This window comes from Propioniciclava sp. LT294 (assembly GCF_059516005.1).
Genome location: NZ_JCAKNG010000004.1, coordinates 112,642 through 170,312 on the forward strand (window position 1 = coordinate 112,642; position 57,671 = coordinate 170,312).

47 protein-coding genes (2 of these 47 only partly in view) are annotated in these 57,671 nt (G+C 71.1%); 22 read left to right on the forward strand and 25 right to left on the reverse strand.

Translation table 11 applies throughout. The features are described from left to right. The 5 genes from AC5YDA_RS06975 to AC5YDA_RS06995 form a co-directional block, all read right to left on the reverse strand. Positions 1–519 carry the 5' portion of an RNA polymerase sigma factor gene (locus tag AC5YDA_RS06975; protein WP_496189851.1) on the reverse strand. 147 nt of this gene lie to the left of the window's left edge, so the window shows 519 of its 666 coding nt (coding positions 1–519); its start codon is at positions 517–519; the stop codon falls past the left edge of the window. A gap of 231 nt (positions 520–750) precedes the next feature. Continuing rightward, positions 751–1,170 carry a hypothetical protein gene (locus AC5YDA_RS06980; RefSeq protein ID WP_496189852.1) on the reverse strand — a complete coding sequence of 140 codons (420 nt, stop codon included), beginning with the start codon at positions 1,168–1,170 and terminating at the stop codon, positions 751–753. Positions 1,171–1,245: 75 nt separating this feature from the next. Continuing rightward, positions 1,246–1,896, reverse strand: coding sequence for a hypothetical protein (locus AC5YDA_RS06985; RefSeq protein WP_496189853.1), 651 nt, complete (start codon positions 1,894–1,896; stop codon positions 1,246–1,248). Between the two features lie 223 nt (positions 1,897–2,119). Continuing rightward, positions 2,120–2,722: a CE1759 family FMN reductase gene (locus tag AC5YDA_RS06990; protein ID WP_496189854.1), complete on the reverse strand. Its 603-nt coding sequence runs from the start codon at positions 2,720–2,722 to the stop codon at positions 2,120–2,122. Between the two features lie 11 nt (positions 2,723–2,733). Continuing rightward, positions 2,734–3,876, reverse strand: coding sequence for an LLM class flavin-dependent oxidoreductase (locus AC5YDA_RS06995; protein WP_496189855.1), 1,143 nt, complete (start codon positions 3,874–3,876; stop codon positions 2,734–2,736). A 155-nt stretch (positions 3,877–4,031) separates the two neighbouring features. On the opposite strand from AC5YDA_RS06995, the gene AC5YDA_RS07000 reads away from it, so the two are divergent. The 3 genes from AC5YDA_RS07000 to AC5YDA_RS07010 all read left to right on the forward strand — a co-directional run bounded on the left by AC5YDA_RS07000 (position 4,032) and on the right by AC5YDA_RS07010 (position 6,422). Further along, a complete protein-coding gene (locus AC5YDA_RS07000) occupies positions 4,032–4,718 on the forward strand; it encodes an alpha/beta fold hydrolase (RefSeq protein WP_496189856.1) in 687 nt (228 codons plus the stop codon). A gap of 149 nt (positions 4,719–4,867) precedes the next feature. Further along, on the forward strand, positions 4,868–5,620 hold the full coding sequence (locus AC5YDA_RS07005; protein ID WP_496189857.1) for an SIR2 family NAD-dependent protein deacylase: 753 nt from the start codon (positions 4,868–4,870) through the stop codon (positions 5,618–5,620). Then, complete coding sequence (locus AC5YDA_RS07010; RefSeq protein ID WP_496189858.1) at positions 5,613–6,422, forward strand: DNA-formamidopyrimidine glycosylase family protein; 810 nt, start codon at positions 5,613–5,615, stop codon at positions 6,420–6,422. The genes AC5YDA_RS07005 and AC5YDA_RS07010 overlap by 8 nt, the downstream gene beginning before the upstream one ends. A gap of 1 nt (position 6,423) precedes the next feature. Here the strand turns inward: AC5YDA_RS07010 and AC5YDA_RS07015 are convergent, their stop codons facing one another. Next, on the reverse strand, positions 6,424–6,990 hold the full coding sequence (locus AC5YDA_RS07015; protein ID WP_496189859.1) for a TetR/AcrR family transcriptional regulator: 567 nt from the start codon (positions 6,988–6,990) through the stop codon (positions 6,424–6,426). Positions 6,991–7,070: 80 nt separating this feature from the next. Here AC5YDA_RS07015 and AC5YDA_RS07020 point away from each other — a divergent pair, with 80 nt between their 5' ends. Next, on the forward strand, positions 7,071–11,393 hold the full coding sequence (locus AC5YDA_RS07020; protein ID WP_496192915.1) for an acyl-CoA dehydratase activase-related protein: 4,323 nt from the start codon (positions 7,071–7,073) through the stop codon (positions 11,391–11,393). Positions 11,394–11,427: 34 nt separating this feature from the next. Here the strand turns inward: AC5YDA_RS07020 and AC5YDA_RS07025 are convergent, their stop codons facing one another. The 4 genes from AC5YDA_RS07025 to AC5YDA_RS07040 are packed head-to-tail and all read right to left on the reverse strand — an operon-like array spanning position 11,428 to position 14,989. Beyond that, positions 11,428–12,318 (reverse strand): DUF4862 family protein, encoded by an 891-nt coding sequence (locus AC5YDA_RS07025; protein ID WP_496189861.1) that lies wholly within the window; start codon positions 12,316–12,318, stop codon positions 11,428–11,430. After that, positions 12,315–13,433 (reverse strand): N-acetylglucosamine-6-phosphate deacetylase, encoded by a 1,119-nt coding sequence (gene nagA / locus AC5YDA_RS07030; protein ID WP_496192916.1) that lies wholly within the window; start codon positions 13,431–13,433, stop codon positions 12,315–12,317. Before nagA ends, AC5YDA_RS07025 begins: the two co-directional genes overlap by 4 nt. Continuing rightward, entirely contained in the window at positions 13,433–14,227 is a 795-nt protein-coding gene (gene nagB, locus AC5YDA_RS07035; RefSeq protein ID WP_496189863.1) for a glucosamine-6-phosphate deaminase, read from the reverse strand. Before nagB ends, nagA begins: the two co-directional genes overlap by 1 nt. A 33-nt stretch (positions 14,228–14,260) precedes the next feature. Continuing rightward, positions 14,261–14,989 carry a FadR/GntR family transcriptional regulator gene (locus AC5YDA_RS07040; protein WP_496189864.1) on the reverse strand — a complete coding sequence of 243 codons (729 nt, stop codon included), beginning with the start codon at positions 14,987–14,989 and terminating at the stop codon, positions 14,261–14,263. Between the two features lie 54 nt (positions 14,990–15,043). On the opposite strand from AC5YDA_RS07040, the gene AC5YDA_RS07045 reads away from it, so the two are divergent. From AC5YDA_RS07045 to AC5YDA_RS07090, 10 genes are all read left to right on the forward strand, one after another. Continuing rightward, positions 15,044–16,669, forward strand: coding sequence for an ABC transporter substrate-binding protein (locus AC5YDA_RS07045; protein ID WP_496189865.1), 1,626 nt, complete (start codon positions 15,044–15,046; stop codon positions 16,667–16,669). Between the two features lie 151 nt (positions 16,670–16,820). Next, complete coding sequence (locus AC5YDA_RS07050) at positions 16,821–17,786, forward strand: ABC transporter permease (RefSeq protein WP_496189743.1); 966 nt, start codon at positions 16,821–16,823, stop codon at positions 17,784–17,786. Beyond that, a complete protein-coding gene (locus AC5YDA_RS07055) occupies positions 17,786–19,861 on the forward strand; it encodes a dipeptide/oligopeptide/nickel ABC transporter permease/ATP-binding protein (protein WP_496189742.1) in 2,076 nt (691 codons plus the stop codon). The genes AC5YDA_RS07050 and AC5YDA_RS07055 overlap by 1 nt, the downstream gene beginning before the upstream one ends. Further along, positions 19,858–20,772, forward strand: a complete 915-nt coding sequence (locus AC5YDA_RS07060; protein ID WP_496189741.1) for an ABC transporter ATP-binding protein — start codon at positions 19,858–19,860, stop codon at positions 20,770–20,772. The genes AC5YDA_RS07055 and AC5YDA_RS07060 overlap by 4 nt, the downstream gene beginning before the upstream one ends. A gap of 8 nt (positions 20,773–20,780) precedes the next feature. After that, entirely contained in the window at positions 20,781–21,698 is a 918-nt protein-coding gene (locus tag AC5YDA_RS07065) for a dihydrodipicolinate synthase family protein (RefSeq protein ID WP_496189740.1), read from the forward strand. Continuing rightward, positions 21,695–22,648 carry an ROK family protein gene (locus tag AC5YDA_RS07070; protein WP_496189739.1) on the forward strand — a complete coding sequence of 318 codons (954 nt, stop codon included), beginning with the start codon at positions 21,695–21,697 and terminating at the stop codon, positions 22,646–22,648. The genes AC5YDA_RS07065 and AC5YDA_RS07070 overlap by 4 nt, the downstream gene beginning before the upstream one ends. A gap of 1 nt (position 22,649) precedes the next feature. Further along, positions 22,650–23,342, forward strand: coding sequence for an N-acetylmannosamine-6-phosphate 2-epimerase (locus AC5YDA_RS07075; RefSeq protein WP_496189738.1), 693 nt, complete (start codon positions 22,650–22,652; stop codon positions 23,340–23,342). Between the two features lie 85 nt (positions 23,343–23,427). Further along, positions 23,428–24,516 carry a sialidase family protein gene (locus AC5YDA_RS07080; RefSeq protein ID WP_496189737.1) on the forward strand — a complete coding sequence of 363 codons (1,089 nt, stop codon included), beginning with the start codon at positions 23,428–23,430 and terminating at the stop codon, positions 24,514–24,516. A 72-nt stretch (positions 24,517–24,588) separates the two neighbouring features. Then, positions 24,589–25,479 carry a mechanosensitive ion channel family protein gene (locus AC5YDA_RS07085; RefSeq protein WP_496189736.1) on the forward strand — a complete coding sequence of 297 codons (891 nt, stop codon included), beginning with the start codon at positions 24,589–24,591 and terminating at the stop codon, positions 25,477–25,479. A gap of 56 nt (positions 25,480–25,535) precedes the next feature. Next, positions 25,536–26,777 (forward strand): Gfo/Idh/MocA family protein, encoded by a 1,242-nt coding sequence (locus tag AC5YDA_RS07090; RefSeq protein ID WP_496189735.1) that lies wholly within the window; start codon positions 25,536–25,538, stop codon positions 26,775–26,777. Here AC5YDA_RS07090 and AC5YDA_RS07095 read toward each other — a convergent pair. The 9 genes from AC5YDA_RS07095 to AC5YDA_RS07135 are packed head-to-tail and all read right to left on the reverse strand — an operon-like array spanning position 26,774 to position 37,332. Further along, positions 26,774–28,063, reverse strand: a complete 1,290-nt coding sequence (locus AC5YDA_RS07095; protein WP_496189734.1) for a glycoside hydrolase family 36 protein — start codon at positions 28,061–28,063, stop codon at positions 26,774–26,776. The genes AC5YDA_RS07090 and AC5YDA_RS07095 overlap by 4 nt on opposite strands. Beyond that, positions 28,063–29,100 (reverse strand): Gfo/Idh/MocA family protein, encoded by a 1,038-nt coding sequence (locus tag AC5YDA_RS07100; RefSeq protein ID WP_496189733.1) that lies wholly within the window; start codon positions 29,098–29,100, stop codon positions 28,063–28,065. Before AC5YDA_RS07100 ends, AC5YDA_RS07095 begins: the two co-directional genes overlap by 1 nt. After that, the gene (locus tag AC5YDA_RS07105) at positions 29,097–30,140 is read right to left on the reverse strand and encodes a zinc-dependent alcohol dehydrogenase (RefSeq protein ID WP_496189732.1); all 1,044 of its coding nucleotides are present in this window, start codon (positions 30,138–30,140) and stop codon (positions 29,097–29,099) included. Before AC5YDA_RS07105 ends, AC5YDA_RS07100 begins: the two co-directional genes overlap by 4 nt. After that, positions 30,140–31,822 carry a sugar phosphorylase gene (locus AC5YDA_RS07110; RefSeq protein WP_496189731.1) on the reverse strand — a complete coding sequence of 561 codons (1,683 nt, stop codon included), beginning with the start codon at positions 31,820–31,822 and terminating at the stop codon, positions 30,140–30,142. Before AC5YDA_RS07110 ends, AC5YDA_RS07105 begins: the two co-directional genes overlap by 1 nt. Next, complete coding sequence (ggh, locus tag AC5YDA_RS07115; RefSeq protein WP_496189730.1) at positions 31,819–33,147, reverse strand: glucosylglycerate hydrolase; 1,329 nt, start codon at positions 33,145–33,147, stop codon at positions 31,819–31,821. Before ggh ends, AC5YDA_RS07110 begins: the two co-directional genes overlap by 4 nt. Continuing rightward, on the reverse strand, positions 33,144–34,223 hold the full coding sequence (locus AC5YDA_RS07120; RefSeq protein ID WP_496189729.1) for an ABC transporter ATP-binding protein: 1,080 nt from the start codon (positions 34,221–34,223) through the stop codon (positions 33,144–33,146). Before AC5YDA_RS07120 ends, ggh begins: the two co-directional genes overlap by 4 nt. A gap of 33 nt (positions 34,224–34,256) precedes the next feature. Continuing rightward, positions 34,257–35,117 carry a carbohydrate ABC transporter permease gene (locus tag AC5YDA_RS07125; protein ID WP_496189728.1) on the reverse strand — a complete coding sequence of 287 codons (861 nt, stop codon included), beginning with the start codon at positions 35,115–35,117 and terminating at the stop codon, positions 34,257–34,259. Beyond that, positions 35,114–36,010 carry a carbohydrate ABC transporter permease gene (locus AC5YDA_RS07130; protein WP_496189727.1) on the reverse strand — a complete coding sequence of 299 codons (897 nt, stop codon included), beginning with the start codon at positions 36,008–36,010 and terminating at the stop codon, positions 35,114–35,116. Before AC5YDA_RS07130 ends, AC5YDA_RS07125 begins: the two co-directional genes overlap by 4 nt. A gap of 2 nt (positions 36,011–36,012) precedes the next feature. Beyond that, complete coding sequence (locus AC5YDA_RS07135; protein ID WP_496189726.1) at positions 36,013–37,332, reverse strand: ABC transporter substrate-binding protein; 1,320 nt, start codon at positions 37,330–37,332, stop codon at positions 36,013–36,015. Positions 37,333–37,469: 137 nt separating this feature from the next. Between AC5YDA_RS07135 and AC5YDA_RS07140 the strand changes: the two genes are divergently transcribed. Both AC5YDA_RS07140 and AC5YDA_RS07145 read left to right on the forward strand, forming a co-directional pair. Beyond that, entirely contained in the window at positions 37,470–38,654 is a 1,185-nt protein-coding gene (locus AC5YDA_RS07140) for an ROK family protein (RefSeq protein ID WP_496189725.1), read from the forward strand. A 73-nt stretch (positions 38,655–38,727) separates the two neighbouring features. Then, positions 38,728–40,860, forward strand: coding sequence for a S9 family peptidase (locus AC5YDA_RS07145; RefSeq protein ID WP_496189724.1), 2,133 nt, complete (start codon positions 38,728–38,730; stop codon positions 40,858–40,860). A 75-nt stretch (positions 40,861–40,935) separates the two neighbouring features. Here AC5YDA_RS07145 and AC5YDA_RS07150 read toward each other — a convergent pair whose 3' ends face one another. Beyond that, complete coding sequence (locus AC5YDA_RS07150) at positions 40,936–41,952, reverse strand: zinc-dependent alcohol dehydrogenase family protein (RefSeq protein ID WP_496189723.1); 1,017 nt, start codon at positions 41,950–41,952, stop codon at positions 40,936–40,938. 22 nt (positions 41,953–41,974) lie between these two features. On the opposite strand from AC5YDA_RS07150, the gene AC5YDA_RS07155 reads away from it, so the two are divergent. Continuing rightward, positions 41,975–42,805: a uracil-DNA glycosylase gene (locus AC5YDA_RS07155; RefSeq protein WP_496189722.1), complete on the forward strand. Its 831-nt coding sequence runs from the start codon at positions 41,975–41,977 to the stop codon at positions 42,803–42,805. 84 nt (positions 42,806–42,889) lie between these two features. After that, the gene (locus tag AC5YDA_RS07160) at positions 42,890–45,451 is read left to right on the forward strand and encodes a glycogen/starch/alpha-glucan phosphorylase (RefSeq protein ID WP_496189721.1); all 2,562 of its coding nucleotides are present in this window, start codon (positions 42,890–42,892) and stop codon (positions 45,449–45,451) included. Positions 45,452–45,471: 20 nt separating this feature from the next. Here AC5YDA_RS07160 and AC5YDA_RS07165 read toward each other — a convergent pair whose 3' ends face one another. Further along, the gene (locus tag AC5YDA_RS07165; protein WP_496189720.1) at positions 45,472–46,362 is read right to left on the reverse strand and encodes an EamA family transporter; all 891 of its coding nucleotides are present in this window, start codon (positions 46,360–46,362) and stop codon (positions 45,472–45,474) included. A gap of 121 nt (positions 46,363–46,483) precedes the next feature. Continuing rightward, complete coding sequence (locus AC5YDA_RS07170; RefSeq protein WP_496189719.1) at positions 46,484–47,947, reverse strand: CCA tRNA nucleotidyltransferase; 1,464 nt, start codon at positions 47,945–47,947, stop codon at positions 46,484–46,486. Between the two features lie 6 nt (positions 47,948–47,953). On the opposite strand from AC5YDA_RS07170, the gene AC5YDA_RS07175 reads away from it, so the two are divergent. The 3 genes from AC5YDA_RS07175 (at position 47,954) to trxB (ending at position 54,515) form a co-directional block, all read left to right on the forward strand. Then, positions 47,954–49,921: a DUF6049 family protein gene (locus tag AC5YDA_RS07175; RefSeq protein ID WP_496189718.1), complete on the forward strand. Its 1,968-nt coding sequence runs from the start codon at positions 47,954–47,956 to the stop codon at positions 49,919–49,921. After that, on the forward strand, positions 49,914–53,429 hold the full coding sequence (gene murJ, locus AC5YDA_RS07180) for a murein biosynthesis integral membrane protein MurJ (RefSeq protein ID WP_496189717.1): 3,516 nt from the start codon (positions 49,914–49,916) through the stop codon (positions 53,427–53,429). The genes AC5YDA_RS07175 and murJ overlap by 8 nt, the downstream gene beginning before the upstream one ends. A gap of 114 nt (positions 53,430–53,543) precedes the next feature. Further along, the gene (trxB, locus tag AC5YDA_RS07185; protein WP_496189716.1) at positions 53,544–54,515 is read left to right on the forward strand and encodes a thioredoxin-disulfide reductase; all 972 of its coding nucleotides are present in this window, start codon (positions 53,544–53,546) and stop codon (positions 54,513–54,515) included. Positions 54,516–54,545: 30 nt separating this feature from the next. On the opposite strand, the gene AC5YDA_RS07190 is transcribed toward trxB, so the two are convergent. Then, entirely contained in the window at positions 54,546–55,226 is a 681-nt protein-coding gene (locus tag AC5YDA_RS07190) for an MOSC domain-containing protein (RefSeq protein WP_496189715.1), read from the reverse strand. Positions 55,227–55,310: 84 nt separating this feature from the next. On the opposite strand from AC5YDA_RS07190, the gene AC5YDA_RS07195 reads away from it, so the two are divergent. Next, positions 55,311–56,090 (forward strand): HEAT repeat domain-containing protein, encoded by a 780-nt coding sequence (locus tag AC5YDA_RS07195; RefSeq protein WP_496189714.1) that lies wholly within the window; start codon positions 55,311–55,313, stop codon positions 56,088–56,090. Between the two features lie 115 nt (positions 56,091–56,205). On the opposite strand, the gene AC5YDA_RS07200 is transcribed toward AC5YDA_RS07195, so the two are convergent. Then, positions 56,206–57,195 (reverse strand): endonuclease domain-containing protein, encoded by a 990-nt coding sequence (locus AC5YDA_RS07200; RefSeq protein WP_496189713.1) that lies wholly within the window; start codon positions 57,193–57,195, stop codon positions 56,206–56,208. 217 nt (positions 57,196–57,412) lie between these two features. After that, a protein-coding gene (locus AC5YDA_RS07205; protein ID WP_496189712.1) for a HEAT repeat domain-containing protein crosses the window boundary here: on the reverse strand, positions 57,413–57,671 show its 3' end. The gene runs 827 nt beyond the window's last position; only the last 259 of its 1,086 coding nucleotides appear in the window; its start codon lies off the right edge, out of view; its stop codon occupies positions 57,413–57,415.

Here is a 57,671-nt window from a genome sequence, read left to right on the forward strand (position 1 = left end):
AAGGGTGCGCCGGGTGAGCGGGTCGATCACCCCCAGCCGTACGCCGGCGTCCAGCACCGCGAGGGCGTCGCCGAGCGGGTCGGGGAGCGGAGGCGGCAGCGCCCGCGCCGCGTGGGGGTGGGCGGCCTTGACGGACTTGAGCGTGTCGAGGGCCAGGTTGGCGGCGATGCGGCGCGGGCGCCGCGCGAGGGGGTAGGTCGCGATGCGGATCCACAGCACGGCGAGGTAGTCGTCGAAGTCGGCCACGGCGTCCCGCACCGCCATGAGGACCAGCTTCGGGAGCATGGCCTGGACGACCACGCGCCCGGCCCGGTGGTCGCCCCCGAGTTCGAGCGCCAGCAGCGCGCCGAGGACCTCATCGGCCCGGCAACGGACGTCGGCGAGCAGGTCGCCGAGGCTGCCGTGGCCCATCGCGTCGGGCAGGGTGGCGCCCCACTCGGGTGGCACCCGATGGTGCTGCACGTCGTGCCATTCGGCATTCAGGAGCGAGAGCGCTGGGGAGAGTCCGGGGCGGGTCATGGGCCCCACCCTCTCGGGGCGGTGTTGTCCGCATTGTTGTCCCGAGGGTTCCCTGTGTCGTCCGTCGTCACCATGAAGGTCTCGGGTTAACAACGAATGAACGGCAACACCATGGCAACCTTGCGTTGGTCGAACTTTTGTCCTTAACCTCAGAATTGCCCGGGGGGCTGCAGGTTGGGGTGCCGCAGTCCCTCGGCGCCGTGTCTGGGACAGGTCATCCAGCCGCCGCGATCACTGCCCGCTGAGGACGCGCTCCAGGAATTCCGCCAGGTCACCGCTCTCACCGTCGCGCCCACCGCGCCCGACCACCATCTCGGGCGGAGAGGCCTCCAGCCTGACTCCCGTGAACCGACTCAGCGCGCTGGACGGCACGACCAGGACGTACCACTCCCCGCCCTCCCCGATCGCGACCGATCGCTTCTTGTCGAGGTACCAGCCGACCTTGTCGGTGCGTACCACGCGGCCGTCCAACTGGGTCGCCTGCAGCCGCTCCGGAGCGATCCCACGCCCGCGCACCCGGAGGAGGAAGTCGTCGATGAGCTCCTGGGCCGCCCGAGCCTCGCCCCGGCGGGCGGACGCCGCCAGGTCGGCCATCCGGCGGGCCGCCTCACGCCGATCGGCGGGTCGGCCAGCAGGGTCGTCATCAGACATGAGCCCATGCTAGGCGGCCGGATTCACCACGTCATCGGCGGGGTCGGCGAGGTGCGGCGGCCCGGAGCGGCGTGCTCAGCGGTCGTCCCCGAGGTACCGCTCCAGGGCAGCGCCGAGGGGACCTCCTGTCACCAGGCCGTGCAGGCTGGCCAGGATCAGTTCGAGGGCGTCCACCTGTGGGGTTCTTGTCGTCGCCACGATGTCCGCGGCACCCAGGGGACCCAGGTCACGGCGGCATGCGACCATGGCCGTCACCCACAGCTCACCGTTGCGCGCCTCCAGCCCGGTCTCAGGCTCGTGGAGCGCGAAACGCAGGCACTGGCGGGCGTCCACCCCGTTCCGGGTGACATCGGCCAGGGCGATGCCGAGCCGGCTCCCGCTGCCGGCACCCAGCAGCTGGCCGAGCGCCTCGAGGCGATCACCCCGGGCCCGGGAGAAGCCGAGATCCACCGCGACCGGGGCGGTGTCCATCTCGGGCACGAGGATGACGCGCCAGGTCGACGTTTCCGGACGCCGTTCGACGGCCAGGGCGTGCAGCAGGTTCGCGAGGATGGCGAGGGAGAAGGGGTCGTTGCGCGCGAACCCGAGCGCGGCGAGGGCCTCCGCCCCGCCCCGAGCCCAGGAGGCCGCCGTCAGCGGTGACAGGTCGGGAACCCGGAGGACAGCCGCGGACCGTCCCGCCCACCTCATCCGGTCAAGTGCGCCCGCTTCGAGCTGCTCCGTCATCCGACTTCCTTTTCCACCACGAGCGGTCTTACCGCCACAGTAACGTCCACCTCCGACAGTGCTTCCCTTGTCCACATCGCCCATCCGGCGACCCCCCGCCCCCACCCTGCCGCAAACCCGCCGGCCCGGGGGCGACGAACGGCCTCTCGGGACGGCCCGCGTCCCGGCCCTCCGTCGAGGGCCGGCCCGATGCCGCGGGGGCGGGCAGGCTCTCGCCGGGAGGTCAGCCGTTCAGCAGCGACGCGAAGTCGGGGACGGTCGCGAACTCATCGGCGTAGTCCTCGGCCGGACGGCTGGCGACCAACTCGGCGAACTCCGCGCCCGCGCGGTTGACCCGGCGCATGAGGCCCGATTCGGCGGTGCCCCAGTCGTCCGTGGCGGCGAAGACGCCCGTGGGGGCGACCGCAGCCTTCAGGTAGAAGAACATCGGCAACATGGTCTGGTCGATCGCCAGGCTGTGCCGCGCCGTGCCACCGGTGGCGGCCATCAGGACCGGCCGCCCCTTGAGCACGCCCTCGTCCAGCAGGTCGAAGAACAGCTTGAACAGCCCGTTGACGCCGGCGTTCAGCACGGGGCTGACCGCGATGACGCCGGCGGCGGTCCCGACGAGGTCGAAGGCATCCTTCAGCTTCTTCGACGGCACGTGCGACGTGTAGTAGGTGGCGAGCTCGACCGCGAGGTCGCGCAACTCCAGGACCTTGACCTCGGGCGAGGGCGTCCCGGCCGCGGTCATGGCCTTGACGGCGGCGTCCGCGAGGCGGTCGCCGAGCATGCGCGAGCTGGACGGCGAGCCCATGCCCGCGGAGACGACGAGGAGGTGGCTCATGGTGTGTTCCCTCAGTTCTCGTAGGGGGACTTGCCGGTGACGTCGTCGACGCCGACCGTCTGGTGCTCGTGCAGGGTGCCGGCCTCGCGGGCCTTGGCGACCATGGACGCGTGCGTCGGGGCCTCGGGGATGTGGGCGGGGCGACCCTCGGCGTAGCCCTTGCGCATCGCGGGCAGGATCTCGCCCAACAGGTCGAGCTGCTCGAGGACGGTCTTGAGCGGGAGGCCGGCATGGTCGATCAGGAAGCCCTGCCGCTGGTAGTGGCCGACGCGCTCGGTCATGCCGAGGTAGCGCTCGAGCACCTGCTGCGGCGAGCCGACGGTCAGCGGCGTCATCTCGGTGAAGTCCTCCATCGAGGGGCCGTGGCCGTAGACCGGCGCGACGTCGAAGTAGGGGCGGAACTCGTTGATGGCGTCCTGGCTGTTCTTGCGCATGAAGAACTGGCCACCGAGTCCGACGATCGCCTGGTCGGCACGCCCGTGGCCGTAGTGCTCGTAGCGGCGGCGGTACAGGTTGACCATCTGGGCTGTGTGTTCGATGTTCCAGAAGATGTTGTTGTGGAAGAAGCCGTCACCGTAGTAAGCGGCCTGCTCGGCGATCTCCGGCGTGCGGATCGAGCCGTGCCACACGAACGGGGCGATGCCGTCCAGCGGGCGCGGGGTCGAGGTGAAGCCCTGCAGCGGCGTCCTGAACTTGCCCTGCCAGTTGACGACGTCCTCGGTCCACAGCTGGCGCAGCAGCGCGTAGTTCTCGACGGCGAGCGCGACGCCCTGGCGGATGTCCTTGCCGAACCACGGGTAGACCGGACCGGTGTTGCCGCGGCCGAGCATGAGGTCGACGCGGCCGTCGGCGAGGTGCTGCAGCATCGCGAAGTCCTCGGCGATCTTGACCGGGTCGTTGGTCGTGATCAGCGTGGTCGCGGTCGACAGCAGGATCTTGTCCGTCTGCGCGGCGATGTAGGCCAGCGTGGTGGTGGGCGACGAGCTGAAGAAGGGCTCGTTGTGGTGCTCGCCGAGCGCGTAGAAGTCGAGGCCGACCTCTTCGGCGTGCTTGGCGATGGCGACGGAGGCCTTGATGCGGTCGTTCTCCGTCGGAGTGATGCCCGTGGTCGGGTCAGTGGTGATGTCACTCACCGAGAAGATGCCGATCTGCATGTCCGAACCTCCTGATTGGTTGATGTTTCAAGTATCTCAACGCAGGGGGGCTCCTGTCCATTCCCGATTGCCGCCGCAGCAGCCCGCCGCCACACCCGGCGCGGGGGCTAGCGTGTCGCACAGGGAGTCCATCGACACCGACCCGAAGGACCGACATGCGCATCATCCTCATTCCCGGCCTGTGGCTGGACGGCTCCGCCTGGGACTCCGTCCTCCCCTGCCTCCGCGCGGCCGGCCACGAACCCGTCCCCGTCACGCTTCCCGGCCAGGGCGACGGCACCACGTCCGCCACGTTCGACGACCAGGTGGACGCCGTGCTGGCGGAGGTCGACGCCGACCCGGCCGGCGGAAAGGTGCTGGTCGTCGGCCACTCGGCCGCCTGCACGCTCGCCTGGCTGGCCGCCGACCGGCGGCGCGAGAAGGTCGAGAAGGTCGCCCTGGTGGGTGGCATGCCGCAGGCGGACGGCGCGCCCTACGCACCGTTCTTCGAGCCCGTGGACGGCAGGGTCGAGTTCCCCGGCTGGGAGGCCTTCTCCGGCCCCGACTCCGACGACCTCGACGACGCCCACGAGCAGGCGTTCGCCGCGGCGTCCCACCCCGTGCCGGAGGCGGTCGCGACCGGCACCGTGGGCTACACCGACCCGCGCCGCCACGAGGTGCCGGTGGTGATGGTCTGCCCGGAGTACTCCCCCGAGGAGGCCCGGGCCTGGCTGGCCGCCGGCGAGATCCCCGAACTGACGCCCGCCCAGCAGGTCGACTACGTCGACATCGACTCGGGACACTGGCCGATGTTCTCCCGTCCGGACGAGCTCGCCTCGCTGCTCGCCTCGCTGGCCGGCTAGCGCCGTAGCGCCCCCGCAGCCCACGCGTCGGTTTGCCACTCTTGAAGCACTTCGCCACGCGAGCACAGGTGACAAGCCTGAGTGTCGAGGCCCCACGCCGGCCCGAGTGTGACAAGCCTGAGTGTCGGCGCCGCGCCTAGGGTTGGACCATGACCGACTTCGACCGCGCGCGTGGCCTCATCGCCCGTTCGTCCCGCATCCTGGCGCTGACCGGGGCGGGCCTGTCGACGGCGTCGGGCATCCCCGACTTCCGGGGCCCCCAGGGGCGGTGGACGCAGGACCCCGACGCGGAGAAGATCTCGACGCTGTCGTACTACCTGGGCGACGAGGACGTCCGCCGCAAGGCCTGGCGAGCGCGAGCCTCCTCGGCGCAGTGGGACGCCTCCCCCAACGCAGGCCACCGCGCGCTGGTCGACCTCGAACGGGCGGGCAGGCTCTCGGGCATCGTCACCCAGAACACCGACGGCCTGCACCTGCTGGCCGGGTCGTCGCCCGAGATCGTCCACGAGGTGCACGGCAGCGCACGGACGTGGCGCTGCGAGGAGTGCGGGGAGGCCGGACCGATGGTCGACATGGTCGCGCGCGTCCGCGCCGGCGACGACGACCCGCGCTGCCCCGAGTGCGACGGCATCACGCGGGCCACGGTGATCCTGTTCGAGGAGATGCTGGATCCGACCATGCTCGACGCGTCGGTCAGACTCGCCGAGGAGGCCGACCTCGTGCTCGCGATCGGGTCCACGCTGACCGTCCACCCCGTTGCGGGCCTGGTCCCCTACGCGTTCGGGCACTCCGCCAAGGTGGTCATCGTGAACAACCAGGAGACGCCCTACGACTACCTCGCCGAGGCCGTCCTGCGCGACCCGATCGAGGAGGTCCTCCCCCGCCTCGTGGCCGATGCCTGAGGGAGACGCCGTCTGGCGGACCGCACAGCGCCTGCACGCCGGGTTCGCCGGCGACACCCTGATCAGGACGGACTTCCGCTGGCCCTCGCTCGCCACGACCACGCTCGTCGGCGCGCGGACGGTCGAGGTCGTGCCGCACGGCAAGCACCTGCTGCACCGGGTCGTGGTGACCGGGCGGGGCGCGGACGACGGCGAGTGGACGCTCCACTCCCATCTGCGGATGGACGGATCGTGGCGCGTCCTCCCCACCACGGACCCGCCGCAACGCTTCGGACGCCACACCGTCCGGGCCGTGCTGGCCACGGAACGGTCGACGGCGGTCGGTGACGCGCTCGGCATGGTGGACCTCGTCCGGACGCGGGACGAGCCCACCCTCGTGTGGCATCTCGGCCCCGACCCGCTCGGCCCCGACTGGGACGCCGCCGAGGCCGCCGCCCGCCTGGCCCGGGCGCCGGGAACGATCGGCGAGGCCCTCCTCGACCAGCGCAACCTCGCCGGACTCGGCACCATCTGGACGGCCGAGTCGCTTCACGCGCAGCGCCTGAACCCGTGGGCACCCGCCACCTCGCTCACCGATGCACAACTGCGAGGCCTCGTCGAGCGCGCCCACCGGCTGCTCACGGCGGCGATCAGGCAACCGATCCCGACGAGCACCGGCGACCGCCGTCCCGGGCGCGAGTTCGCCGCCTACCGGCGCCTCCACCAGGAGTGCCGACGCTGCGGGACGCCCATCGCGGCCGGCACCGTCGGGACCGCCCCTCAGCATCGGACCCTGTTCTTCTGCCCGTCCTGCCAGGGGTAGGTCAGTCGTGGGCGAGTCCTTCCAGCAGGCGCACGGCCTCGCCGACGTAGAGGTCGTGGTCGAAGTCCGGGTCGAGCGTGCGCTGGGTGAGCAGGCCCATGGCCTGCCCGACGGTCACGCGCGCGATGGTCTCGGCGCGGCTCGGGTCGAGGCCCTTCGCGTCCAGCCACAGCCGGACCAGGGCGAACAGGCCACGCCGTAGGTCGAGCACCTGGTCGCGCAGCAGCTTGCGCAGTTCGTCGTCGTGGGCCGAGGCCGCCCACAGCTGGACGATGAGGGCCGGTTCGAGCCTGCCCGAGGCGACCGCGTCGACGATCAGGCGGAACATCTCCCCGGGCGAGAGCTGGGCGCCGGCGTACTTCTCGGTCAGGTCCCGCAGCGGCTCCACCAGAGCCTGCTCCGCGACCGCCATCACGATCTCGTTCTTGCTGTCGAAGTGGTGGTAGATGCTGCCCGCCGAGGCGCCGGACGCCTCGCGGATCTTCGCCATGGACGCGGCATGCACACCCTCCGACCGGAACAAGTCGGCCGCCGCCTGGAGGATCGCTTCCCGTTTTCCACCCGCCACGGTGGCCAGCCTCTCACATGATCAACTACAGTATGTCGTACTAGAACGATCGTTCGGTATGGGGGGACTTGATGGTGGCCATGTCACTGGGTCTCGACATCGGCTCGACGACGGTGAAGGCCGTCGTCCTCGACGGCGACGCGGTGGTCTTCTCCGACTACCGCCGGCACAACGCCGACGTCCGGCGCGAGATCCGCAACCTGCTCGCCGACATCGACCACGCCTTCCCGTCCCGGCCCGTCGTGACCGCCGTCACCGGCTCGGGCGGGCTCCAGGTCGCCGAGATGCTCAAGGTGTCCTTCGTCCAGGAGGTCGTCGCGGCCACCGAGGCGATCGAGCGCCGCCACCCTGAAGCGGACATCGTCATCGAGCTCGGCGGCGAGGACGCCAAGATCACCTACCTCAAGCCCAGCCCCGAGCAGCGCATGAACGGAACGTGCGCCGGGGGCACGGGCGCCTTCATCGACCAGATGGCCTCGCTGCTCCACACGGACGCCGCGGGCCTCAACGAGCTGGCGGCCCGGTACGAGACCCTCCACCCGATCGCCTCCCGCTGCGGCGTCTTCGCCAAGACGGACGTCCAGCCCCTGCTCAACCAGGGCGCCCACCACACCGACATCGCGGCGTCCGTGTTCCAGGCGGTCGCGACCCAGACCATCGCGGGCCTCGCGTGCGGGCGCCCGATCAGGGGCAACGTCGTGTTCCTCGGCGGGCCCCTGCACTTCCTCCCTGAACTGCGCGAGGCGTACCGGCGCGCACTGGAGCACCAGGTCACCTCCTTCACCACCCCGGAGCGCGCCCAGCTGTACGTGGCACTCGGCGCGGCCATGCTCGCGAGTGGACGCGACGTGTTCGCCTCCCAGCTCGTCGACGCGCTCGACAGCCGGGCGGGCGCCGGCACCCCGGTCAGCAGGGCGATGCGCCCCCTGTTCGCGGACGACGACGAGCGGGTGGCCTTCGAGGCCCGGCACGCCCGGGCGACCGTCCCCCAGGGCGACCTCGCCGCGGCCGACGGGCCCCTGTTCCTCGGCATCGACGCGGGCTCGACGACGATCAAGGCCGTCGTCCTCAGCCAGGACGGCACGATCGTCTTCTCCCACTACGCCTCCAACCAGGGCGACCCCATGCCGGCGGCGGTCACCATCCTGCGACGCGTCCGGGAGGCGTTGCCCCCGGGCTCCCACCTCGCCCGCGCGTGCGTCACCGGCTACGGGGAGAGCCTGATCCAGGCCGCGCTGCGCGTGGACGACGGCGAGATCGAGACGATGGCGCACTACCGGGCCGCCGAGCACCTCGCCCCCGGGGTGACGAGCGTCATCGACATCGGCGGCCAGGACATGAAGTACCTCAAGATCAAGAACGGTGTCGTCGACTCGATCTCGGTCAACGAGGCCTGCTCGTCCGGCTGCGGCAGCTTCCTGCAGACGTTCGCCGAGACGATGGGCACCGACGTCCGGTCGTTCGCACGGGCCGCCCTGCAGTCGGAGGGGCCCGTCGACCTCGGCTCGCGCTGCACGGTCTTCATGAACTCCTCGGTGAAGCAGGCCCAGAAGGAGGGCGCCGCGGTCGGCGACATCTCCGCGGGGCTGTCCTACTCCGTCGTCCGCAATGCGCTCTACAAGGTGATCAAGCTGCGCTCGCCCGAGCAACTCGGCGACAAGGTCGTCGTCCAGGGCGGCACGTTCCTCAACGACGCGGTGCTGCGTGCGTTCGAGCTGCTGACCGGGCGCGAGGTCGTGCGGCCCGACATCGCCGGCCTGATGGGCGCGTACGGCGCGGCCCTCACCGCCCAGCGCAACTGGACACCGGGCGAGCACTCGTCCCTGTTGGAGCTCGACGAGCTCGAGGGCTTCAGGGTCGAGACCGAGCGCCGCACCTGCCCGCTGTGCCAGAACCACTGCGGCCTGACGGTTTCGCACTTCCCGGACGGGACCCGCCATGTGAGCGGCAACCGATGCGACCGCGGGGCATCGGAAGAGGCCAGGCCGCAGAAGACCGAGATCCCCAACCTCTACGACTACAAGTACAAGCGCGTGTTCGCCTACCGCCGCCTGACCGACGCCAAGGCCCACCGCGGTGCGATCGGCATCCCTCGGGTGATGAACATGTACGAGAACTACCCGCTGTGGTTCACGATCCTGACATCGCTCGGGTTCAAGGTCATGCTGTCCGGGCGCTCCAGCCACGAACTGTTCGAGGCCGGCATGGAGTCGATCGCGTCGGAGAACGTCTGCTACCCGGCCAAGCTCGCCCACGGACACGTCGAGTGGCTGCTGGACCGCGACGTGCGGACGATCTTCTACCCGTGCGTCAGCTACGAGCAGAAGGAGTTCGCGAACGCCGACAACCACTACAACTGCCCGGTCGTCGCGTTCTACCCCCAGGTCGTCGCGAAGAACATGGACCGCCTGCGGGAGCCCGGCGTGCGCTACCTCGACCCCTTCGTGAACCTCGCCGCACCGGCGAAGCTCGCCGAGCGGCTCGTCGAGATCTTCGAGTGGGCTGAGGTGAGCCTCGAGGAGGCGCAGGAGGCGGTCCGTCTCGGCTACGCCGAGGACGCCCGGGTCAAGGCCGACATCGCCGCCGAGGGGCGACGCGCTCTCGAGTACATGGCCGACAAGGGCATCAAGGGGATCGTGCTGGCCGGGCGTCCTTACCACATCGACCCCGAGATCCACCACGGGATCCCGGAGATGATCAACCAACTGGGCATGGCCGTGCTCAGCGAGGACGCGATCTCCGCCTCCCTGGCCGCGACCGGCGACGGGCTTGCCCCCCTGCGCGTCATGGACCAGTGGAGCTACCACGCGCGGCTCTACCGCGCCGCCGGGTACGTCCGCTCCGAGCCGACGCTGCAGATCGTGCAGCTCAACTCGTTCGGGTGCGGGCTGGACGCCGTGACCACCGACCAGGTGCAGGAGATCCTCGAGGCCGCGGACGACGTGTACACCGTGCTGAAGATCGACGAGGTGTCCAACCTCGGCGCGGCCCGGATCCGCCTGCGCTCACTGGCGGCCGCCACGGCGGAGCGGCGCCGGTCGGCCACCGTCGTCACCTACGACCCGGACGCCGTGGGCGACCGCTTCCCGGTGTTCGACAAGCAGGCGCGCAGGACGCACACGCTGTACGCCCCGCAGATGGCGCCACTCCACTTCCGGCTGCTCCTGCCCGTCCTGCGACGCGTCGGCTACGACGTCCACCTGCTCGAGCACGCCTCGGCGTCCGACGTCGAGGTGGGCCTGCAGTACGTCAACAACGACGTCTGCTACCCGGCGATCATGGTGATCGGACAGCTCATCAACGCGTTCATCGAGGGCGGGGGCGACCCGGACACGTCGTCGGTCATCATCACCCAGACCGGCGGCATGTGCCGGGCGACGAACTACGCCGGCATGCTGCGCAAGGGCCTCAAGGACGCCGGGTTCGCCCAGGTACCCGTGCTCGCCGTCTCAGCCCAGGGCCTCGAGGAATCGCCGGGCTTCAAGCTCACGCCGGGGATGCTCCACCACGCGATCCAGGCGATCGTGGTGGGTGACGTCCTGCAGAACGTGCTGCTGAGGACGCGTCCGTACGAGGCGGTGCCCGGCTCGGCCGACGCGCTGTACCGCCACTGGGACAAGGTGGCGGGCGAGTACTTCGCCTCCGGCTGGTCGGCCACGCACGGACGCCGCCTCGGCTACGGCTCGCTGGTCGAGAAGATCGTCGCCGCCTTCGACGCCCTCGCGTTGCGCGACGAACCGCGCCGTCCTCGCGTGGGGCTGGTCGGCGAGATCCTGGTGAAGTTCCAGCCGGACGCCAACAACGACGCGGTGCGAGTCATCGAGTCCGAGGGCTGCGAGGCCTCGCTGCCGGGGCTGCTGGAGTTCTTCCTGATGACCATGACCTCCGCCCGGTGGCGCCTGGACAACCTCGCGCTGGGCTCACCGCGGTCGGTGCGCCTGCAGCAGGGCATCGTCTGGCTGATCGAGCAGTACCAGCGCGCGGCCGTGAAGGCCTTGCGTCGCACGGGGAAGTTCGCGGTGCCGCACCCGATCAACGACCTGGCGAAGCGGGCGGAGTCGGTCATCTCCCTGGGCACCACCGCCGGCGAGGGCTGGCTGCTGGTCGCCGAGATGATCGAACTCATCGAGGACGGCTGCCCGAACATCATCGTCGCCCAGCCGTTCGCGTGCCTGCCCAACCACGTCGTCGGCAAGGGCATCTTCCGCGAGTTGCGGCGGTTCTACCCCCAGGCCAACGTCGTCTCGATCGACTACGACCCGGGCGCCTCCGAGGTGAACCAGCTCAACCGCATCAAGCTCATGGTGGCGACCGCGCACAAGAACGCCGGGCGGATCAAGGCCGAGCCCACCGGTCCGCGGGCCCTGCCCATCACCCCGGTGAAGGAGCGGGCGCGGGTCTGAGGCCGACGGGCCGCACTCCGGGGACGGGGGGCGGTCAGCCGACCATCGCTGCGCGGATCCGGCCGATCATGGCGATCCGCTCGGGCACCGACGCCTCGGCCGGCGCCTGGATCTTCACGCCCCGGTACTCCTCGCGTCCGCCAGCCGCGGCGATGCACTCCGCCACCCGGGCGGGCGTCATGAGTGAAGCCGGCTCATCGGTCGACAGGGGCAGGTGGACGTCGGCCCACGGGGTGCCGTACGCGGTGGCCTCCGGTCCCGTCCCGGAGAACATCACCCCGGCCAGGAGCCCCGCCGCAGCCGCCGCCGCGACGTGCTCGCGCGCGCTGGCGGGGTCGTGGGTCTCGAGGACGGAGCGCCCCCAGTTGAGGGTGAGCCGGGCGCCCGTCTCGGCAGCGGCGCGCAGTTCATCGGCCAGTGACAGGAATCGCTTCTCCCCCGGGCCGACACCGGCCGCCGCGTCACAGTGCTCGATCACCAACCCGATCCCGGCGGCCTCGAGGGCCGGCGCGAGCTCGCCCAGCGAGCGCACGAACGCCCCCGCGTCCGCCGCGTCGGTCGGTGCCGAGTGGACCTCCACCCAGCGCACGACCCGCACACCGGCATCGGCGTGCAGCCGCTCGATCGCCGCCAGCGCCTCGCCCACGTAGGCCAGCGCCGCGGCCCGTCCGGCCACATCCCCCGAAGCCAGGCCGAAGGTCGGATCCTCGGCGATGCGCCCCATCGTGCCGGGGATCAGGGTGACGACGGAGTCGCCGAACCGGGCGACCTGTCCGGCCAACCAGGCGGGGTCGGCGTCGAGCGACCCGCGGAACGGGATCTCCAGCCCGGTCACCCACGAAGGCAGGGCGGCGTAGAACTGCTCCCGCCCGGCCCGGTCGGCGGGAATCCCGGCGTAGGCCCCCACCACGAACGGAATCGTCACAACCACTCCCCTCCGAAGAGCACGCGCTCCACCGACCAATCCTCCCCGAACACGACCGCGTTCGCACGGGAGCCGGGGACGAACTCGCCGACGCCGTCCAGCCCGAGGTAGCGGGTCGGGTTCAGCGTGGCGGCCCTCAGCGCCACCTCGGGGGGGACACCCGCCTCGATCGCGCCGCGCACCGCCTGCGCCAACACCAGGGTCGAACCCGCGATGGTGTCGGTGCCCGCGATGCGGGCGACGCCGCCCCTGACCTCGACGGGCAGGTCCCCCAGCACGTGGTCACCATCGGCGCAGCCCGCCGCGGACATGGCGTCCGTGACGAGGACGACGCGGTCGCTGACCGACATCACCCATGCGGCCAGCTCCGACCTCAGGTGGACGCCGTCGACGATGAGCTCGCACCAGACCCGGTCGTCCTCCAGCAGGGCCAGGATCGGCCCGGGCTCGCGGTGGTGGAGGCCCGGCATGGCGTTGAAGAGATGGGTCGCGCCGGTGACACCGGCGTCGATGGCCCCACGCGCCTGCTCGTACGTGCAGTCGGAGTGGCCCAGCGCCGCCACGACACCCCGCTCGGCCAGGAGTCCGACCGACTCCAGCGCTCCCGGCTTCTCGACGGCGAGCGTCACCATGCGGACCGCGCCGCCCCCCGCCTCGAGCAGGTGGAGGACCTCATCGGGCTTCGGGTCGCGCAGCTTGTCGGCCGGGTGGGCACCCTTATAGGACCCGGCCAGCCATGGCCCCTCGAGGTGGATCCCCGCGAGCGAGCCGTCCCGCACGCGCTCGGCCAGGAGCCGCACCTGACGCTCCAACTCGTCCAGCGACTGGGTGACCGTCGAGGCGATGATCGTGGTCGTGCCCCCCGCGCGGTGGGTCGCGAGGACGGCGTCCGGATCCTCGGGGAACGAGGAGCCGCCACCGCCGTGGCAGTGCACATCGACCAGCCCGGGCGTGAGGGTGACGTCACCGAGGTCGATGACGTCCGAGTCGGTGGCCGGGGCATCGTCGGGTCCGGCTTCCCGGGCCTCGACCACCCGGTCGCCGTCGATGACGAGTTCGCCGGGAGTGAGCATCTCCACGCCGGTGAAGACGCGGGCAGCGCGCAGGCGGGGCATCAGTCCTGCCCGTAGCCCTGCCAGCCCGGCTTGTGGTCCTTGGCCCAGCGGTAGTAGGGCGTCATGGTGAGCTCGGACGCCGCCAGTTCGTCGACGACGACCGTCGCGTAGCGGTGCATCTGCAGGATCGACCCCGGAACCATCGCGGTGATCGGGCCCTCCACGAGGGCGGCGATCGCCGAGGCCTTGGCGGCGCCCGTGGCGACGAGGACCACCTCGTCCGCCTGCATGATCGTGCCCAGCCCCTGGGTGAGGCAGTGCACCGGAACCTGGTCGAGGGAGTCGAAGAAACGCGCATTGTCCTCGCGCGTCCGCGGCGTCAGGGTCTTGATGCGCGTGCGTGAGGCCAGCGACGAACTGGGCTCGTTGAAACCGATGTGGCCGTTGGCCCCGACGCCCAGGATCTGGATGTCGATGCCCCCGGCGTCCACGATCGCCTGTTCGTAGTCGACGCAGGCCTGTTCGATGTCGGCGGCCCGTCCATCGGGGACGTGCACTCTCGCGGGATCGAGCCCCAGCGGCTCGGTGACGGTGCGGCGGATCACCGCGGCGTAGGACTCGGGGTGCCCCTCGGGCATGCCCACGTACTCGTCCAGGGCGAAGCCGGTCGCCTGCGAGAAGTCCAGCTCCCCCGCGGCGACCATTTCCGACAGCCGGGCGTAGAGCCCCAGAGGCGACGAGCCGGTGGCCAGCCCGAGCACCACCGTGGGTCCGACACGCCGGGCCACCTGGGCGACGGTGTCGGCTGCGACACGCGCGACCTCGTCCACGTCCGGGCAGATGATGATTTCCATGGCTCTCTCCTCGTGAGGCGTCGACAGTGCGCGTCAGGACGCCCAGGACGTCAGCATGCGCAGGATGGGTTCGTAGTGGGCTCGGACAGCATCTTGGTAGTCGGCGAGGTCCCCGGCCAGAGCGGCGTCCAACAGGCGCTCGTGGGCCAGGGCCGTCGCGTGCAGTTCGCGCTGGGGGGCCGCGCCGAGCGACGGGCCGACCGTCATGTGGATGTCCCAGAACGCCGCCACGAGCTGGCCGTACAGCCCGTTCCCGAGGCGCTCGGCCAGACGCAGGTGGAAGAGCCGGTCCTCCTCGGGGAACTCCTCGTGTCGTTCGGCCTTCGCCTTCATCAGGTCCACGCACTCGCGGAGGTCGTCCGTCTTCCCCTGGGCGAGCCGTTCCACGACCTGGGGGGCGAGGCTCATGTCGAGGCCGGACCGGACCTCGACGATCTCCCGGAGGACGGCGTTCCCCTCGCCCGGCATCAGGACTCCCCGGAAGACCATGCCCTCCACGAGGGGCCTGAGTGAGAGGTGTCCCACGAACGTCCCGGTGCCATGACGCACCTCGAGGATGTCGAGGGCCACCAGGGTGCGGACCGCTTCCCGGACGCTGGAACGCGACACGCCCAGCTCCTCGACGAGCTCCGCCTCGGTCGGCATCGGATCACCGGGGTGCAGGCCACGGGACAGGATCAGGTCCTTGATCCCCCGCGCCGTGGCGCTCGTCCCGTCACGATAACGATCCGGCTTCATGGTTGCTCCCTTGTACTCGTCCATGCCTATAATGGCACAACGTCAGACATCCGACGTCCGACATCATAGGAGATTTCAATGGAGAACCTTCCGGGCACCACGCGTCGTGGATTCCTGCGGCTGGTCGGCGCGATGGGCGCCGCCGCCACGCTGAGCGGCACGCTCGCCGCGTGCTCCACCGGGTCGACCCAGACCGCCGCTCCGGGTGCCGGCGCCACCACCGCCGCGGCGACTGCCGGCGCGGCAGCCACCGGCAAGATCGTCGCCGCCATCAGCTACCAGCTCGGCACCAACGGCTACGACCCGATGACGACGACCTCCGCGCTCACCCAGGCCGCCAACTGGCACACCATGGAGGGCCTGACCGAGCTGCACCCGGCGACCCGCAAGGTCTACGCCGCCCTGGGTGCCGACATGCCCAAGAAGGTCGACGACACGACCTACGAGGTCACCCTCCGCGACGGCGCGGTGTTCCATGACGGCAGCCCGGTCACCACCGACGACGTGGTGTTCTCCTTCGCCCGCGTCCAGGACCCGGCCAACAAGAGCCTCTTCAACTCCTTCATCCCCTTCCTCGACAAGGTCGAGAAGAAGGACGACAAGACCGTCACCGTGAAGCTGAAGTACCCGTTCTCGCTGGTCGCCGAACGCCTCACGGTCGTGAAGATCGTCCCGAAGGCCGCCGTCGAGAAGGACCCCAAGGCCTTCGACCTCAACCCGGTCGGCTCCGGTCCCTACAAGATGACCGACAACGGCGCCGCGTCGCAGAAGGTCGTCTTCGAAGCCTTCGAGGGCTACACCGGTCCGCAGCCGGCCCGCGCGAAGAGCATGGAGTGGCAGGTCATCCCCGACGACTCGACCCGCACCAACGCCCTGACCTCTGACTCCGTCCAGGCCATCGACTCGGTGCCGGCGGCCAACCTGGCCACGCTGGCGTCCACCAAGTCGGTCGCCGCCCAGCAGGGCTTCGGCCTGCTGTTCGCGCTGTTCAACTGCGGCTCGGGCCCGATGGCCGAGGTCAAGAACCGCCAGGCGATCATGTCGGCGCTCGACTACGACAAGATCTGCAAGGTCGGCATGTCCGACCTCGCCACCCCGGCGACCTCGTTCGTTCAGAAGGAGCACCCCGCGTACAAGGCCGCCAAGGCCCAGTACGTCGGCAAGGCCGAGCAGGCCAAGGCGCTGCTCGCCGAGACCGGCCTCAAGGAGGTGCGTGTGCTCGCGTCGAACCACGGCTGGTTCGCCGCGGTTCGCCCGATGATCAAGGAGTCCCTCGAGGCCGTCGGCCTGACGGTCAAGTACGAGGAGAAGGCGTCCGCCGACGTGTACAACACGATCGACAACGACCCGAACTCCTACGACGTCGTCATCGCCCCCGGCGACCCGTCGGTCTTCGGCGACGACGCCGACCTGCTGCTGCGCTGGTGGTACGCCGGCGACACGTGGACCGAGAAGCGCATGCACTGGAAGGGCCAGGAGTCCTGGGCCAAGGTGCAGGAGCTGCTCGACAAGGCGTCCAAGGCCACGGGCGACGCCCAGAAGCAGGCGTGGTTCGAGATCTATGACGTGGCGTCCGAGGCGCTGCCGATGTGGCCGATCTTCCACCGCAAGTCGCCGACGGCCTTCGACCCGAAGACCCTGGTCGACTTCAAGCCGATCGCCGTCACCGGCCTGTCCTTCGTGGGCGTCGGTTCCACCCAGTGATTCCCCGGGCGGCGCCGCGCGAGCGGCGCCGCCCCTCACCCCCTGGGCTTTCAAGACGCCCAGCCGCCAGGTGTGATTCATCCCGGTCGATGGCGATCCGACCATCTCCGTCGGCCCCGATGAGTTCCCCCTTCGCTAGGAGCGATTCCCCGTGTCCAACCTGTTCCGCCTGCTCGGACGCCGCCTGTTGGCGCTGCCTGTCATGGTTCTGGGCGTCACGCTGTTGGTGTTCTTCGTGATGGCCCTGTCCACGGCCGACCCGGCCATCCTCGCCCTCGGCGAGGCCGCGTCCCAGGACGCCCTCAACGCCTACCGCGAGGAACACGGCCTCAACGACCCCGTGTTCGTGCGCCTGGGCCGCTACCTCGCCGCGTTCGTCCAAGGTGACCTCGGCCAGTCGTTCACCGGTGTCCCGATCACCCGCCTGGTCATGGACGCCTTCCCGATCACCCTGCAGCTGACCTTCCTGGGTGTCCTGCTGGCCGTGGTGGTGTCGCTGGTGCTCGGCGTCGTCGCCGCGCTCTACCGCGACCAGTGGCCCGACCAGGTGATCCGCGTCCTGTCCATCGCCGGCCTGGCCACCCCGTCCTTCTGGCTGGCCCTCCTGCTGATCCAGTGGCTCTCGAATGTGCCCGGCGGCGCCGGGATCTTCCCCGCCCTCGTCAACAACTGGATCCCGTTCAGCCAGGACCCGGGCGCCTACATCAACCAGATCACGCTGCCGGCGCTGGCCATCGCCGTCCCGGTCTCGGGCTCGCTGACCCGCGTCGTCCGCACCGCGATGGTCGAGGAACTCGACAAGGACTACGTGCGCACCGCGATCGGCGCCGGCATCCCCAAGCCCGTCGTCATCGCCCGCAATGTGCTCCGCAACGCGCTCATCACGCCGCTGACCGTGTTGGGCCTCCGCTTCGGCTACGCCATGGGTGGCGCCGTCGTCATCGAGATGATCTTCAACATCAAGGGCATGGGCCAGCTGATCTTCCAGGGCATCACCCGCAACGACGTGAACATTGTGATGGGCGTGACGATCATGGTCGCGGTCGCGTTCATCGTCATCAACCTCGTGGTCGACCTGCTCTACGTGCTGGTCAACCCCCGGATCAGGAGCATCTGATGCTGTCCGCCGAATCCAAGAAGAAGCTCCAGCAGCCGGGCCTGCGTTTCCAGAGCCTCCGCGCGCTCCCGATCGGCTCGAAGATCGCGCTGAGCGTGCTCACGATGATGGCCCTGATCGCGTTCCTCGCACCGGCCATCGCCCCCTTCAACCCCAGCGCCACGAGCCTCGTGCCGGCCGACATGGTCGTCATGAACGAGGTCGAGATCGCCGGCGTGGGCAAGACGCTGATCCCCGACAACTCCGTGCCGCCGAACTCGATGTTCTGGTTCGGCACCGACGACGGTGGCCGCGACATCTTCTCGCGCGCCATCCACGGCACCCGCATCTCGTTGATCGTGGGCCTGTCGGCCACCGCCCTGGCGCTCGCCGTCGCCGCGGTGCTCGGCTCGGTCGCGGCGACGTCACGCAAGTGGGTCTCCGAGGTCCTGATGCGCGTGCTCGACATCATCATGAGCTTCCCCGGCATCGCGCTGGCCGCCGTGCTCGTCACGGCCCTGAGCTCCCGCCTGCCGATCCTGCCCGTGGTGATCGTCTCGATCGCCCTGCTGTACGTCCCTCAGCTCACCCGCGTCGTCCGGGCCAACGTCCTGTCCCAGTTCGGCGAGGACTACGTGGCGGCGTCCCAGGTCATGGGTGCACGCACGTGGTGGATCCTGTTCAAGCACGTGGCCCGCAACTGCATCGCGCCGATCCTGGTCTTCGCGACCGTGCTGGTGGCCGACGCGATCGTGTTCGAGGCGTCCCTGTCGTTCATCGGCACCGGCATCACGTCGGTCAACACGGCCACGTGGGGCAACATGCTGAGCGAGGGCAAGACCCTGCTCCTGTCCGGCCACTGGTGGACGACCTTCTTCCCCGGCCTGTTCATCCTCATCACCACCCTCAGCCTCAACGTGCTGAGCGAGGGCCTGACCGACTCCTTGGCGTCCCCGAGGATCAAGCGCCGCGTCAACGTCCAGGCCGAAGAGGCCTCGATGAGCGGCGAGGGCACCGCGGCCGGCATCGCCGCCTCGCACATCGCCCAGGCCGACACCCTCAGGGCGCGTCTGGACGCCCTCCGCACCGCGGAGCTCGCCCGCAGCGACCGCCTGGTGCTCTCGGGCGAGGACGCCGCGGCCGCCCCGCTGCTGGAGGTGAAGAACCTGTCGATCCGATTCCCCAACGCCCACGGCGAGGTCGAGATCGTCGACCACGTGTCGTTCTCGGTGCGCCCCGGCGAGACCATGGGCCTCGTGGGCGAGTCGGGCTGCGGCAAGTCGATCACGTCGATGGCGATCATGGGCCTGCTGCCCAACACGGCCGTGTTGTCGGGGGAGGTCCTGTTCAACGGCGTCGACCTGCTCAAGCTCTCCCCCAAGGAGCACAACGCCCTCCGCGGGCACGAGATCGCGATGATCTACCAGGACGCCCTGAGCTCGCTCAACCCGTCCATGCTGATCAGCAGCCAGTTCAAGCAGCTGACCAGCCGCGGCGGCCGGCGCTCCGCCGAGGAACTGCTGGAGCTGGTGGGCCTCGACCCCGTTCGCACGCTCAAGTCGTACCCGCACGAGCTGTCGGGTGGCCAGCGCCAGCGGGTCCTGATCGCCATGGCGCTCACCCGCAACCCGAAGCTGGTCATCGCCGACGAGCCGACCACCGCGCTGGACGTGACGGTGCAGAAGCAGGTCGTCGACCTGCTCAACGAGCTGCGCACCAAGCTGGGCTTCGCCATGGTGTTCGTCTCGCACGACCTCGCCCTGGTGGCGTCCGTCGCCCACCGGATCACGGTCATGTACGCCGGCCAGGTCGTCGAGACCGGCCCGACGCTCGACCTGCTCACCGACCCCCGGCACGAGTACACCCGCGGCCTGCTCGGCGCGGTGCTCTCGATCGAGTCCGGCTCGGGCCGCCTGCACCAAGTGCCCGGCGTGGTGCCCAGCCCGCGCGAGTTCGTGGCCGGCGACCGGTTCGCGCCGCGCTCGTCGCACCCGACCGTCGGCCTGGACGTGCGACCCGGAATGGCCTCCGTACCCGGCACGGAGCACACCTACGCCGCCCATCCCGACTCCGCCTACGAGGAGGTTCTGCGATGACCGAGTCCGCACCGCTGTCCGGCACGGGGATGCCCGCCCAGGGCGTCCACCAGCCGACCGACGAACTCGTCCCCCCACCGCCCGCCGTCGAGTCGGACGCCGACGCCCGGGCCACCACGCCCGTCGTCGGCGCGCCGACGCTCGAGCTCAAGGGCGTCCATGTGATCCACAAGACCCGCACGGGTGGGCTGTTCAAGCCCGGCACCGTGCACGCGGTCAATGATGTGGACTTCCACGTCTCCCGCGGCGAGACCGTCGGCATCGTCGGGGAGTCGGGCTCGGGCAAGTCGACCCTGGCCCGCGTGCTGGTCGGCCTGCAGGCCCCGACCCGCGGGGAGGTCCTGTTCAAGGGGCGTCCACTGGGCTACGACCCGGCGTCCCGGCGCGAGCTGGGGCGCGCGGTCTCGGTCGTGTTCCAGGATCCGGCCACCGCGCTCAACCCGCGCATGATCGTCCGCGAGCAGCTGATCGACCCGCTCAAGGTGCACGGCATCGGCACCGAGGCCGAACGCGAGCAACGCGTCAAGCGCCTGCTCGGCCTGGTCGGCCTCCCCCAGTCGGCGCTCGACGTCCTTCCCCGACAGATCTCGGGCGGCCAGCGGCAACGCGTCGCCATCGCGCGCGCGCTCGCCCTGGAGCCCGACATCATCGTCGCCGACGAGCCCACCTCGGCCCTCGACGTCTCGGTCCGCGCGCAGGTGCTCAACCTGCTCACCGACCTCAAGGACGAACTGGGCCTCGGCATGGTCTTCATCAGCCACGACATCTCGACCGTCCGCTACGTCTCCGACCGCATGGCGGTGATGTTCGGCGGCCGGATCGTCGAGACCGGTCCCGCCGACCAACTCTTCAACCACCCGTCCCACTCCTACACGCGCACCCTGCTGGGCGCCGTCCCGTCCCTTCTGTGAGGCCCACCATGACCATCCTCCGCGGCATCATCCCGCCTGTCCTGACCCCCTTCCACGCCGACGGCACCGTCGACCTCGAGAGCCTCGACCGGCTGGTCGAGCACCTCATCGAGGGCGGCGTCCACGGCCTGTTCGTGCTGGGCAGCTCCGGCCAGGTGGCGTACCTCACCGACGCCGACCGCGACACCGTCGTCGAGCGCGTCCTCAGCACCGTGGCCGGCCGCGTCCCGGTCGTGGTGGGCACCCCCGACCTCACCGCCCCCCGCATCGTGCAGCAGGCCAGGCGGGCCGAGGCGCTCGGGGCGTCCGCCGTCGTCGTCACCGCGCCGCTGTACGCCCTGAACAACGCGACCGAGATCGCCGAGCACTTCCGGATCGTGGCCGCCGGCGTCGACATCCCGGTCATCGCCTACGACGTCCCCGTGCGGGGCCCGGCCAAGCTCGGCCGCGACATGCTGGTCCAACTCGGGCGCGAGGGCGTCATCGCCGGTGTCAAGGACTCCTCCGGCGACGACGTGGCGTTCCGCCGCCTGGTGGACGCCAACCGTGCGGCCGGGTCCCCCCTGTCGCTCTCCACCGGACACGAGGTCATGGTGGACGGCATGTTCCTGCTGGGCGCCGAGGGGGCCGTCCCCGGTCTGGCCAACGTCGACCCCGCGGGCTACGTGCGCCTGTTCGACGCCGCCCAGCGCGGCGACTGGGAAGCAGCCCGCACGGAGCAGGACCGCCTCAACCGCCTGTTCGAGATCGCGTTCGTCCCGCAGGGCCGCTCCGGCGACGCGGGCGGCATCGGCGCGTTCAAGGTCGCGGCCGCCGCCCTGGGCGTCATCGCGTCCGCCACGATGCCGGCCCCGATCGAGGCCCTGAACGCCGACGAGGTCGCCGGCATCACCGCGATCGTGCGTGAGGTCGGCCTGCTGCGATGACGCCCCTCGCGCTCACCGTCGACCTCGGCGGCACCAAGATCGCGGCGACCGCCGTCGACGCCACCGGTGCGCTCGTGCTGCCCAAGGTGAAGGTGCCCACCCCGGCCCACGACGGTGCCGACGCCATCCTGGACGCCATGGCGCGGGCCATCGACTCCTGTCGTGACCGGGTCGACCACGAATCGGTGTCCGCCCTCGGCATCGGTGCCGCCGGGGCCATCGACGTCGAGCGCGGAGTCGTCGTGTCAGCCACCGACACCGTGACGGGCTGGCGCGGCGCCGACCTCGTGGGCGGATTGCGCGCACGGCTGCCGTGGGCGTCCGACCTGCCGATCCACGTGCAGAACGACGTGGACGCCCACGCGGTCGGCGAGTGCTGGCGCGGCGCGGGGGCCAGCGCGTCCTCGATGCTGATGCTGGCCGTCGGCACCGGGATCGGCGCCGCGTTCTGCCGCGACGGAGAGGTGATGCGTGGGGCGCATCACATGGCCGGCGAGGTGGGGAGCCTCCTGGTCGACGTGGTCGACGGGGTGGCCGACTCCGGCCGGCACCCGTTCGAGTACGTGGCCGCCGGACCCGCGATCCTGCGCACCTATCGGGCCCTCGGCGGCACGGCGGATGCCCGGCGCGGTCAGGACGTGATGGCGCTGGCCCGGGCGGGGGACGAGGTCGCCGACCGGGTGGTCCGCACCCTCGGTCGCCGCGTGGGGCGCGTGCTGGCGTGGCTGACCCTGATCCTCGACCCCGCCGTGATCGTGCTCGGCGGCGGCGTCCCGACCTCGGCGTCGCCGTGGTGGTCGAGCATGGAGGACGAACTGCGCACGGGTGTCCCCGAGGTGCTGGGGCACGTCCCGGTGAGACGCGCCACCCAACGCAACAACGCGGCCCTGTTGGGGGCGGCACGCGACGCCTTCCGCCTGGCGGGCGTCCCGACGACGGACGAGGAGTGACATGGACCTGCTGGAGTCGATGAGGGGAGGCCTGGTCGTCTCGTGCCAGGCCTACCCCGGTGAGCCGATGCTCGACCCGAGGACGATGGCCCAGATCGCGCAGGCGGCGGTGGCCGGCGGGGCGGTCGCGATCCGCGGCAAGGGGCTGGACGACCTGCGCGCCATGCGTCCCGTGGTGGACGTGCCGATCATCGGGCTGGTGAAGATCGGGGACGCCGGGGTCTACATCACCCCGACCCTCGCCGATTGCCTCGCCGTCGCCGAGACCGGGGTCGAGGTCGTCGCCCTGGACGGCACCCGCCGTCCGCGCCCCGACGGGCTGACGCTGGCCGAGACGGTCGCCGGCCTGCGGGCGGCGCACCCCGAGGTCCTGGTGATGGCCGACTGCGGTTCGGTGGGGGACGCCGAGGCCGCGCTCGAGGCGGGGGTGGACATCCTCGGGACCACGCTGGCCGGCTACTCGGGTGAACGCCCGAAGACCGAGGGCCCGGACTGGGAGGTCGTCGACCAGGTGGTCACGCTGGCCCGCCGGGGCGGGGCGGACGTGCCCGTGATCGTCGAGGGCCGCGTGCACTCCCCCGCGCAGGCAGCCGAGGCGATCCGGCGAGGGGCGTGGGCCGTGTGCGTCGGGACCGCCATCACGCACCCCACCACCATCACGCGCTGGTTCGCCGACGCGGTCGCCGGCCGTTGACCCGACACAGAGTGAACTCGTCACCCGACTGCGGGGGACAGGTTCACCCTCTCGCAACCAGACTCCAGGAGGCACCAAGGTGGAGATGACCACACTGGCCAGCTCGGGCGTTCCCTTCCCCGGAGCGGCCTTCGCCGAACCCTGCTACCGGATCCCGGCACTGGCGGTGACGGGGACCGGCCGGGTGCTGGCGGCCCACGACGTCCGTCGGGACTGGCGCGACCTGCCCGGCGACTTCGACATCGCCCTGCGACACTCCGACGACCACGGCCGCACGTGGTCGGACGCCCGCGTCCTGCGTCGGCACGACCCCGGCCACGGCTTCGGGGACGCCTCGTTCGTGGTCGATCCGGCGTCCGGACGCATCCTGTGCTGGTACGTCGGTTCGACGGGCCGCTCCTTCTTCTCGGCCGAGGCCGGCCCGGGCGGGGAGGGCCTGGAACTGTGGCTGTCGACCTCGGAGGACGACGGCCTCACGTGGACCCATCGCGACATGACCCACCTCAAGCCGGACGACGTCACCGGCATGTTCGCCTCCTCGGGCAACGGCTCGGCCACCGCTGGGGGACGGCTGCTGCAGCCCTTCGTCCTGCGCACGCCGGCAGGGGAACACTTCGCGGCCATCGCCCACTCCGACGACGGCGGTGCGACCTGGACGCTGGGGAGACGCGTCGGCCCCGACTGCGACGAGAACAAGGTGCTCGGCCTGCCCGACGGCTCGGTGCTGCTGCACGCGCGGTCCACCCCGCGGCGCCGTGTGACGCGATCCGACGACGGCGGGTCCACGTTCGGCCCCCCGACCCCGGACGCCGCCCTCGTGGACCCGGCGTGCAACGGCGGCCTGTCGCTGCTGGACACCCCGGGCGGGCCCGTGGTCGTGGCCTCCACCTGCGACGACCCGCGCGAGCGGACCCGGCTGTCCGTCCGGACCTCCCGGGACCTCGGGCACACCTGGTCGGAGGCGCTCCTCGTCGACCCCGGCGCATCGGCCTACTCGGTGTGCGTCCCGCTGGCCGACGGTTGCCTCGGCCTGGCCTGGGAGGCCGGCGACTACGACGCCATCGTCTTCGCCCGGGTGACCCCGACCGAGTTGGGCCTGACCGGAGCGCCGGCGTCCCTCACCCCGCGGGCCGGACGCCCCGGGGCCGCCAAGCCGCCGGAGGTCGCGGGCTGACCTGCCTTCCGCGGGGGCCCGTCCCTCGCCCGGCTCGCTAGGCTCGTGCCGTACCCCGGCAGGAAGGCGTCCATGACCCCGCTCATCACGTACACGTGGCCCGACACCGCCATCTCGATCGGCGTCCTGCTCCTGGTCTCGATCATCGCGCGCATCGTGTTGCGCCGGGCGATCCGGGCGGGAGTGGCGGCGTCCATCGCGGCCAGCGACCGGCACCGGACGACCGACTCGCGGTCCGGCGGCATGCTGAGCCGGCTCACCGGCGCGGCGGACGCCCGCCACCAGGCGCGCGTCCGGACCCTCGGTTCGGTGATGACGAACGCCGTCGACATCATCATCCTGCTGTTGGTGATCCTGACGGTGCTGAGGATCCTCGGGATCCCGCTGGAGCCGCTGCTGGCGGCGTCCGGCATCGGCGGCATCGCCCTGGCCTTCGGGGCGCAGTCGCTCGTGAAGGACTACATCTCCGGCATGCTGATGATCTTCGAGGACCAGTTCGGCGTGGGTGACCTCATCGACACCGGCGGGGTCGTGGGCACCGTCGAGGAGGTGGGCCTGCGCGTCACCCGGCTCCGGGACGCCGGGGGCCAGGTCTGGTACGTGCGCAACGGGGAGATCCTGCGCATCGGCAACCAGAGCCAAGGGTGGTCGACCGGCACGGTGGACGTCCCGATCGCGACCGGCGAGGACGCCGCCAAGGCGATCGAGGTGCTGCGCGGCGTGGTCGCGGAGGTGTTCGCGGACGAGAAGTACGCCGACGTCCTGCTCGAGCAGCCCAACGTCGCCGGCGTCGACAAGGTGACCGCCGGGGTGACGACGATCCGCATCTTCGCCAAGACCGCCCCCAACCAGCACTGGGGCGTCCAGCGGGACCTGCTCGAGCGATCCGTCGTGGCCCTGCGCCGTGCGGGAGTCAGGGCCCCGGTCGCGCCCCCGTTCACCTCTCCGACGATCGAGCCGTAGGGGCTCCCGCCGGCAACGGGAGTCACGGCATGATGGGACGAACGGAGGGAGGGACGATGACCGTCAAACTGGTGGTGTGGGGTGCCGGGGCCCGCGGCACGATCTACGCGGACTGGGCCGCCGGGCACCCCGATCGCGCCCAGGTCGTCGCGGTGGCCGATCCCAACCCGGCCCGCCGGGACGCGCTGGCCTCCCGGCACGGCATCGCGCGCGACCAGGTCCACACGACCTGGCAGGAGTCGCTGGCCGCGGGACGCCTCGGCGACGCGGTCCTGATCTGCACCCAGGACACCGACCACGTCGAGCCCGCGATCGCCGCGCTGGAGGCGGGGTACGACGTGCTGCTCGAGAAGCCGATCGCCCCCCAGGCCGAGGCGGTGCGCCGGGTGGCGGCGGCCGCGCAGGAGACCGGCCGCATCCTCGCGGTGAGTCACGTGCTGCGGAACACGCCCTACACCACGGAGCTCGTCCGGCTGCTGCGCGAGGGGGTGATCGGCGACATCGCCTCGATCCAGCACCTCGAACCCGTCGGGTGGTGGCACCAGGCCCACAGCTACGTCCGGGGCTCGTGGCGTCGCGAGGACGAGTCCTCGTCGATGCTGCTGGCCAAGGCGTGCCACGACCTCGACTGGCTCGAGTTCGTGGTCGGGCAGCGCATCGCGCGGGTGGCGTCCTTCGGGTCGCTGCGTCACTTCACGGCCGGCAACGCCCCGGAGGGTGCGACCGACCGCTGTGTCTCCTGCCCCCACCAGGACACCTGCGCCTATTCCGCCACCCGCATCTACCTCTCCGAAGCAGCGGCCCCGCCCGATCAATGGCCCTCGCGCGTGCTGACCGACGAGCACACCCGGGAGGCCCTCGAGCGCGCGGTCGCCGAGGGCCCGTACGGCCGTTGCGTGTACGCCTGCGACAACGACGTGGTCGACCACCAGGTCGTCGCGCTGGAGTTCGCCGACGGCGCCACCGGCACGTTCACGATGACGGCCTTCACGCCGTACTCCAATCGGCTGACCCGCGTCTTCGGCACCCAAGGCATGATCGAGAGCGACGGCGCCACGCTGCGGATCTGCGACTTCCGCGCGGGCGGCGCCTGGCGCGAGGTCGTCACCGCGTCCGCGGACGCCTCGAGCGGGCACGCCGGGGGTGACGATGCGCTCATGGACGCCTTCGTCGCGGCCGTCGCCGCCCAGGACCAGGGCCTTGTGAGCTCGGACGCCGCCAGCTCGCTCGCCTCCCACCTCGCCGTGTTCGCGGCGGAGGAGAGCCGGCTGACCGGCCGGGTGGTCGACGTCCGTTAGCCAGGAAGACGCGCGGGCTGCGCCGATTCGAGGTACGCCCGCGTGACCGCGAGGCCGTGGGCGTCCAACTCGGCGATCCGGTCGGAGAAGGTCCGCATCCCCCCGTGCTCACGCACGGCGTCCGCCCACGCGTCGCGCAGGGGGTAGGAGGGCCGCATGACCAGGCAGTCGGGGTCGTTGAGCCAGAACCGTCCGTGCTGCCAGGCGCGCGCCACCAGCGAGCGGGCGCCGCGCAGGCCGTCCGAGCCGTCTTCGCCGCCCTCGTGGAAGATGTCGGGCGAGACGCGCATGGCATCCATGAGCCCGACCGACGGCAGGATCGGCGCACCACAGCCCAGCAGGAAGGTCACCGGCCCCGCCGCCTCGCGGATGAGCCGAAGCCCCGACCGGTACGCCTCGACCGGCGTCGAGCCGTCGTGACGCGGGCCGGGCAGCGCACCGGCGTAGAGGAAGTCGAGCTTGAGGTAGGTGACCCCGAGCGCACGGGCGCGCGCGACCACCTCGGCGACACGCTCCCGGACGCCCGGATGGGTGAGGTCGAGCCCCACCAGGTCGTCGCCCCAGTTGCGCCCGGCAGGGCCGACGAACCAGTCCGAGTACTCACGGGCCAAGGTCGATCGCGTCCCCACCACGAACGGGGCGAGCCACAGCCCGGCCTCGCGGCCGCCGTCCCGGATGCGCCCGACCACCCGGGCCAGCGACCCGAAGCCCGGCCGGACGAGGGCCCCCTCACCGAACGGCGTCCCCCAACCGTCGTCGATCTGGATGACGTCGACGCCCAGCCCGAGCGCTTCGATCACAGCCACGTTCTCGTCGATGTCGGACGCCGTGACACCCTCGAAGTAGCGGTACCACGAGCACCACACCCGCGGCGCCGGGCGCATCTGCACCCCGGACGCCGCCCCGAACGCCTCACCGAACGATGCCAGCGCGCCCGGGCCCGAGGCGTGCTCGGTGCGGGTGACGGGACCGTCGGCGGCGACCCGCAGTACACCGCCCAGCGGCCTGGCCACGATCGTCGCCACCTCGGAGCCCGCCTCGTCGATCGCGAAGCGCACCGCCGGACGCCCCCCGCCCGGGTCCACGATCAGCAGGCCCTCGCCCTGGACGGCGTCCTCCGCGACGGCGGTCCCCGGCCGGAACCGCATCAGGTGCTGCCAACCCTCGGCCGGGCGATCGGCGGCGAACGGCCCCCGCCACCACGCCGTCGGGCTCCAGCTCTGCCAGCCTTCGCCGTAGACGCACGCGTCGGGGCCGATGGCGACCTCGTCGACCACGGCCCCCATCAGCCGACCTCGACGGGGATTCCGCCCCGGCGGGCCGACTCGGTCGCCGCCAGCATCACCGCGACCGAACCGGCCACGCGTCGCGCCGAGTTCTCGGGCTCGCGTCCCTCGGCCAAGGCAGACATCAGCTCCCCCATCGTCCCGGCGAACCCGTCCACGAACCACTCGCCGCTCAAGACGTACGGCGTCACCGCGCCAGCGTGCTCGAGCGCGAGGGTGTCCGAACCGAGCAGCACCGAGCCGCGGATCGTGCCCTCAACGCCGTGGATCCAGAACGGCACCCCGTCGCGGGCTGCCTTCACGTCTCCCACGACCCGCAGCAACGCCGTCGCCCCGGACGTCGCGGCCAGCGACACCGTGGCCGACCAGGGGTTCTTCGCCTCCTCCGGCTGCCCCGGAACCCGGGCATCGGACGCCGACACTCGCCGCACGGGTGAGCCGAGCCACGCGCAGCTGATGTCGATCCAGTGCATGAGGTAGTCCGAGATCAGCATGTGGTCGACCTCGTCGAACGGGGTGCCCGCGATCGGCGGCAGCGGTTTGTCGTGCAAATGCGTCACGCCGACGACGTCCCCGATCGCGCCCTCGCGGACGAGCAGCGTCGCGAGCCGCCACGCGGGCGCCCAGCGCCCGTTCTGGTTCACGGCGATCCGGACGCCCGCGGCGTCCGCCTCGTCGAGGACCCCGCGCAGAGCCGTCAGGTCGGCGGCGGTGTTCACCAGCGGCTTCTGCGTCAGGACATGCTTGCCGGCGGCGACGCAGCGGCGCAGCCAGTCGAGGCGCCCGTCGGGCCCCGTGGCGAGGTCGACGATGCCCACCTCGGGGTCGGCCAGCAGCTCCTCCGCGCTGGCGTACACGCGACCCACCTCCGGGAAGGCCGAGACGTCGGCGCCCGAGCGGCTCCAAGCCCCGGCGACCCGGAGTCCGTACTGGCGGTAGGCGGGCAGGTGCGCCGAGCGCGCGATCGCGCCGCAGCCGAGGACGCCGATGGCCGGACGCTGCGCCGGAATGGCAGGACGGTGGTCGGGCGTGGTCATCGGGCCTCCATCGCGAACAGCACCTGCAACGCCTCGTGGCCGCGTTGGTCGAGCAGCGCGTAGGCGTCCGCGGCGTCGTCCAGCGCGAACGTGTGGCTGACGAGGGACACGGCGTCCGGGTCGCCGGCGAGCACGCGTTCGGCGGCCGCCAGGACCAACCGGTCGCGCGTCCAACGCGCGGCGAGTTGCGGCGGAACGGCCCCGATCTGGCTGGACTGCAGCCGCACCCGGTTGTGGTGGAACTCCTCGCCGAGGCGCAGCCCGGACGCCTCGCCCTGGTAGAAGCCGGACGCCACCACCACCCCCTCCGGCCCCACCAGCCGGATCGCGTCGTGCAGCGCGGCCGAGGAACCCGACAGCTCCAGCGCGACATCGGCGCCGCGCCCGTCCGTCATCGCGCGCACCTCGGCGGCCACGGACGATGCCGGCGCCAGCACGCACGCCGCCCCCCACGATGCGGCCCGTGCCCGGCGGGACGCGATCGGATCGATGCCGATCACGGTGGCCCCCGACAACACGGCGAACCGCGTTGCGAGCAGGCCGATCACGCCGAGCCCGACGACGCCGACGACCGAGCCGATCCCGATCTGGGTGTTGAACACGGCGTTGAGGGCGACGGATGCGACACGCACGAACGTGCCCGTGCGCGGGTCGACGCCCCGCGGCATCCCATGCCCCCTCAGGGCGGACCCACCCAGGACCGCTTCCGTCCGGTGGCCCCAGGTGCCCCAGACGATATCGCCGGGGGCGAACGCCGTCACGCTGGGCCCGACCTCGGCCACACGGCCGACCTCGCTGTAGCCCCACCCCGTCAGCGGATACGACGGCCCCGCAGCGGCGGGGTCGAGGAACAGGGTCTGGACCATGTCCCAACGCCGCGTGAGGTACGGGTTCGTCCCACGGTAGGCCGACAACTCGGTGCCCGCAGAGATCCCGGAGAACAGGGTGCGCACCCGGACGTCGTCCGGGCCGATGTCCGGCAACGGCTCCTCGACCACGTCGACCCGCCGCGGGGCGACGAACCGCAGGACCCGCCCCATCAGTCCACCTCGACCCAGACCGTTCCCCACGCCGGCACCGCGGTGACGACGACGTCCGTGAGCAGGTCCTTTCCGGGGTGCGGCAGCGGCTCGGGCGTCCCCGTCACGTTGTGCACGCACAGCACGCGCTCCGCGCCCGCGTCGCGCTCCAGCGCGAACAACCCCGGGCCGAGGTCGACGACCCGCGCGGGCGCCTGCGGCGCGAAGGCCGCGCACGACCCACGCACCGCCAGCAGCCGGCGGTAGGCGGCCAACACGCGCGCCCGGCGTCCGGAGGGGTCGGCCAGCTCGGCGACCAGCTCGTCGCGGTCGAGCGCGGCCCGGTTGATCGTCCGGTTGGCGCCGGTTCGGGCCACGCCCTCGGGCCACCCGCGGGAGCCGAACAGGCTGTGCACGTAGATGCCGGGCACACCGGGCAGGGCGAGCATGATGGCCTGCGCGGTGACGAAGCGGGCAACGCGCGTGGCGAGCGGCTCGTCGGAGGCAGGGTCGTTGAGGGCGTCGTAGTAGTTGACGTTGAGCTCGTACGGCACGGCCGAGCCGTCGGGGAGCGAGCGATAGCCGACCAGGCCGCCGTGCGCCTCCACCCGTGACGCCAACCTCCGCAGCTGGTCGTCGGTCAGGATGCCCTCGGCCCCCCGGACCCCGACGCCGTCGTGGCTGGCGAGGAAGTTGAAGAAGCAGGTCTCCGTCGACGGGGTCTCCAGCGCCGAGGCCCAGCGAGTGAGCGCGGTGGCGTCCGACGTCAAGAAGCTGTGCAGCACCAAGGGCGGCAGTGCGAAGTTGTAGACCAGCTGGGCCTCGTCGTGGCCGTCGCCGAAGTACGACACGTTCTCGGCGTGCGGCACGTTGGTCTCGGTGATGAGGGTCGTGGAGGGCGCGACGGCGTCCAGGACGGTGCGCAGGAGGCGGATGACCCGGTGCGTCTCCGGTAGGTGGACGCTGCTCGTGCCGAGCCGCTTCCAGAGGTAGGTCACGGCGTCGAGGCGGATGACCGTGGCCCCCCGCGCGACGTACTCGAGCAGGACGCCGACCACCGCCAGCAGCACGTCGGGGTGGGCGTAGTTGAGGTCGATCTGGTCGGCGGAGAACGTCGTCCACACCAACTCGGTCCCTCGCGCCGTATCGAAGGGTGTGAGCAGGGGCAGCGTCCGCGGGCGCACGACCTGCGACACGTCCGTGCCGTCCGGAACGGTGATGAACCACTCCCGGTAGCGTTCGTCGCCGGCGAGAAATCCCCGGAACCAGTCCGAGTGGGCCGAAACGTGGTTGACGACGGCATCGAACATCAACTCGACCCGCTCGCGCAGGGCGGCGACGTCGGCCCAGGTGCCGACGGCCGGGTCGACCCTCAGGTAGTCGACGACGCTGAAGCCGTCGTCGGACGTCGACGGGTAGAACGGCAGCAGGTGAACCGTCGGCACCTCGGGGGCCAGGTCGGGCAGCACTCGGGCCAGAGTCCGCAGCGGTGGCTCGCCCGGCGTCCGGATCGAGTCGGCGTACGTGATGAGGACCACGTCCGCCTCACGCCAGACTCGGCGCAGGCCCGGGCCGCTGAGTCGCGCGGCGTAGCGGGTGACCAACTCGGCGAGGGCGGTCGCGACCGCGCCAGCGCCCTCGCCGTAGAGGAACTGGAGGTGGCCGTCGAGCTCGGCCCGGACTGACGGGTCGAGGCCGGTCATCGCCAGCGGCTCCCCTGGAGCCAGTCGATGGCCGCCATCGCCGTCCAGGACTGCTGGTGGCTGCCCAAGGGCTCCCCGGTGCGCGGCTCGTAGTACTCGCCGAACTCCAGGTCGTCCAGTTGCGCCAGGCCGGCGGCCCGGAGGTCGGCGGCGAACTCGGCGTCGCCGCGCGCGAGGGCGCAATGGGCGAAGAGCCAGTTCATGATCGGCCAAACGGGGCCGCGCCAGTACTCGCGCGGCCGGCAGGCCGGGTCGTCCAGACTCACCGAGCCGGGCAGCGGGTAGCGGTTCTCGGGGTGGCCCATCCAGGCGGGACCGAGCAGAAACTCCTTCTGACGCGCCACCAACGCGGGGTCGCCCCCCGAGACGAGCGCCGAGAAGCCGGCGATCGAGGGCACGTCCATCCAGCGGTTCTCGTGGTGGTCGTAGTCGCGGGTCAGCCCGGTGACCGGGTCGACGGACGCCGCCACCGCCGACCGCGAGCGGGCCGCCCTGGCGCGCTCGGTCTCTGCCAGCGTGTGGTCCTCGAGCTCGTCGGCGAGGCGGGCCAGCGCATCCGCGGACGCAGCCAGGCAGGCGGTCATGAAGATGTCCCCGCACCGGAAATCGATGATCCCCGGGATGCGGTCGTCGTCGAACTCGACCGAGATCATCTGGTCGATGAGCCAGATGTAGCGCTGGTACTCCCGGTCGGACGGGCGCTCGGAGGCGTCCGCGAACTTGAGATCGGTACGAGGCAGCGACTTGGGCTGCGGCACCACGATGCGGTCGTAGATCGGGTCGAAGCGCGGCGAGTTGTCCATGCCGGACTCCCAGCCGTGGTGGATCTCGATCACGCCCAGGCCCTCGCGGTCGCGGGCCGAGGAGAGCCAGGCGTGCCACCGCGCCAGCCGCGGCACGGCGTCCGCCAGGAACGCCTCGGCCGCCTCCGCCTCGGCCCCGCCCTTGGCGCGGCCGATCGCGATCACCTGTTCCACACACAGCGCATGCACGGGCGGCTGGCAGATGCCTGAGGTCTCGACCCCCTCGGGCCGCGCCTTCGCCACGGCCGTGCCCCACACGCCGAAGCCGGGGAAGTAGTCGGGCTCGTCAGCGAACACGATGTGGGGGAACATGCCGGTCGACCACTGGGCGTCGAAGATCGTCTGCCACTCGACCACGGCGCGCGGCACCGAGAGGTGCGCCAGTCCTACGGACACGAACGCGGCGTCCCACGACCATTGGTGGGGGTAGAGCTTCGGCGCTGCCGTCACCATGGTCCCGGTGTCGTTGTCGTGCAGGACGCCGACGGCGGCGTCGAGCAGCTCTGCTTCGGTGTGGGTCATCGCACGCCTTCCGGCAGCCAGGCCACTCCCGTCTCAGGGTCAAACAGGCGCAGCGCGCGGGGCGCGATGTGCAGCAGAACCCGCTCACCCGCGCGCACCTCGACCGTCGGTTCGGCCTGCACCTTGAGCTGGTGCTCCCCGAGCACGACCGTCAGCAACGTGGATGCGCCGAGCGGCTCGACAACCAGCACCTCGGCGGGCACGGTGTCGGGACCGGCGGCGTCCACCACGTCGATCGCCTCGGCGCGGACGCCGACACGAACCGGCCCGTCGGCGCCGATGCCGGCGGGTGCGGCGAAGGAGTGCCCACCCACGTCGAGGGTGCCGCCCTTGAGGACACCGTCGAAGAAGTTCATCGGGGGGCTCCCGATGAAGCCACCCACGAAGGTGTCGGCAGGCCAGTCGTAGATCTCCAACGGTTTGGCGAGCTGGCTCACCTTGCCGCTGCGCATGACCGCGACCATGTTGCCGAGCGACAGGGCCTCGGACTGGTCGTGGGTCACGTAGACGGTGGTCGTGCCGAGCTGTTCGACGATGCGCTTGAGCTCGGACCGGAACGAGAGCCGCAGGAGGGCGTCCAGGTTGGAGAGGGGCTCGTCCATGAGCAGGACGTCGGCGTCCACGACGATCGCGCGGGCGACCGCGACACGCTGCCGCTGGCCGCCGGACAGTTGGGCCGGGAAGCGGTCGAGGTAGGGGGTCAGCTGCAGCAGGTCGGCCGCCCACGCCACCTTCTTGTCGATCTCGGCCTGCGGCAGCTTCTTCATCTTGAGCGGGAAGGCGATGTTGTGCCGGACACGGCGGTGCGGGAACACCGCGTAGCTCTGGAACACCATCGACAGGTTGCGCTGGTGCACCGGCCTGTACGTGACGTCTCGCCCGCCGATGGCGATGGAGCCGGACGTCGGCAGCTCGAGCCCGGCGATCTGCCGCAGCAGGGTGGTCTTACCGCAGCCGGACGGGCCGAGCAGCACCATGAACTGGCCGTCGGAGATGTGCATGCTCACGTCGTCGTTGGCGCGCTCGGCACTGCCCGGGTAGACCTTGACGAGGTTGTTGATCTGGATGTCAGCCATGGCGGGACCTTGTCGTCGTGGGGAGTGAGGGCGTCATCGGATCGTCGTCCCCCACATGTTGAGCAGGTACTTGCGCATGATCGCGATGAACACGAGCGCGGGGATGACCAGCACGAGGCCGCCGGCGAACCGGTAGGCCAGCGGGCTGTCGGCGAGGCTGGAGAGCACCTGGGCGGGCAGGGTCCGCTGGGTGAAGGTGAGGATTGTGGCACCCAGCACCTCGTTCCAGCTCATCACGAACGTGAAGATGGAGGCCGCCGCCATGCCGGGCAGGGCGAGCGGGAGGACGACCCGCAGGAAGGCACCGATCGGCGTGCACCCGAAGATACGCGCGGCCTCCTCGGCGTCGAGGGGCACCGACAGGAACACGCTGGACGTGATGAGGATCGTCGTCGGCAGCGCGAGGGCGCTGTGCAGCAGGATGACCGCGATCGGCTTGTCGTACAGACCGGTGTCGAGGAACACGCGGGCCAGGGGCACCGAGAGCACGACGATCGGCAGGGCGCGGGTGAACAGCAGGAACAACTGGTAGGGGTCCTTGCCCCGAAACGCGAAGCGGGCGATCGCGTAACCGGCCGGAGCTCCCACGAGCGAGCTGATCAGCAGGGTGCCGAGACCGACGATGAGCGAGTTGATCAGGCCACCGACGATGCCGGTCGACCCGAGGAAGGTCGTCATCGTCTCGGTGCCGAAGTTCTGCGGCCACAGCGGCTGGGGGAACTCGTTGAGGCCGGCGCGCGTGCTGAAGGCGGCGAGGGCGATCAGGTAGATCGGCACCGCCATGAACAGCGAGATCGCGACGCAGGCCACCTGGATCAGCGCGCGTTGACGCTTGTGGCGGCGCAGCGGTGCGTAGTCGATCGGGACGGGTGGGCGCTGGTCGAGGGTGGTCATTTCTTTCCTCCCCGGCTCTGGTCGCGCAGCACGCGGAGGTAGATGACGGCCGTCATCATGGACACGACCATGATCACCATCGCATAGACGGAGGCGACGTTCGGGTTGTTGAGCGCGGTGTACCACCGGTAGGTCTCGCCGACCAGCAGGGGGAAGCCCTCGCCGGTGAGCGCCTGGGCGACCGCGAAGGTCTGGAACGCGAGGATCGTTCGCAGGATCAGCGCGACCTGGAGGCTCGGGCGCAGCAACGGCAGGGTGACCTGCCAGAGGCGCTGCCAGTAGGTGGCGCCGAACACGGCGGCGGCCTCGTCGTAATCCTTCGGGATGCCCTGCATGCCCGAGACCACGATGACCAGCACCAACGACGTCGCGCGCCACACCTCGGCGACGGCGACCGCCAGGAACTGGGTCGCCGGCGACTGGTAGGACAACCAGGAGAACGGCTGCAGGCCGACGTCCACCAGCACCGAGTTGAGGTAGCCGCGGTCGGAGAAGATCGACAGCCACACCAAGCCGGCGGCCAAGTCGGAGACCGCGAGCGGGATCGCCCAGAGGTAGAAGTAGACGGCGCTGCCCTTGGGCTTCGCCTGCAACAGCAGGGCCATCGTGAGGGCGAACACGAACTGCAGCGGGATGATCACGACGATCAACAGCAGCGTGTTGCGCACCGCCGCCCCGAACTGCGGGTCGTTGACCATCCGCTGCCAGTTCACGCTCGACACTGCCCCGGCGTCACCGTGGACGAAGGCCAACCGCAGGCCCTCGACCATGGGGTAGGCGAACAGGAACAGCATGAACACCACCGACGGCAGGATCAGCCAGAAGGCGGGGGACAGGCGCGTCCGTCGCCGCCGGCCTGCGGTGGTGACGGACCCGTTACTGGCAGGGGACATGCTCACCCCACCGTGCAGACGTCGGCCGCGGGGTCGGGGGCCCAGCAGGGCACCTTCACGGCCTCCATGATCGTCCGCACGTTGGTGACGTACTTGCCCACGACGGCCGCCGGATCCCCGTCCTGCAGGCAGATCTCGCGGAACATGTCCTTGAAGACCTGGCTGAGCTCGCCGTCCTTGGCGCCGAGCCCGAGGGGCGGCAGCGCGAGGATCGCCTTGGGGGACGCCGCCTGCGCCGCCACGGCCTCGGCCTCGAGCTTCACCGGGGCGGGTAGGTCCGCGGGCAGGTCGGCCTTGACGACCGGGAAGAAGGCGTTCTGGCGCAGCAACTCGATCTGGGCCTTCGGGTCGGAGAGGGCCTTGATGACCCTCGCGGCCGTGGCCTTGTCCCCGCCCTTGGGGACGCCCATGCCCGCCACGATCAGCATGTAGCCGAGGCCCTTGGGGCCGGTCGGCGCCGGGACCATGATCCAGTCCTCGGGCTTGCCCTTGGGCGCGTTCACGAGGCGGGCTACGTGATCCCACGCGACCAGCACCTCGCCGCTGGCCAGTGGCTCCTGCATGTAGTCGTAGTTGGTGGAGGCAGGGTTGCAGTTCCTCCAGAACTCGGCCATCCACTTCCATCCGGTGATGGCGTCCTGGGAGGAGAACTGGCTCAGGACGCCGCCGGTGAAGCTCGGCAGCAGGTAGCCCTGGAAGAAGCGGTGGTAGAGGCCCTTGGGTCCGGCCGGGAAGCCGAAGACGGGCTTGCCGTTGGCGTTGTTGGCGTTGATCGCCCACTGAAGGAACTGGTCGTAGGTGAGGGCGTTGACGTCGGCGCCGGCCGGGAGCCACTCCAGTGCCTTCTTGTTGGCCGCGACGACGTAGGACGCCTGCATCCACGGGATGTACTTCTGGGTCGGGCCACCCAGCTTGCCGAGGGCGAGCAGGTCATCGCTGATGCCCGCGGCCTTGGCGTCGGCCACCATGTCATCGATGTCCTCGAGGTAGTCGGGCAGAGGGGTCAGGTCACCGTGCAGGGCGCCCACGACCCCGATCTGGAGCTTCTTGGCGTCCACCTGCGTCTTCAGCTGCGTGGTGAAGTCGGCGGTCGGCATGGACGTGAAGGAGGTCTTCGGGTCCTTCACGTACTCGCTGAGGATCTTCTCGAAGCGCTGCTTCTCCTCCACGGGAGCGAACTGAGTCGAGAAGAACATGGTGTCGCCGGCGCCGCCGCCGGTCGTGCTGGCGCCAGCGCATCCAGCGAGCGTGCTGGCGACGGCAACGCCAGCCCCCAGGCCGAACAGCGACCGACGTGAGATCGATGTGGTGAGTGCCGACATGTGAGTCTCCCTTGTCCGTTGAGGCTTTTGTACGATAATAGATCAATAGGGTGATCGACACTTTAGGGCACAACCGACCGCGAGCACTAGGGTGTTGGGCGAACTCTGCGTCTGGATCAGGGGAAAGGGGTGGTGTCGTGGCCTCGCAACTCTCGGCGGCGACACCGGGCATGCTGCTGGCCGCCCTGCGCCGCGAAGGTGGCCTGACCCGCCAAGACCTGCTCGCGAGCACCGGGATGGCGCGCTCCACGCTGTACGGACGGCTCGACCAACTGCAGTCGGCGGGGTTGATCTACGAGTCGGGGACGCGTGCGCCAACGGGCGGGCGACCAGCCACCGTCGTGGCCTTCGACGATCGGGATCGGGTCGTCCTCACCATCGACATCGGCCACCACCGTGCGACGGTGTCGTTGTGCGAACTCAACGGGCAGGCGCTCACCGAGGAGGTCGTGCCTCGCACGCCCAACGAGGCGATCCCCGCACTGGTGGAACGGCTGGGCGGCTTGGGCGAGCGCGCGCTCGAGCGCGCCGGCGGCGTCCGCCTGCTCGGGGTCGGCCTGGCGATCCCCGCCCCGGTGAACACCCACACGGGCAAGCGGTTGGTGTCCATCGCCCTTCCCGACAGCGACTACCCCTTGGTGGAGCGACTGCAGGAACGCTTCGGCGTCCACGTGGCCGTGGAGAACGACGCACGGGCCCTGACGCTCGGCGCCGCCCAAGAAGTGCCGCCGATGGACGACGACGGAGTCCTGCTGGGGGTGAAGTTCTCCACCGGCCTGGGCATCGGGCTCATCACCGGGGGGCACATCATGCGCGGCTCGACCGGCGCGGCGGGCGACCTGGGTCACCTCCAGATCACCCCGGGGGAGGGACCCGTGTGCACGTGTGGCCGGCGCGGCTGCCTCGCCGCCTACGTCACCGGGCGCGCCCTGGTACGAGATCTCGCCCGCCCCGGCATCGCGACGGTGGGGGACGTCACCGCGGCCTACGACGCCGGTGACGCGGAGGTGGTCGGGCTCGTCCACGCGGCCGCCCGACTGCTGGGCACGCACCTCGGCGGCTTCGTCCAGGTGTCGAACCCGCAGTACGTGGTGTTCGGCGGTTTCCTCGGCGGGCGCGACGCCATCGCGCGCGAGGTCGCGGCGGCGATTCAGACCCAGGTGTCCCCGCGGATCAGCGACATGGCCGAGTACCGAATCGTGTCCGGCGACCACGTCACCGCGTCGGGCCTGGTCGCCCTGGTGCTGGATCAGGCCCTCGCTCCCGAGGCGGTGGACGCCCTCGTGGCGGCGAGCGCGTCGAACGGCTCGTCGACGATATGAACCATGCCGGAACCCGCCGCGGCACGCCGGCCTGACCCCCCACCCTGCTTGACCCCGGTGGCAAGGTGGGCCCATGAGACGTCGCCGTCCTGAGACACCGTTCCACGACCTCAAGCACTTCATCGCGTACCCGCGCGTGAACGGGTTGGCGCTCAGCCCGGACGGCCAGCGGTTGGCCACGATCGTCTCCACCCTGGACGCGAAGAAGACCCGCTACGCGAACGCGGTCTGGCAGGTCGACCCCACGGGTGAGGCCCCCGCACGCCGGATCACCCGATCCGCCAAGGGCGAGTCGGGGGCCGCCCACGACGCCGCCGGCAACCTCTACTTCATCAGCGCCCGGCCCGACCCGGACGCCGACGCCGACGACCCCGTGGCCGCACTCTGGATGATCCCCGCCGCGGGCGGCGAGGCGCGCCCGGTGATCTCGCGGCCCGGCGGCATCCAGTCGGTGCACACCGGACGCAACGGCGGCGTCTTCGTCGTGGCTCCACTCATGCCGGCGGCCGAGGCGGCCGACGACCCCGAGAAGGCGGACGCCGACCTGCGCAATCTCCGCAAGGAGAAGAAGGTCACGGCGATCCTCCACACGGACGCCTCCGTCCGGTACTGGGATTCCGACCTCGGTCCGGACGCGCCGCACCTGTTCGCCGTGGAGGAGGCCCCGGCCGATGAGGCCAGGCCCAACGCGGACGAGGCGGACGAGGCCGCCGAGGCGGAGGCGCCCACCGACCCGACGCTGCCCAGCACCGTGGACGCGCTCGCCCCCCGTCGCCTCCGCCTGCTGACCAAGGGCGCCGGCGCCACGTTGCGCGAGACGGCCGTCCACGTCTCCCCCGATGGCTCGTTCCTGCTCGCGGGCCGCACGATCGCGGTCGCCAAGGGCGACCGCCACACGACGATCACGAGGGTCGACACCGCAGCCGGAACCTGGACCGACCTCGTCGCCCCCGTCACCGGCACCGACTACTCCCCCGGCCCCATCAGCCCCGACGGCACCCGCGCGCTGGTGAACTTCGGCCGCACCGGCACGGCCACGACCGCGCCCACCCACGAGTTGGGCCTGCTCGACATCTCCTCGGGCATCGTCACCCCGACCGGTGACGCCTTCGACCAGTGGGCCTCCCCCGTCGCATGGTTCCCCACCGGCGACGCGGTGCTGCTGAACGCCGACCAGGACGGACGCGGCCCGCTGTTCCGCCTGGACGTCTCCACCGGCGAGGTGAGCCGGCTCACCCACGACGACGCCGCGTACAGCGCCGCCGCGATCGCTCCGGACGGCACGGTGTACGGCATCCGATCCAGCTACGAGTACCCCAGCGAGGTCGTCCGCGTCGACGGCGACGCCGTGATCCGCCTCCCCAATCCCGTCGAGCGCCCCGAACTCCCCGGCACGCTCACCGAGGTCGAGACGACCGCCGCCGACGGCGTCCGCATTCGCGCGTGGTTGGCGACGCCGCACGGCACCTCGGCCGAGCAGCCCGCTCCCCTCCTGCTGTGGATCCACGGCGGTCCGGTCAGCTCCTGGAACGCCTGGTCCTGGCGCTGGACGCCGTGGGTCGCGGTCGCGCAGGGCTATGCCGTCCTGCTGCCCGACCCCGCGCTGAGCACCGGCTACGGCCAGGACTTCATCCAGCGCGGCTGGGGCTCATGGGGCGACAAGCCGTACACCGACCTCATGGCCATCACCGACGCGATCGAGGCGCGCGACGACATCGACGGCAGCAGGACCGTCGCCATGGGCGGCAGCTTCGGCGGCTACATGGCCAACTGGATCGCCGGTCACACCGATCGCTTCGCCGCGATCGTCACGCACGCGAGCCTGTGGGCGCTCGACCAGTTCGGGCCCACCACCGACGCACCCTTCTACTGGGCGCGCGAGATGGGCGGCCTGCTCGAGGGCCACTCACCCCACGAGTCGGTGGGCGACATCACCACGCCGATGCTCGTCATCCACGGCGACAAGGACTACCGCGTCCCCATCGGCGAGGGCCTGCGCCTGTGGTGGGAGCTGCTCAGCAAGTCCGGGCTGCCGGCCGACGACGAGGGCAGGAGCCCGCACCGGTTCCTGTACTTCCCCGACGAGAACCACTGGATCCTCACCCCGCAACATGCGCGGGTCTGGTACGAGGTCGTCCTCGGCTTCGTCGGGGAGCACGTCCACGGCCGGACGCCCCGGCTTCCGGACGCGCTCGGGCTCGGCTGAGCCCCATTGTGTGCATTTCCGGGTGGAAGAACCCCGAGGATCCTCGGGGTTCTTCCACCCGGAAATGCAGGCGGGTCAGGGACGCAGCAGCGCCTTGATCGCCCGGCGCTCATCCATGGCGCGGTAGCCCTCGGCGGCGTCCTCCAGGCCCAGGGTCAGGTCGAACACCAGCCCGGGGTTGATGTCGCCCGACAGGACCCGGTCCATCAGGTCGGGCAGGTACGTCCGGACCGTCGCCATGCCGCCCCGGACGCCGACGTTGCGGGAGAACATCTGGTTGATCGGCAACTCCACCCCGTGCGGGACACCCACGAAGCCGACCATCGCCCCGGGGCGCGCGCACGCGATCGCCTGGTTCATGGCGTCCCCGGTGCCGACACACTCCAGGACCGCGTCCGCCCCGATGCCGTCGGTGAGCTCCCTGATCAGCGCGACCCCCTCCTCGCCGCGCGCCTCCACGATGTCGGTCGCGCCGAACAGACGCGCGACCTCCTGCCGCGAGGCGTGCCGGCTCATCGCGATCACCCGTCCGGCCCCCAACTGGGACGCCGCGAGCACCCCGCACAGGCCGACCGCGCCATCGCCGACCACGACCGCCGTGCCGCCCGGCTTGACGCCCGCCATCACTGCGGCGTGCCATCCGGTCGCCATGACGTCGCTGAGGGTCAACAGGGACGGGATCAGCGCCTCGTCGGGCTGCTCCGGGGTCGCCACGAGGGTCCCGTCCGCGAGCGGGACCCGCAGCAGTTCGGCCTGGCAGCCGTCGTACCACTGGTGCTGCACGCACCCGTTCGGGAAACCGGCCCTGCAGTGCGCGCACGTGTTGTCGGACGCGTAGAACCCGCCGACCACGAAGTCGCCGACTTTGACGTCCCGCACCTCGTCGCCCACGGCCTGGACCACGCCGCAGTACTCATGGCCCATGGGATGGGGGTCGGTGGGGTCGTTGATGCCCCGGTAGCTCCACAGGTCGGAGCCGCAGACACACGTCGCGCTCACCTTGATGATCGCGTCCGTCGCCTCCTTCAGGACGGGGTCCGGACGCTCCTCGACCCGGACGTCGCCGGGTCCGTACAAGATCACTCCACGCATGGTCCGAGCCTAAGGTGTCGCCATGGCGTCCGTTCCCCTGCCCCATCCGCTGACCGGGCAGCCGTTCGCGTCCCCGGTCCCGCCCGGGACGGGGTGGCCGGGCGACCCCGCCTGTGCCGACACTCCCGTCGCCACCGGCCCGGACGCCGTTGCCCTGCTGGCCGCGGACGCATCCCGCGCCACCTTGGACGCAGCCGTGACCGTCTGCCGCGCATGCCCGCGCCTGGTCGCGTGGCGGGAGCAGGTCGCGCAGGAGAAGCGGGCCGCGTTCGCCGACCAGCCGTACTGGGGGCGTCCCGTGGCGAGCTTCGGCGACCCGGATGCCACCGCGCTGATCGTCGGGCTCGCTCCGGCTGCGCACGGCGCCAACCGGACGGGACGCATGTTCACCGGCGACCGCTCGGGCGACTGGCTGTACGCCGCGCTGCACCGGGCCGGCTTCGCGTCCCGGCCCGTGGCGACGGGCGCCGGAGACGGGATGGTCCTCACGGGACTGCGCATCATCGCCCCGGTGCACTGCGCACCGCCGCTGAACAAGCCCACGACCGAGGAGAAGGCCACCTGCGCGCACTGGCTGGACCGGGACCTCCAGCTGTCCCAGCGGCGGGTCACCGCGATCATGGCGCTCGGGTCCATCGCCTGGGACTCCACCCTGGGCGCCGCCCGACGCCTGGGTTGGGCCGCACCGCGTCCCAAGCCGAAGTTCGGTCACGGCGCCGAGGCGGCCCTGGTGCTGCCCGGCGGCCGTGGCGTCCGGTTGGTGGGGTGCTACCACGTCAGCCAGCAGAACACCTTCACCGGCAAGCTCACCGAGCCCATGCTGGACGCCGCGATCGCGCGACTGCGTCCGTGAGGCCGATGGCGCCGGGGTGCTGACGCTCCGTCCGCCCAGTAGGCCGAATCGCAGCGGGGCGAGCGCGTGGATACGCTGGGTCCCATGCCTGATCTTGCGCAGAAGAACGGTCTGCCCCTGCCCGCGGACGAGACCCCGAGCACGGACCACCGGGTGTACGGCCCCTCCAAGCCCCCCACCCATCCCTTGGCCACCGCGCCGGTGGGCGCGCCGCCGTTCTCTGTCGACGGCTTCGTGAAGGAATTCCTGCACGAGCTGAACACGAACCAGGGCGTGGCGCTGTCGCGCTCGTCCATCAACGACCAGTACCTCGCGCTCGCCAGCACGGTGAAGAACTACCTGATGGCCCGCTGGCTGGAGACCAACCGCAAGACCCGTGAGGCCCAGGCCAAGACCGTCGGCTACCTGTCGGCGGAGTACCTGCTCGGACGCCAGCTCGGCAACGCGCTCATGGCGTCCGACCTCAACGACATCGCCAGCAGGGGCCTGGAGTTGTGTGGCATCGACCTGCCGACGCTGCGCTCCCAGGAAGTGGAGCCGGGCCTGGGCAACGGCGGCCTCGGCCGTCTCGCCGCCTGCTTCATCGACTCGCTGGCCACCATGGACGTCCCCTGCATCGGCTACGGCATCCGCTACGAGTACGGCATCTTCCGCCAGACCTTCGTCGACGGACGCCAGGTCGAACAGCCCGACTCCTGGTTGAAGCTGGGCTCCCCGTGGGAGTTTCCGCACCCCGAGGCGTCCGTGCAGGTCGACTTCGGCGGCCACACCGAGAAGTACACCGACGAGAACGGCACCGAGCGCACCCGCTGGGTCCCGGACTGGAACGTCCTCGGCGTCCCCTACAACTACATGGTGCCGGGCTACCTGAACGGTCGCGTGAACACGCTGCGCCTGTGGAGCGCCACCGCCACCAACGCGTTCGACCTGCAGATCTTCAACGCGGGCGACTACGCCGCGGCGGTCCGGTCCCAGACCTTCGCCGAGAACATCTCGAAGGTGCTCTACCCCGAGGACTCCACGCCCCAGGGCAAGGAGCTGCGCCTCCAGCAGCAGTACTTCTTCGTGGCCTGCTCGCTGCGCGACTTCATCGACAACGAGCTGGAGGACGGCTTCGACCTCCACAACCTGCCCGACCGGATCCACTTCCAGCTGAACGACACGCACCCCGTCATCGCGGTGCCGGAGCTCATGCGCATCCTCGTGGACGAGAAGGGCTTCGCCTGGGACGAGGCGTGGGACGTCACCCGGCGCTGCTTCGCCTACACCTGCCACACGCTGCTGCCCGAGGCCCTCGAGGTCTGGTCGACCGACCTGCTGGGCCGGCTGCTGCCGCGCCACCTGGAGATCATCTACCAGATCAACGAGGAGTTCCTCGCCGAGGTGCGCGAGGCGTTCCCCGGCGACGAGCTGCGCGCCCGTCGCATGTCGATCATCTCCGAGTACCCCCAGCGCGGCGTCCGCATGGCCTTCCTCGCCACGATCGCGGCGACCAAGGTCAACGGCGTCGCAGCGCTGCACTCGCAGCTGCTGCGCGACAAGGTCCTGCCGGACTTCTCGGAACTGTGGCCGGACAAGTTCACCAACGTCACCAACGGCGTCACCCCGCGCCGCTTCGTGAAGATGGCCAACCCGAAGCTGTCCGACCTCATCTCGGACGCCATCGGCAGCGGCTGGATCACCGACCTGGAGCGCCTCAAGGAGCTCGAGCCGTACGCCGAGGACACCGACTTCCGCGCGGGCTTCCGCGAGGTCAAGGCCTGGAACAAGAAGCGCCTCACCAACCTGCTCAAGGCCCGGGACGGGATCGAGCTGCCCGACGGGCACCTGCTCGACGTCATGGTCAAGCGTCTGCACGAGTACAAGCGCCAGTCGCTGAAGCTCCTGCACATCGTGTCGCTGTACGAGCAGGTGCTGTCGGGGAAGGTCGCGGCGTCCGACATCACGCCCCGCACCGTCGTGTTCGGCGCGAAGGCCGCCCCGGGCTACACGATGGCCAAGGAGACCATCCACCTCATCAACAAGGTCGCGGCGACGGTCAACAACGACCCGCTCCTGGAGGGACGCCTCAAGGTCGCCTTCCCGGCGAACTACAACGTGACCCTGGCCGAGAAGCTGATCCCGGCCGCCGACCTGTCCGAGCAGATCTCGCTCGCCGGCATGGAGGCGTCCGGCACCGGCAACATGAAGTTCGCCCTCAACGGCGCCCTCACCGTCGGCACGGACGACGGTGCGAACGTCGAGATCCGCCAGCTGGTGGGCGACAAGCACTTCTTCCTGTTCGGCATGAACGAGCCGCAGGTCGCCGAGCTGGGCACCAAGGGCTACGACCCGGCCTCGTACTACCGGAGCAACCCGCAGCTGAAGGCCGCCCTGGACCTGATCCTGTCCGGCCACTTCAGCGGGGGCGACCGGCACCTCTTCGACTCGGTCGTCTACAACCTGCTCGACGGCGATCGGTTCATGGCCCTGGCCGACTTCCAGTCCTACATCGACGCCCAGTCACGCGTGGAGGAGAAGTACGCCGACACCGAGGCGTGGACGCGTTCGGCGATCCTCAACGTCGCCCGCACCGGCTACTTCAGCTCCGACCGTTCGATGCGCGACTACATCCAGCGCATCTGGCACACGCAGCCGATGCTCTGAGGGCGGCAGGGCCGGGGGCATCACCCCCGGCCCTGCCCCTGTTCCCCCTGGACGCGCCTCTTGGTGGTGGCCACGACGCTGGCCGAGGCGACGACGACACAGGCCATCGCGAGGATCTCGATCGGGCGGAGCTCCTCGCCCAGCATGAGCAGCGCGAAGAGCGCGGCCGCCGCGGGTTCAAGGGACATCAGGATGCCGAAGACCCGCGGTTCCATGCGCCTCAGGGCGATCATCTCCAGGCCGTACGGGACTGCGGAGGAGAGCAGGCCGATGGCCAGGCCCGTCCCCCACACCGCGGGCAGGGCCGACGGGAGCAGCCCCAGCGCCAGCACCAGGGGGGTCAACCCGACGAGGCCGACCCAGAAGGCCACGGCCACCCCCGACACCCCCGACCAATCCCGTCCCACCGGGACGGCCAGCAGGATGTAGCTCGCCCACAACGCGCCGGCCACGAGCGCCCAGAGCACGCCGATCGGGTCGAGCGTCCCGGGCGAGAAGCCGAGGAGGAGCACACCGAGCGCGGCCAGGCCGACCCACAGCAGGTCACGCGCCCGTCGGGAGTGCGCGACCGAGACGCCCAGGGGGCCCAGGAACTCCAGGGTCACCGCCATGCCGATCGGGATGCGTTCGATGGCGAGGTAGAACGTGACGTTCATGCCCGCCAGGCACAGACCGTACGCGACCACCCAGGCCCAGTCGCGTCGTGTGTGCCCCCTCAACCGGGGCCGCGTGAGCAGGCCCAGCACGACCGCAGCTCCCAGGAGCCGCAGCCAGGCGACGGTCAGCGGTGCCGCGGAGGAGTAGAGATCCTTGGCCAGCGAAGAGCCGAGCTGCACCGATGCGATCGCCACCAGCACCAGCACGACGGGGGCGGACGCCAGCCGCTCCGCCGCCCCCCTCGCCCTCTGCACGGACCCATCATGGCGCCTCACGGACGCCGCGGAGGGGGCGCCACCGGGGCTGGGCACCCGATGTCTGGGGAAACGCCGCTACCAAGCGGAGTCAACCGCGGGAACCGGCGCCTGGGCGGCGCTACCGCTGCCCCCACCAGGCGAGCAGCGCCTCACGGGCGGCCTCCTCGCCCAGCGGACCCTCGTCGATGCGCTTCTCCAGGAGGAACTTGTAGGCCTGCCCGACCGCCGGGCCCGGCCCGATGCCGAGGATCTCCATGATCTGCGTGCCGTCGAGGTCGGGGCGCATGGCGTCCAGTTCCTCCCGCTCGGCCAGCTCGTCGATCCGCCACTCCAACTGCTCGTACGCGGTGCGCAGGCGGTTGGCCTTGCGGGCGTTGCGCGTCGTGCAGTCCGCGCGGGTGAGGATGTGGAGTCGTTCGAGCACGTCACCGGCGTCGCGGACGTAGCGGCGGACCGCGGAGTCGGTCCAGTCGGCGTCCGCATAGCCGTGGAAGCGCAGGTGCAGCTCGACCAGCTGGGCGACCGCCTTGACCTCGTCGGAGGAGAACCGGAGCTCGGTGAGCCGCTTCCTGGTCATCTTCGCGCCGACCACGTCGTGGTGGTGGAAGGACACCTTGCCGCCACCCTCGAACCGCTTCGTGCGCGGCTTCCCGACGTCGTGGAACACCGCCGCCAGGCGCCCGACGAGGTCGGGCTGGTGCCCACGCTCCCGCTCGAGGTCGATCGACTGCTCCAAGACGGTGAGGGTGTGCTGGTAGATGTCCTTGTGGCGCCCGTGTTCGTCGACCTCCCGGACCAGGGCGGCCACCTCGGGCAGCACCCGATCCGCCAACCCGGTGCGGACCAACAGGTCAAGGCCGGCGCGCGGGGAGTCCGACAGCAGCAGGCGCGAGAGCTCGTCCCGGACACGCTCGGCGGAGATGATCTCGATCCGTTCCGCCATGTCGGTCATGGCTGCGACCACCTCGGGTGCCGGCTCGAAGCCCAGCTGTGAGGCGAAGCGCGCCGCCCGCATCATCCGCAGCGGGTCGTCGCTGAACGACACCTCGGGGGTCGAGGGGGTCCGCAACGCACGGGCCTCGAGGTCGGCCAGACCGCCGTGCGGATCCTCGAAGGCGCCCGACACCACGGACAGGGCCATGGCGTTGACGGTGAAGTCGCGGCGCACGAGGTCGTCCACGAGCGAGTCACCGAACGACACGGTCGGCTTGCGCGAGGTGGGGTCGTAGGAATCGGCGCGGTAGGTGGTGACCTCGACGATCTCCTCGACGTCGCCGACCCGGACGCTCGCGCCGATGGTGCCGAACTCGCGCCCCATGTCCCAGGTGGTGCGGGTCAGCCCGCGCAGGACCGCCTCGATGGCGTCCGGCCGCGCGGGCGTGGTGAAGTCGAGATCGTGGATCCCCCGCCCCATGAGCGCATCGCGCACGGGTCCGCCGACGAGGTGGAGGTCGTGCCCCGCCGCCGCGAAGGCGTCCGCGACGCGGCGGATGACGGGGGTGGCCAGCACCGCCGCCTCGAGGGCACGACGCTGGTCAACGGTGAGGCTCGGCACGATCGACCAGTCTACCGGGCCTACCATGGGCGGGTGACCACGCCCCAGCCCGGCACCCGCCGCGCCCGGCTGGCTTCCCTCCTGGTGGCCGCCGCCGGCCTCACCGCGGCCACCGCACCGGTGGCCCCTGCCGCCGACCCCTCCTCCGGCCCGGTGACCGGCCCAGCGGTGTCCGCCGCGGTCACCCCGGCCGCCGTCACCCTGACCACGGCGGAGATCACCGGCGACACCCTCACCCTGGCCGGGACCGTGACCAACACGACCACCGAGCCGTTGACCGAGGTCGCCGTGGCCCTGTGGCGCTCCCCCGCCCTCCTGCGCTCCCCTGCGGCCGTCGCCGGCGCCCTCGCGGCCGAGACGACCACGCCGGGCACGGCGGCCGTCGTCGAACCGGGCAACCGCGTCACGATCACCGGGCAGGGCGACGCCCTCACGCCGGGAGCGATCCGTCCCTTCACGGTGTCCGGCTCGCTCGCCGCCCTGGGCCTGACCCAGACCGACGCCACCTGGTGGGTCGGCGCGAACGTGACCGGCGGGCGGGCCGGTTCGCGGAGCGCTTCGCTGGGGACGGCCCGCACGCTGGTGTCCCTGCCCGGCGAGCCGCTGCCGGTGGTGCAGGTGGTCGAGTTCTCGGCCCCACCCCGGCAGGTCAAGGAGAACCTCTTCACCGACGAGGGGCTCCTCACCGACATCACCGACGGGCGCCTCGGCGCCCTCCTGGACCGCGCCGAGGAAGGGGGCGGTAGCTGGGTCGTCGACCCGTCCCTGCTCATGGAACTCACCGACATGACCGACGGGTACCGCGTCCGGAGCAGCGACGGCAGCACGGCCGGCACCGGGGAGGAGGCCGCCCAGGCGTGGCTGACCCGCTTCCAGGCCCTGCCCCCGCGGGGTGCGGTGGGCCTGTTCGGCTCCCCCGACCTGTCCACGGTGGCCCGCCTCGACGACGCGACCCTGGTGGACGCCCTGCATGCCTCGGGAGGGGCCACCCTCGACGGACGGACCGCCCTGACCGTCGTCGACACCCCGGACGCCGCAACGCTCACCCTCGCCGGCACCCTCACCCGTCCCGTCATCGCGGTGGACGCCCGGGCGCGAGCCCTGCGGGTCGCCACGGGTGGGGTCGACGCGGTGGTCGCCCGGACGACCGGCCCGGTCGCCACTTCGCCCCTGCTGCCGGACACCGACCTGACCCGGCGGGCGGCCCGCTTCGCGACAGCGCGGGCGTCCGGTGGTGAGGTCCGCTGGGTGCGGTCGGTGGAGGACGCGCCCAAGGCCACGGACGCCCTGCCCCAGGGTTTCCGCGTCGCGGCACTGGCCGACGTCCTCACCGGACCGACGCAGCCGTGGGAGGCCCCCGCCGACCGGACGGGCAACCAGGCCTTGGACGGCCCCCACCTGTCCCGCGTCCTCAACCTGCGCCGGATGATGATCGCCTACGGCGACGCGGCACCCGAGGCCGGCGTCGGTTCGCTGGCGGACGCCCAGACCGTGCGCGCGGCGTCCCGCTGGTGGAACGAGGACCCCGCCTCCCTCGACAGGTGGCTGGACGCGCTGGCCGACCGCGTCGGAGCCGCGACCGGCGCGATGGTCAGCCTCGACGCCAGCAGCCGGTTCACGATGACGGGCGACACGTCGGAGTTCCCGGTCACGGTGACGAACCACCTCATCGACCCCGTCACCGTCCGCGTGGACGTGGAGTCGGACAACCCCCAGCGCATCTGGCTGACCGCGCCGGACGCCGTGACCGTGGCGCCCGGGGCGTCCAGCACGGTGATGCTGCAGGCGAACGCGGCCGGTGGTGGGATCGTGCGGGCGAGCGTCCACGCCACGACGCCCAGCGGCCATAGGCTGACCCCAGACCGCGAGGTCGTGGTCGAGACCACCAACTACGGCACGATCGGCTGGGTCATCGTGGTCGTCTCCGGTGTGGTGCTGGTCCTGACGACGGCGCACCGCATCCGGCAGGTGCGCACGAGGCGGAAGGGTGAGGATGGCTGAGGGCAGGGCTCCGGAGGCACAGGCGTCGAGCAAGCGGCTCCTGAACGCCACGGCCGTCATGGCCTCGGGCACCGCCATCAGCCGGGTGCTGGGGTTCGCCAAGGCCATGCTGCTGGTCTTCGTCTTCGGCGCGACCACCCAGGCGGACAGCTACCAGTTGGCCACGCAGGTCCCCAACACGCTGTACATGCTCCTGGCCGGCGGCGCCCTCAACACGGTGCTGGTGCCCCAGATCGTCCGGCACGCGCGCAACGACGCCGACGGCGGTGAGGCGTTCATCAACCGGATCATGACGGCGTTCATCGCCGTCCTTGCGGTCGCGACGGCCATCTTCACGGCCCTCACCCCGGCGGTGCTCTCGCTGTGGACCTCCGCCACCTGGCGCGAGCCCGGTCAGGACGCCCACTGGCAGCAACTCGTCCTCTTCGGCATGCTCACCATGCCGCAACTGTTCTTCTACGGCGCGTTCTTCCTCATCGGCCAGGTCCTCAACGCACGGGACAAGTTCGGCCCGATGATGTGGGCCCCGATCCTGAACAACGTCGTCGGCATCGCGGTGCTCGGCCTGTACGCCGCCCTGTGGGGGACCAACGCCGGCAACGCCGCCTTCTCCGACGCCCAGGTGCTCACCCTCGGGCTCGGCTCCACGCTGGGGATCATCGTCCAGACCCTGGCGCTCATCCCGGCGATGCGGTCGATCGGTTTCCACTACCGTCCGCGCTGGGATCTCAAGGGCCAGGGCCTCGGCGAGACGTTCCACCTCGCCAAGTGGATGCTCGGCTACGTCCTGCTCACCACGATCGTCCAGATCGTCGTCAGCAAGCTCGGGTCGGACGCCACGCTCGCGGCCGGGGCGGGTGAGGGTGCCGGCATCGCCGTGTACAACACGGGCTACCTCGTCTGGCTGCTCCCCCACTCACTCCTGACCGTGTCGCTGGCCACCGCGATGTTGCCCTCGGCCTCCCGGCTGGCCGCCGCGCACGACATGGAGGGCGTCGCCGCCGAGACGACGCGCACGCTGCGCCTCGCGCTGACGTTCATGGTGCCGGCGGCGTTCGGGTTCCTGGCGCTCGGGCTCCCGTTCTTCAAGGTCGCCTTCGGCCACGGCACCAACGCCGACACCTGGATGTTGTTCGGTTGGGCCCTCATGGGCTTCTCGCTGGGCCTGATCCCGTTCACGATCCAGTACGTGTACCTGCGCGGCTTCTACGCCCTCGAAGACACCCGCACCCCGTTCTTCCTGCAACTCGCGATCTCGATCGCGAACATCGCCCTCGGCCTCGGCCTGGTGTGGGCCATCTCCAACCCCGCGACCGTGGCGGCACGCCTGGCGATCGCCTACTCCGTCGCGTACGTCGTCGGAGCCGCCCTGACCCACCGCTCACTCAAGAAGCACCTGCCCGGCATCTCCGGACGGGACCTCGGTCGCCACCTCGTCCAGCTCACGCTGGCCGTCACCCCGGGTGCGGTGCTGGCCGCCGGCGCGGCCTGGTGGAGCTACGGGGCGTCCACGCTCGTCGCCGCGGCGACGCTCGCCGCGGCATCCCTCGTGCTCGTGCTGAGCTTCTTCTTCGTCGCCAAGCGGCTCGGCGTCCGGGAGACCACCGCACTGCTCGGTGCACTGCGTCGGCGCGGGCGGACCCGTCCGGGCGCCGAGGCCCCGGCCGCCGGCGCGGGCGGAGCCCCCGATCCCGACGGCGACGGCGGGGGGGACGCGCTGCTGGCCTACCCCGAGGCGGACGGGACGTCGGCGTCCGACCCCTTCGCGGAGAGCGAGGCGCGGAACCATCCCGGCGACATCCTCGACGGGCGCTACCGCTTGGACGAGGCGCTGAACCAGCGCGGCACGACGGTGACCTGGCGCGGTTGGGACCTGAACCTCTCCCGGCCCGTCCTCCTGCACGTGCTGGACCCCTCCGAGCCCCGGGTGCTGGAGATCCTCGACCAGGCCCGCCAGGCGGCCCAGGCGATCGACTCCCGCTACCTGCGCGTGTGGGACGCCATTCTGGACGAGACCGGCGAACACGGCTCCTACATCGCCTGCGAGTACGCGCCCGGCCAGTCGCTCGAACTCGCGTTCACGGCGGGCCCCCTCTCGGAGGTGGAGGCGGCCTGGGTCGTCCGCGAGATCGCGGCGGGTCTGGTGGCGATGCACGGCCAGGGCCTCCACCACCGGCAGCTGAATCCGGACACGGTGGTGATCACGGCGTCCGGCAACGTGAAGATCGTCGGCTTCCTCGTCGAGCACGCGCTGCACCCGGTGACGAGTGACGTGGACCCCGAGCAGGCGGACGTCCGGGCCCTGGGTGAGCTGCTGTACGCCAGCCTGACCGGCCACTGGCCCGGCGGTGCACGGTACGGCCTCCCAGCCGCACCGGTGGACAGCTGGGGCCGCCTGGTCCTGCCGCGACAGGTCACCCACCTCGTGTCCACGGAGCTCTCGGACATCGTCGACCGCATCCTGTCGCCGGTGCCGCGGGGGCGCGCCACACCGCTGGAGACGGCCGCCGACATCGCGGTCGCCCTGTCGGCCGTCCTGGGGGGGACGGACGCGGCCAACCAGCTGGAGAACCGTCTGAAGTACCCCATCGCCCCGGTGCGGATCACCGTGCCCCCTCCCCCGTCGGCGGGCCGTCTGGCCACACCGGCGGCGGACACCGCGACCACCTCCGTGAGCGAGCAGGTCCTGTGGCCGGAGGAGGAGTCGACGGGCGCGCTGCGCTCGCGCAGCGACGATCGACCGGCGTCACCGTGGGGTCCCGAGCCGGACGGCCCCGGGCCGGACGAGGAGGACATCTCCACGCAGGCGTTCTGGCTGGACGACGTCGACGACGTGGAGGATGGTCCCGCGCAGCCGTACACGCCGATCCCGCCGCCCCGCTCGACGGTGACGGTCTCGCAGCAGGCTCCGTCCCAGGATCCGCCCCGCCGCTGGCAGGCGCTGTTGTTCGCCCTGTTCGCGCTGGTGCTCGTGGTGAGCCTGGTCATGGTCTTCGTCAACCAGTTCAACCGGTCGCGGGCGCTGCCGCCGAAGCCGTCCACGCCGTACGCGCTGGTCGCCGCCCGGGACTTCGACCCGGCCGGAGACGGTGGGGACGGGCGTGAGAACCCCGACCAGGTCCGCTTCGTGATGGACGGCGACCCCACCACCGCGTGGACCACCGAGCGCTACGGACGCTCGGCCAACTTCAACGGGCGCAAGCCGGGCGCGGGCGTGGTCGTCGACCTCGGTGCGGTCCGCGAGGTGCGCTGGGTCACCGTGGACGTCGGCGGCGGGGCGACCTCCGCCGACATCCGGGTGCCGGCGGACCCCGCCGTCTCCGCGCCACCGATGGACAACCGCGACCAGTGGCGCCGCGTCGGTGGGTTCACGGCGTCCACGGGCGCGATCGACCTCCAGCTCGAGGCACCCGTGCGGACCCGCTGGGTGCTGGTGTACCTGACGTCCATGCCGCGCGACGGAGCGAACTTCAGCGGCGCGATCCACGAGATCCGCGTCTCGCCGTAGTCGTCGGCCGCCCGCCGCGATCGGCCCGCCTCCGGAATACTCCTCTCGCCTGCCGTGTTGGGTCAGGGGCCGCACCGATCACTAGGCTGGTCGGTGAACACGAAAGAGGGATCCATGAACGACGTCCGCGACATCATCATCATCGGCTCCGGTCCTGCCGGCTACACCGCAGCGGTCTACGCCGCGCGCGCGTCCTTGGCACCCCTGATCTTCACGGGTGCCGTCGACGCCGGCGGCGCCTTGATGAACACCACCGAGGTTGAGAACTTCCCCGGGTTCCCCGAGGGCATCATGGGCCCCGACCTGATGATGAACATGAGGGCCCAGGCCGAGCGCTTCGGCGCCGAGCTCATCGAGGACGACGTCACCGAGGTCGAGCTGACCGGCCCGATCAAGGTCGTCCGGGACGGCTCCGGCACCGAGTACCGGGCCAAGGCCGTCATCCTGGCGATGGGGTCGGGCTACCGCCGCCTCGGCGTCCCGGGCGAGGACGAGCTGTCCGGCAAGGGTGTGTCCTGGTGCGCCACGTGTGACGGCTTCTTCTTCCGCAACAAGCCCATCGCCGTCATCGGCGGCGGCGACTCGGCGGTCGAGGAGGCGACGTTCCTGTCGCGCTTCGGCACCTCGGTGACGATGGTGCACCGCCGTGACGCGTTGCGCGCGTCCAAGATCATGGCCGCCCGCGCCGAAGCCGACCCGAAGATCGACTTCGCCTGGAACTCGGTCGTGGAGTCGATCAACGGTGCCAAGAACGTCGAGTCGATCACCCTGCGCGACACCCTGACCGGCGAGACCCGCGACCTCGACGTCCAGGGCGTGTTCGTGGCCATCGGCCACGACCCACGTTCTGAGCTCGTCAAGGGCCAGGTCGACCTGGACGCCGAGGGCTACGTCCTCGTGCAGCCGGGTTCGACCGCGACGTCGGTTCCGGGCGTCTTCGCCGCCGGCGACCTCGTCGACCACACCTACCGCCAGGCCATCACCGCCGCGGGCACCGGCTGCTCGGCCGCGCTGGACGCCGAGCGCTACCTCGCCGGCCTCGCCGACGCGGTGCTCACCGAGAAGGCGTTCGTCCGCGCGGAGTGACTCCGTGGCTTTCCGGGGCCCCGGTCCCGCTCACCCCAGGATGGGGTTGCGCGGGCCGGGGCCCTTTCCGTCCAGCCGCCGGGCGAGGCGGTCATGCCAGCGGGGCGGGAGGCAGTTCGCCGCGACGACGCGGGCCGCGGCGTCCTGGGCACCCATCTCGGCGGCGAACAGCGTGACCAGATCGATGTCGTGGGCCGGCGGCTCAAGGACCTCGATCGGGTCGCCCCGGTGGATGACCCCGGGGACCACCACCCGGAAATAGGTACCGCAGCGGCCCCGTTCGGCGAAGCGGCGCACCCACGCCTCCTCGCCGATGTGCCGCTGGAACGTCGCGCACGGCTGGCGCGACACCGACACCTCCAGGAGGACCTCCCCCATCCGCACGCGCTGGTTCACGATCAACGCCTCGAGGTCGATGCCCTCGGTGGTCAGGTTCTCGCCGAAGGTTCCGTCCGAGAGACCTCGCCCGAGGGCGGCCTCCCAACCATCCAGTTCCTCGCGGCTGAAGGCGTAGACCGCCTTGTGGGCACCGCCGTGGTGCGCCGCATCACCGATCAGGTCGCCCACGACACCGGAGCCGTCCCCGTAGTGGGGGCCGGGAGGGAAGACCTCGATGGACTCCACGGGGTGCTTGTCGATCCCCGTCAGCCGCTTCGTCCCCGGATCGGGCTTCGGCCGGGCCAGATTCGTCGAGCGGACGCGTGCGGTCATGGCGGGAGCGTAGCCCGGTTGACGAGGCGATTTGAGTCTCACGTCGCGTGAGGGTTTACGTTCAGGATCAGGAGGTGGACAACCATGAACAACCACACCACTGAAGAACTGCTGGCGATGCTCGACCAGCCCACCGACGTCGGCACCTCCGGCGCTCGAGTCGAATCCGTGCGGCGCCACGCCGCGATGGCGCTCGGCGCGATGAAGGACCCTGCCGTCGTCCCGCCCCTCCTGGCGCGCCTCCGCGCGGAGACGCCGGGATGCGGCGTCCACGAGACGCTGACCTGGGCGACCGTGCAGCACATCGACACCGCGCTGCCCGAGGTCCTCGCCATGCTCACCGATCCCGACCCGCACCTGCGGCGCACCGGCGCCCACATCCTCAGCAAGGTCGGCGACCCGGCCCACCTGGACGCGCTGACCCCGCTGGTCGCGGACGAGGACACCGACGTGGCCCTCAAGGCGTACCGCGCCGTCGCCCATTCGGGAGGCGAGCAGGTCGACAAGGCCTTGGACGCACTGAGCACCCGCCTCGGTGACGGGGACGACCTGCAGAGGGACGCCCTCACCGCGGCGTTCCACCGCTTCGGCGAGCAGGCTGTTCCCGCGCTGGTCAAGGCGCTGTCCGACACGGACGCCGAGGTGCGCGAGCACGCGGCCGATGCGTTGGGTCACCTCGGCGAGGATGCCGCCGCTGCACTGGAGGCGCTCACCGAGTTGGCCACCGACCCGGTTGAGGCGGTTCGCCTCTCGGCCGTCTCTGCCTTGGGCCAACTGGGTGAGACCGCCCGGGATGCCCTTCGTGGGCTCACCGAGGCCGACGACCCGGTCGTCGCCCTGGTGGCCAAGCGGTTCGTGGGCTGACCGGGGCGCCGGCGCCGAACACGTAGCGCCATGTGGACCACCTGTGGTCCACATGGCGCTACTCGGTGCTTCATCACCCCTTGTCAGCAGCACGGGCCGCTGAGCGCGGTCGGGTTCATGTGGTCCAGATGGCGCTACGCGCCTCCCGCCGGTTCCAGACGGCTTGCTGGACCTGCGCCTTCACGGCTTCAGGCCGTTTCGACGCGTCGTCGAACCCGACCCTGATCACCGTCCAGCCGAGTGCCGACAACTCGTTGTAGCGCCGCAGGTCACGGGTGAACCCCTCGCGAGATCCATGGAAGAGGTAGCTGTCGGCCTCCACCGCGATGCGCAGATCCACGTCGGCCAGGTCCACGCGCGCGGCGCCGGCCGCGGTGCAAATCTCCACCTGGGGAGCGAAGGAGGCTCCCTGCACATCGAGGAGGAGGGCGCGCAGCGCCGACTCGAAGGGGTTGGCGGGCAAGACCGACGCCTCGCGGGCGACCCGCGCGACGCCGCCACCCGTTCGCCGCCCCTCGCCCGCCTCCAGGAGTTCCAAGGGGCCGACATCCCCCGAGCGTAGAGCCGAGTCGGCGATGGCCAAGGCATCGCTGAAGGGCAGTGCGGCAGCACAGTCGAGGACCGTGCGCAGGGGGCCGGTGACACCATCGGCCAACTCTCGGGCCGACAAGCTCCGCCTCACGACGATCACCTGACCGTGAGCGCGCCGCGCCTCCCTGCGCTTGCGGCCTTGAGGCACCGCCAACTCGGTGGCCGGCGGCTCGTGCCACACGCCCCAGCCACGGTCGAGGGCGGCGCACCGGTGGGCGAGGGCCGCCCGACGCGAGGCAGCAACCGCTCGTCGCGCGCGGAGCAACTGCCGCCACGAATCCGGCCACGCTTCGGGTGCCAGGTGCCAAGCGGGCGCCTTCGGCGGGGTGGAGAGGAGTCTCACCGATTCGGGGCAGGCCATCCAGCCACCACCCAGACTCACCAGCTCGCCGGCCGCCAGGCACGCACGAACCGTCGCTCGACTCGAGGCGATCACGAGCGCCGCTGCCTCGCAGGCTCCGCCGAGGCGGGCGAGTTCGGCGAGGCACGCGTCGCGGCGGGTGGGGCGGGGCATGGGACGAGCATGGCGCGCCCGCAGGACCCGGTAGCAGTTGTCCACAGGGTTGGTGTTGTCCGTGTGTTGTCCGGAGCAGACCCGAGCACGCCACGTCCGACGACATAGCGCCATCTGGACCACATACGGTTCGACCACCGACCGGCACTTCCACATTCTCCCTTGTCAGCACCATGAGCCTCTCGACGCCGGTCGGGTTGATGTGGTCCCCATGGCGCTACGGCGCGGCCAACCGCCTCGCCAAGGCGCCGGTGCGGCCCGTCGCATCGACGACGGAGGCGATCGCACGCCTGGACTCCGGCCCGTCGATCGCACTCAACGCCATGAGGGCCGCCAAGCGAACGTCCTCCTCGGGGTCGCCGACCGTGGCAGCCAGGGCGTGCACCGCCCGCTGGTCCCCCACCACGCCCAACGCATCGGCAGCGTCGGCCCGGGTGGCGACGGACGAGTCGGACAGGCGGGCGAGCAGGGGCTCC

Bases quoted from the DNA above. Each gene is read 5' to 3' on its own strand.
- AC5YDA_RS07130 (WP_496189727.1), bottom strand. From the start codon at position 36,010: ATGTCCCCTGCCAGTAACGGGTCCGTCACCACCGCAGGCCGGCGGCGA.
- AC5YDA_RS07070 (WP_496189739.1), top strand. From the start codon at position 21,695: ATGACGCCCCTCGCGCTCACCGTCGACCTCGGCGGCACCAAGATCGCG.
- nagB (WP_496189863.1), bottom strand. From the start codon at position 14,227: ATGGAAATCATCATCTGCCCGGACGTGGACGAGGTCGCGCGTGTCGCA.
- AC5YDA_RS07000 (WP_496189856.1), top strand. From the start codon at position 4,032: ATGCGCATCATCCTCATTCCCGGCCTGTGGCTGGACGGCTCCGCCTGG.
- AC5YDA_RS07155 (WP_496189722.1), top strand. From the start codon at position 41,975: ATGGCGTCCGTTCCCCTGCCCCATCCGCTGACCGGGCAGCCGTTCGCG.
- AC5YDA_RS07055 (WP_496189742.1), top strand. From the start codon at position 17,786: ATGCTGTCCGCCGAATCCAAGAAGAAGCTCCAGCAGCCGGGCCTGCGT.
- AC5YDA_RS07080 (WP_496189737.1), top strand. From the start codon at position 23,428: ATGACCACACTGGCCAGCTCGGGCGTTCCCTTCCCCGGAGCGGCCTTC.
- AC5YDA_RS06985 (WP_496189853.1), bottom strand. From the start codon at position 1,896: ATGACGGAGCAGCTCGAAGCGGGCGCACTTGACCGGATGAGGTGGGCG.
- nagA (WP_496192916.1), bottom strand. From the start codon at position 13,433: ATGCCCCGCCTGCGCGCTGCCCGCGTCTTCACCGGCGTGGAGATGCTC.
- AC5YDA_RS07160 (WP_496189721.1), top strand. From the start codon at position 42,890: ATGCCTGATCTTGCGCAGAAGAACGGTCTGCCCCTGCCCGCGGACGAG.
- AC5YDA_RS07040 (WP_496189864.1), bottom strand. From the start codon at position 14,989: ATGGACGAGTACAAGGGAGCAACCATGAAGCCGGATCGTTATCGTGAC.
- AC5YDA_RS07085 (WP_496189736.1), top strand. From the start codon at position 24,589: ATGACCCCGCTCATCACGTACACGTGGCCCGACACCGCCATCTCGATC.
- AC5YDA_RS07110 (WP_496189731.1), bottom strand. From the start codon at position 31,822: ATGACCGGCCTCGACCCGTCAGTCCGGGCCGAGCTCGACGGCCACCTC.
- AC5YDA_RS07135 (WP_496189726.1), bottom strand. From the start codon at position 37,332: ATGTCGGCACTCACCACATCGATCTCACGTCGGTCGCTGTTCGGCCTG.
- AC5YDA_RS07020 (WP_496192915.1), top strand. From the start codon at position 7,071: ATGTCACTGGGTCTCGACATCGGCTCGACGACGGTGAAGGCCGTCGTC.
- AC5YDA_RS07090 (WP_496189735.1), top strand. From the start codon at position 25,536: ATGACCGTCAAACTGGTGGTGTGGGGTGCCGGGGCCCGCGGCACGATC.
- AC5YDA_RS06990 (WP_496189854.1), bottom strand. From the start codon at position 2,722: ATGAGCCACCTCCTCGTCGTCTCCGCGGGCATGGGCTCGCCGTCCAGC.
- AC5YDA_RS07105 (WP_496189732.1), bottom strand. From the start codon at position 30,140: ATGGGGCGGGTCCTGCGGTTCGTCGCCCCGCGGCGGGTCGACGTGGTC.
- AC5YDA_RS07190 (WP_496189715.1), bottom strand. From the start codon at position 55,226: ATGACCGCACGCGTCCGCTCGACGAATCTGGCCCGGCCGAAGCCCGAT.
- AC5YDA_RS07120 (WP_496189729.1), bottom strand. From the start codon at position 34,223: ATGGCTGACATCCAGATCAACAACCTCGTCAAGGTCTACCCGGGCAGT.
- AC5YDA_RS07100 (WP_496189733.1), bottom strand. From the start codon at position 29,100: ATGACCACGCCCGACCACCGTCCTGCCATTCCGGCGCAGCGTCCGGCC.
- AC5YDA_RS07075 (WP_496189738.1), top strand. From the start codon at position 22,650: ATGGACCTGCTGGAGTCGATGAGGGGAGGCCTGGTCGTCTCGTGCCAG.
- AC5YDA_RS07010 (WP_496189858.1), top strand. From the start codon at position 5,613: ATGCCTGAGGGAGACGCCGTCTGGCGGACCGCACAGCGCCTGCACGCC.
- AC5YDA_RS07200 (WP_496189713.1), bottom strand. From the start codon at position 57,195: ATGCCCCGCCCCACCCGCCGCGACGCGTGCCTCGCCGAACTCGCCCGC.
- AC5YDA_RS07095 (WP_496189734.1), bottom strand. From the start codon at position 28,063: ATGGGGGCCGTGGTCGACGAGGTCGCCATCGGCCCCGACGCGTGCGTC.
- AC5YDA_RS06995 (WP_496189855.1), bottom strand. From the start codon at position 3,876: ATGCAGATCGGCATCTTCTCGGTGAGTGACATCACCACTGACCCGACC.
- AC5YDA_RS07125 (WP_496189728.1), bottom strand. From the start codon at position 35,117: ATGACCACCCTCGACCAGCGCCCACCCGTCCCGATCGACTACGCACCG.
- AC5YDA_RS07150 (WP_496189723.1), bottom strand. From the start codon at position 41,952: ATGCGTGGAGTGATCTTGTACGGACCCGGCGACGTCCGGGTCGAGGAG.
- AC5YDA_RS06980 (WP_496189852.1), bottom strand. From the start codon at position 1,170: ATGTCTGATGACGACCCTGCTGGCCGACCCGCCGATCGGCGTGAGGCG.
- AC5YDA_RS07195 (WP_496189714.1), top strand. From the start codon at position 55,311: ATGAACAACCACACCACTGAAGAACTGCTGGCGATGCTCGACCAGCCC.
- AC5YDA_RS07005 (WP_496189857.1), top strand. From the start codon at position 4,868: ATGACCGACTTCGACCGCGCGCGTGGCCTCATCGCCCGTTCGTCCCGC.
- ggh (WP_496189730.1), bottom strand. From the start codon at position 33,147: ATGACCCACACCGAAGCAGAGCTGCTCGACGCCGCCGTCGGCGTCCTG.
- AC5YDA_RS07060 (WP_496189741.1), top strand. From the start codon at position 19,858: ATGACCGAGTCCGCACCGCTGTCCGGCACGGGGATGCCCGCCCAGGGC.
- AC5YDA_RS07065 (WP_496189740.1), top strand. From the start codon at position 20,781: ATGACCATCCTCCGCGGCATCATCCCGCCTGTCCTGACCCCCTTCCAC.
- murJ (WP_496189717.1), top strand. From the start codon at position 49,914: ATGGCTGAGGGCAGGGCTCCGGAGGCACAGGCGTCGAGCAAGCGGCTC.
- AC5YDA_RS07170 (WP_496189719.1), bottom strand. From the start codon at position 47,947: ATGGTAGGCCCGGTAGACTGGTCGATCGTGCCGAGCCTCACCGTTGAC.
- trxB (WP_496189716.1), top strand. From the start codon at position 53,544: ATGAACGACGTCCGCGACATCATCATCATCGGCTCCGGTCCTGCCGGC.
- AC5YDA_RS07045 (WP_496189865.1), top strand. From the start codon at position 15,044: ATGGAGAACCTTCCGGGCACCACGCGTCGTGGATTCCTGCGGCTGGTC.
- AC5YDA_RS07145 (WP_496189724.1), top strand. From the start codon at position 38,728: ATGAGACGTCGCCGTCCTGAGACACCGTTCCACGACCTCAAGCACTTC.